The organism is Acinetobacter schindleri (assembly GCF_010918895.1).
Taxonomy (GTDB): Bacteria; Pseudomonadota; Gammaproteobacteria; order Pseudomonadales; family Moraxellaceae; genus Acinetobacter; species Acinetobacter schindleri.
In genome coordinates, this window is record NZ_CP044483.1 from 2,133,724 (window position 1) to 2,191,394 (window position 57,671).

Sequence of the window (57,671 nt, forward strand, 5' to 3'; positions counted from 1 at the left end):
TTTAGGCATGCGTGAACCTATGCAAAGTCGTGGTTTGCATGTATCAAAACTTGATTTATTAATTATGCCGTTATTGATCTGTGACTATCGAGGCACCCGGATCGGAATGGGTGGTGGGTATTATGACCGTACCTTGGTAACAGCGTATAAAAAACCCTATCGTCTTGGTTTGGCACATGATTTACAGCTTGTAGAAACATCATTACCCCGGGAAAAATGGGATCAGCCTTTAGACGCACTTTTAACTCCTACACGCTTGCTACATTTTAAGCGTTTGTAAATCAATTCATTGACTAAGTTACTTTTAAATCAAATAATTAGTCAATAATTATACAATTTCATCTGAACGGCCCTTGTAATTTTAAAAATACCCATCACTATAAAATACATGGCAACATCGTTGTCACTCATTAGGAGTGCCCATGTCTGAAATTATTATGAATGAAGAAAGCTTTGAGCCTCAGGTTCCAAGTGTATTACCACTTTTAGCGTTACGTGATGTAGTGGTATATCCACACATGCAAATCGCGCTATTTGTCGGTCGTGAAAAATCGATCAATGCAGTTGATGTGGCTCGTAACAGTGACAATCTGGTATTTGTGGTTGCGCAAAAAGATTCGCTTACAGAAGAAATTGATCACGACAACTTATATCAATACGGTACTGTCGCGAAGATTGTGCAGGTTGTGAATCATGAAAATGATGAAAACTGTATCAAGGTACTCATTGAAGGCCTTTATCGTGCCAAATTAACTAAAATCATTGATGACACTGATTATCTGACTGCTGAACATGAGCTTAGTCCGATCACTGTCAAGATGGACAATGACACTCAGGATACCCGTGTAGAGGAACTGCGTGCGTTATTTGCCCAGTATGCAGAAGCGAAGTTACGTAATGCACGTGAACTGATTGCAGCTGCAAATAAAATTGAAGACTTACTTCAGTTATTATTCTTTGTGGCAACTCGTGTGCCGCTGAACATCGAAATCAAGCAAAAATTCCTTGAGCACGATGAGTTTGAAGCACATCTGACTGAACTCATGACTTATTTATTACAACAGTCTGAAGAACAGCAGATTGAGCAAACCCTGCATGATTCAGTTAAACGCCAAATGGAAAAGAATCAGCGTGAATATTTCCTGAATGAAAAAATGAAGGTGATTCAACGCGAACTTTCTGACCTGAATGGCGGTGCAGAAGATGATGTCGCTGAGATTGAAAAACGTCTGGCTGAAGCAGACCTGCCTGAGCACGTACGTAAAAAAGCGGAAGCTGAGTTCCGCAAGCTGAAAGCAATGCAACCTGCATCAAGTGAAGCTGCGGTTGTTCGCAACTATCTTGAAGTGATCCTAGATACACCTTGGAACAAAGCGAGCAAAGTCAGCATTAACCTGAACAAGGCTCAGGAAATTCTGGATGCTGATCATTATGGTCTGGATGATGTCAAAGATCGTATTGTGGAATATCTGGCAGTTCAGTCACGTGTGAAAAAACTGCGTGGCCCGATTCTATGTCTGGTAGGTCCTCCGGGTGTAGGTAAAACCTCTCTGGGTGAATCTGTTGCCAAAGCAACTGGTCGTGAATTCGTGCGTATGGCCCTAGGTGGTGTACGTGATGAAGCTGAGATCCGTGGTCACCGTCGTACTTATATTGGTGCGATGCCAGGTAAAATTGTGCAGTCTTTAACCAAAGTTGGCGTAAAAAACCCACTGTTCTTGCTTGATGAAATCGACAAGATGGCTCAGGACTACCGTGGTGACCCTGCTTCTGCACTGCTTGAAGTACTAGATCCATCACAAAACAGCAAGTTCAACGATCACTACCTGGATCTTGACCTGGATCTGTCTGAAGTGATGTTCATCTGTACTGCGAACAGCATGAATATTCCGGAAGCTTTGCTTGACCGTATGGAAGTGATTCGTCTACCGGGTTATACCGAAGATGAAAAAGTCAATATTGCTGAACGCTATCTTGTTCCGAAAGCAATCAAGAACAATGGTTTACGCAGCAAAGAATTGACCATTCATGAAGAGGCGATTCGCGATATCGTACAGCGTTATACCCGCGAAGCTGGTGTGCGTAGCCTGGAACGTGAAGTTTCTAAAATTGCCCGTAAGGTAGTTAAAGAAGCGGTGAGCAAGAAAGCGAAAAATCTTCAGCTTGAAGTGAATTCGAACAACTTGCCAGAGTACCTGGGTCCTCACAAATTCGATTTCGGCATGGCTGAAGAAGAACCAGAAGTGGGTCGCGTAAATGGTCTGGCTTGGACTTCGGTTGGTGGTGAGCTACTGACAATTGAAGTAGCAGCGGTTCCGGGTAAAGGTAAATTCATTACTACCGGTTCTCTCGGTGATGTGATGAAAGAATCGATTACCGCCGCGATGACCGTAGTACGTACGCGTGCAGCTGAATTAGGTATCGAAGCTTCTCGTTTTGAAGAAACCGATGTACACGTACATTTACCTGAAGGTGCGACACCGAAAGACGGTCCATCTGCTGGTCTGGCACTAACCACTGCTCTCGTGTCTGCATTCACAGGTATTACGATTCGTCCTGATATCGCGATGACCGGTGAAACCAGCTTACGTGGTCGTGCGATGCGTATCGGTGGTCTGAAGGAAAAACTGCTTGCTGCTCACCGTGGTGGGATCAAGCTGGTATTCATTCCGCAAGACAACGTACGTGACCTAGCTGAAATTCCTGAAAATGTGAAAGAAGGTCTGGAAATCAAAGCCGTGAAATCAATCGATGAGATTTTACCATTGGCACTTACCTCTATGCCGAAAGCATTGGTAAAAACCCCAATTGTAAAAGCGACTGATGAAGCTAAAGCCGCACGTCACTAAGTGATCTGCTCATAAAAAACCCTGCTCCGGCAGGGTTTTTTTATTATCTCCACCTAAATTTTATGGACTTAGAACGGTTTGCATCAATCCGTCTACCACATAAGTCATTTTTTTCAGATCCAGTTTATCTAGAGTGTCCTGCTCAGTGTTGTAATAAGGATAACGGTAATGAGCCGTGTCACTGATCAGTACAGTTGGAAAATTCTGCTTGGCATAACTGAGATAGCCCGAATAATCCAGTCCCTGCATAAAAGTAGGAATAATAAAACGTTCACACTCTAAACGCTGACGCGTCTGCATAGCTTCGCAAAACCTTCCTGTAAGTCCTACTGAACTTAGATGTCCAATACTGGCAATATAATTGGCATGCCGAGGATAAAACCATTTTAGAGTTGCCGGATAGCTCTGTACCTGATTTTCATCATAGTAACCAATAGAGTCCAGTACAAAGACGCCACGTATTTTCTGCTTTTGTTTTCTCAATGACTTGGCATGGATCGCACTGCCCATATGCTCTGTGTTGAGATACGGCGGTTCTTCCAGACCATAGAAAACAAACTCGATATTATTTTTCAGTTTATTTTTTTGTAGGGCCAACAATCGTGCAGCTTCCACCACTCCTACGACGCCAGAAGCATTATTATTCGCACCGAGATGATTGGCAAAAACATCATAGTGAGCACCAATAACGATTTTATCTTTGGCTTTTACATTGAGCTGGCAAACCAGATTGCGATAGCCCTGACTATTCACAATATAGCTTTGAAATTGACACGGGATACCAAAGCGTCGCATTTGCTCTTTCAACCAACCGGATACCCGGTTCAGTTCAGCCGTATTCTTGTGATTTCTAAATTCATCCACATTCAGGATCTGGCTAAAGTAAAGCTCGAGATTTTTGACTTGAGCATTTCTGGCTGGATTGGCCCAGGCCCAACTCGGGAAGATTAAAGACAGACTGATCAGCAAACCCAGATAACTTTTTCTTAAAATGGCTACAATCCGCATTTGTTATTATTTCCATGACATGATCAAGCAGAAACTTGAACTCTGGATATTTATGCAGCAGTGCTTTTTCTAATTCAATTTCAATTTGTTTCTATACTCAACTTCATGTTGTTTCATCGTTATAATGAGCACTTCTGAACTACACGATGTCTGTATGAAAATCCGTATTCTGACCATTGGTCAAAAAATGCCAGCTTGGGTGCTCACTGGTTTTGAAGATTATTTCAAGCGCATACAGCCATTTGTTCAAACACAAATCATTGAATTGCCGATGGCGAAACGTGGCAAGAATGATTCAGAAGCCGACATCCTGAAATATCGTAATATCGAAGGCGATAGTATCCTGAATGCATTAAAGCCAAATGAAACCCTGATTGCACTTGAAGTCGGCGGCCGTGAATTCAGTACCGAAAAACTGGCTGAAACCATGAAAGGCTGGATGCTGGAAGGTAATGATGTGGCTTTAGCCATTGGTGGGCCGGATGGTCATTCTGAAGCGGTACGTAAGGCAGCTGTATGGCACTGGTCACTATCCAAACTGACCTTGCCGCATCCTCTGGTTCGTGTCATGCTGATTGAACAGTTGTACCGTGCCATGAGCATTAATCATAATCACCCTTATCACCGTGCGGGTTAAGGTGAGAATTGGCTATTGTTCTATTTCCGCAACGAATTGTTGAACAATCTCCCCTCCTTACTTCGCTTGCTTTCATGCATTATTGAAGACATCTTCCAGATGTGGCTTGAACTATGAACTTACAAACGCTTCCCGGCTTGTTTATCTCCCATGGCTCTCCAATGCTTGCCCTGAATCCTGAACAGGTAGGTCCGGCACTGGAGCGTTTAAGTGTAAATTTGCCACGTCCAGAGGCAATCATTGTAATGTCTGCCCACTGGGAAAGTAATGCACTGGAAGTAAATACCGGTATTCGTCCAGAAACCTGGCATGATTTCCGTGGCTTCCCACCTCAACTATATCAACTACGTTATCCTGCGCCGGGTCAACCAGAACTGGCTGAACAGATTCTCGGCTTGCTGTCTGAAGCTGGCTTTAGCGCCTACGCTAATAATTCACGCCCGCGTGATCATGGCGTGTGGATGCCGCTACTACACATGTATCCGGATGCAGATATTCCAGTGGTAGAAATTTCCCTGCCCATCAACCTGACTGCACAAGACATTTATAAAATTGGTCAAACGCTGGCACCCCTGCGTGAACAGCAGGTCCTACTGATTGGTTCAGGCAGTATCACGCATAACCTGCGAGAGCTGGATCGTAGTGGACTATCCAATATTGTTCCAGAATGGGCCTCGACCTTCCGCAATTATGTGGTAAGCAAACTCGCTCATAGTGACTATGAAGCCGTATTGGATTGGCCAAGTATTCCTTACCTGGAACGTAATCACCCGACCCTGGAACACTTTGCACCGATTTTCTTTGCAATGGGAACTGGTACTCGTTTCAGTCTGGTGCATAGCAGCTTTAGCATGGGTTCACTGGGTATGGATATCTATCGTTTTGATTAGGATTTAAAGGCTCTATCTGAGCCTTTTTTCTTAGGCCTAAGAAAATCTTCCTGTCTTATTTTACTCATCATGCAATTTTCATGGATACATTTTGCTACCTAAAGCTTCAGAATGTATCCATATTTTTTAAAAATGAATCGTTTAAGCTTAAGTCTGATTTATTTGCTTCATGACTATTCAATCAATGAAATTAAAATACTTAATTATTGCGTTATTTCCTTTAACCCTTGCAGCTTGTCAGTCCAATGATGTCCAAAAAGTAGGAGATCTTGCCGTGTCCGTATTACAGCAACAAAATGCCGCCAATACTTTGAGTGCTTATGAATGGCACATTGATACCGGTGCAAAAGAACATATGGTGCTGAGCTTCCATGATGAGAATCGTTTTAGTATCACTACCAGCTGCAATAGCTTGGGTGGTAGCTGGAAAATCTCTGAGGGTCAGCTGGAAACTGGCACCTTAATCTCAACCATGAAAGCCTGTGATACCAATGCCATGCAACAGGAAAAGCTGGCAGGTGAAATTTTTAATGATGCCCGTATTCCATTTAGCTTAAATACCAGTGATACTCAAAATCCGGTTTTGATTCTGACCGTAAACGGAAAGGCTTACGTCTTCACAGGGAAGATGACGCCAGAAGCCCGTTATAATGGTCAGGCTGATATCATTTTCCTGGAAATTTCCCCTGAAACTAAAGCTTGTACCGGTGTAGCACAGCAAACCTGCCTTCAGGTGCGCGAAGTCAAATACAATGAGCAGGGCTTAAAAACTCAGGTCCATAAAGATTGGAACCTTTTCTATGACCAAATCGAAGGCTTCCAGCATACGCCAAATGAGCGTCAGGTAATTCGCATAAAACGCTTTGAAATCAAGAATCCGGCAGCAGATCAGTCTAAATATGCCTATATATTTGATATGGCCGTCGAGCGTGAAGCAGTAAAAGGCTCGCTATAAAATATTTTTATAACAGAGACAAAAAACCGAGGCTATGGCCTCGGTTTTTTTAAAGCTTAAACTAAGTCAGACTTAGAATACGCCTTGAGCAAGCATTGCATCAGCAACTTTTACGAAGCCCGCAATGTTTGCACCGTCAACATAGTTCACAGTACCGTCTTCTTTAGTACCGAATTTCACACAGTTACGGTGAATTTCTTTCATGATTGCATGAAGACGTTCATCAACTTCTTCGAAAGTCCAGCCAAGACGCAATGCGTTTTGAGACATTTCAAGACCAGAAGTTGCTACACCACCTGCATTCGATGCTTTACCTGGAGCGTAAAGGATTTTCGCTTCAACGAATTTCTCTACAGCACCTAAAGTAGATGGCATGTTTGCACCTTCAGCAACACAGATTGCACCGTTTGCAAGAAGTTTAGCAGCATCATCAGCATCTAATTCGTTTTGAGTCGCACATGGAAGCGCGATATCACACTTAATACCCCAAGGACGTTGACCTTCAAGGTATTCGAAACCGTGTTTAGACGCGAACTCAGAGATACGACCACGTTTAACGTTTTTCAGTTCCATCACTTCAGCAAGAAGTTCATCAGTGAAACCGTCTTTAACATAAACAGTTCCCGCAGAGTCAGATAGAGAAACGACCTTAGCACCTAAGAACATTGCTTTTTCAGCAGCGTACTGCGCAACGTTACCCGAACCAGAAATGGTCACGACTTTATCTTTGAAGCTATCGCCACGAGTTTTCAGCATTTCCTCAGCGAAATACACAGTACCGTAACCAGTTGCTTCAGGACGAGCCAATGAACCACCGAAAGACAAGCCTTTACCAGTGAATACGCATGAAGTGTCATTGCTGAGCTTCTTCATCATACCCGCCATATAACCTACTTCACGGCCGCCTACACCAATGTCACCCGCAGGGATATCAGTATTAGAACCAAGGTGACGGTAAAGCTCGATAATTAACGCTTGGCAGAAACGCATGATTTCGCCTTCTGACTTGCCTTTAGGATCAAAGTCAGAACCACCTTTACCACCGCCCATAGGCAAAGTAGTCAAAGCATTTTTAAACGTTTGTTCAAAGCCCAGGAATTTCAGAATTGAAAGGTTCACAGATGGGTGGAAACGCATACCACCTTTAAATGGACCAATCGCTGAGTTGTACTGTACGCGGAACGCACGGTTTACTTGAGTTTGACCTTGGTCATCTACCCAAGAAACGCGGAACTGGATCGCACGCTCTGGTTCAACTAGACGTTCTAGTAAACCGTGAGCTGCATATTGTGGGTTCTTTTGAATGAACGGCCACAAGCTTGTCATCACTTCTTCTACAGCTTGAAGAAATTCTGGTTGATGTGCATCACGTGTTTTAACGTAATCTAGGAACTCATTAAGTGTGTTGTATTTCAACGCTTAATCCTCAGCAGAAAATGGATCAAAATTGGTCAAATTTACAATCGATGTTAAATTTTGGCGCAAAATATTAAATATCTTTTGTAACCAATCCACAATAGTTTTTTTGAAAAAATATGAAAATTAATTTTATAACAGTTATTTATATTTATTATGAATTAAATTTTTGGATAGCAAAATATGAGTGGAATCAAAGTCTAAATTCTTATTTATGCATGATAATAATGCATATTGGTTACCTTAATTGTGCACAAACAAGCCGATCAAAATATGCTAAAATTTGTAATTCTGACATATTTTGTTTCACCTCCTGAAATGCTCACTGTGAGCGGCTTTGAAATATCATGAATTCGCAGATTTCCCTCATCCAATCCATTGATGCGTTATTGCCACAGACCCAATGCGGTTTGTGTGGTCATCGTGATGGCTGCTTACCCTATGCCCAGTCCATTGCCGAGGGAGAAGAAGCCAACAAATGTGTACCCGGCGGACAGCCGGTGGCAGATGCCCTCGCCCAATTGTTAAATCGTCCTAAACTTAGTGCTGAGCCAAGTGTCTGGCCCATTCAGGCTGATGGGCGTCCTCAGCGCATGAAGGCAGTGATTCGTGAAGATGAATGCATTGGCTGTACCAAATGCATTAGTGCCTGCCCGGTCGATGCCATTATTGGCTCAGGCAAACTGATGCATACGGTACTGACAGATTTGTGTACTGGCTGCGAACTGTGTATTCCACCCTGCCCGGTCGACTGTATTGATCTGGTAGAAGATACCCATCCACTCATGTCAGATGAACAGCATGTGCAGGAACAGAATGATCTGCGCCAACGTTACTATGCACATATCCAACGTGAGGAAAAACGCCGCATTGACCGTAAAGGTCCTGTGATACGTGCTGAAATCAATACCGAATTATTTGCCGAGTTCTCTGCACAAAGTCAAAATGTACCCGTGATTGAAGTGGTGGAAAAGCCAAATGAGGATGGATTGATTCAAGACGCCAAAACTACGATTGAGCTGGCCAAACTGCGTACCCAGATCAAGAAACTTGAGAAACAGCTGTCTGTCCGCGAAGATGCGAGTAAACGCACCCAGCTTGCCGAACTAATGCAGCAATTACAGGATTTACAGGGATAAGATGATGACAAGCATGAGCGGAAAACCTGTAAAGAACATGACCAGAAAACAGATTCAGACTTTTTTTGAACGCTTACGTGAACAACGTCCGAATCCAAAAACAGAACTGAATTATTCCAATCCTTTTGAATTACTGGTCGCAGTGACACTCTCGGCACAAGCAACTGATGTCAGCGTCAACAAAGCCACTGACAAGCTATTTCCTGTGGCAAATACGCCAGAAGCGATTTATGCCCTTGGCGTGGATGGGCTGAAGGAATATATCAAAACCATCGGGCTGTATAACTCCAAGGCAGAAAACGTGATTAAAGCCTGTGAGATGCTGATCAAGAAACATAACAGCGTGGTACCGGACAATCGTGCTGATCTGGAAGCTTTACCGGGCGTAGGTCGAAAAACAGCGAATGTGGTACTCAATACCGCCTTTGGTCAACCGACAATGGCGGTCGATACCCATATTTTCCGGGTGGGTAACCGGACTGGCTTGGCTGTGGGTAAAAATGTGCTTGAGGTTGAACATCGTCTGGTTAAGGTGATTCCCAAAGAATTTATTATTGATTCGCATCATTGGCTAATTTTGCATGGGCGTTATTGCTGTATTGCACGCAAACCAAAATGTCATGAATGTGTGGTCGCTGATGTCTGTAACTGGCCGGACCGTTTCGACTTTGGCGCACTCAAACCAATTGCAGTTAAAAATATTGACTGATCCCTTAAATAAAAAAGCTGAACTCTGGTTCAGCTTTTTTTGTCTCATTCAGCAGATAAGAATGCTTATTTTTGCTTTTCCTCTAACTGCTGCTGCATTTTCTTTCGCTGCTCTAATTCAGCCTGTAATTTCGGGTGCAATTGTCGCTCTGGGGTTTTACCTTTATTTTCGATTTTTTCCTGTTTCTGCACTTTGTTTAGCATTCGGTAGCTCATGACCAGAAGGCCTGCTAGAACAACCAAGAACACCACCATGAGCAATAACAAACCAATTTTCACAGTCGCAATTCCTTTAAAGACGCAGAAATAAAAAGAGCCCTAATATGACTTAGGGCTCCCTGAATGTCAAAATTATCGTGAAATGATTATTTTGACTGATCCAGAATCGCGAACAGATCCGCTTGAACTTGTTCAATTGGACGTAGACCGTTCAATTTGTCATAAGTCGGTGCATTTTCACCTGATGCAGCACGGCCTTGATAGAAGCCAACCAGCTGTTCAGTTTCAGTATGGTAAGAACCTAAACGTTTACGAATGGTTTCTTCCTGGTCATCAGGACGTTGAACCAGATCTTCACCAGTTTCATCATCTTTACCTTCCACTTTTGGTGGGTTGTAAACAATGTGGTAAACACGACCAGAAGCCGGGTGCTGACGGCGGCCAGAAAGACGTTGCACGATTTCTTCGTCCGGTACATCAATTTCAATCACGTGATCGATGTTGATGCCTTCGTTTTCAAGCGCTTCAGCTTGTGGAATAGTGCGCGGGAAGCCATCAAAGATGCAGCCATTTACACAGTCAGGCTGTGCAATACGTTCTTTAACCAGACCGATGATCAACTCATCAGAAACCAAACCGCCATTGTCCATGACGCTTTTAGCTTTTAAACCTAATTCAGTTCCTTCACGAATTGCAGCACGGAGCATATCACCGGTTGAAATTTGTGGGATATTGTAGCGCTTACAGATCAACTGAGCTTGTGTACCTTTACCTGCTCCAGGTGGTCCGAGTAAGATAATGCGCATATATAAACATCCTCATTTTTTAACAATGTATAGGACACCAAATGTCTGGACATCCCCAAAGGTATCCAGCATTTCAGCGTCTCGTTATAAGAAAGCCACAAACAAATGGATTAAACCCGCGACAAAGCCGGTTACTCCACCCAATACAATCAGAATCCACTCATCTTCCTGAAACGCAGGTCGTAAAAGATTCTGAAACTCCTTCGGTGTTAACTCGCGTATGCGGTCTCTAAACATTTGATAGATTTTCTGTGCACGGCTCGCATTAAACGCAGGGTCGCATACAGGCACCATCGTAATTTCAATTGAGCGATCGATCAAGTCTGTCTTGAGTTTTGCATACTCTTTTGGCCCCAAGGATAGCTGTAAAGAGGTGCGAACCAATGGAGTTTCCATAATTTCGTTAATGTGACGCTTGACGATCCGGCGGGTTTTTTCTTTCTTACCACCATACATCATTTCTGTCATGATCGATTTTAACGTAATCAGATCTTCTGTCACTACACTTGCGAAGACGTCAGAGACTTCTTCCTGACGTTTCATAAAAGCACCTTGTATGTTATAGGTGCCAATACGTGGAATAACCGGTTTGATCCATGGAAACTTGCGGCTCTGCGTGCGGGTGAAGAACTGCGGGTATTTCACATAGTGTGGTTCTATCGGATTGAAGACCATCCAGATGGCAATCCAGTTGGTCAGGAAACCCCAAATTGCTGCCCAGAATGGTACAGTCCAGTGCCAAGGCACCACGAACCATACGATCATCTGGAACAGACCAAAGAACATACCAATTAAAGCACTGATATGCCAGATAAAGTTAATTTCTTTCTGTCCAACCTTCAGGAACATGCGTACCATCAGACGGCGGTCACCCTCCATTTGACTGACCACCATGTCACGCATATCCACAAGTGACTCGACGTTCATGGTCAGCTCAGTCACTAATTCGCGCAACACATCCGGCAACTGCTTGTGTGCCTGAGAATAAATACGGCGCTTGATGGAATACGGCAAGTTTTCCCACAAAACTGCATTACGGTCGATCATGACCTCATCAATCAGATGTTCAAGTTCGAAACCAACCTGTTCACCGATGATGCGTGCCATATCATCCGGGTCCATCGCCTGGAGAAATTCCTGGATCGATCCCAGTTTAGACAAGGTATTATCTGTGATAATTCCTGAAATTCTTCCTGCTTTGCGTGGCACAATGCCCTGCCAGCCGACAGGCAATGGACCAATATGGAATCCCCAGAACGTGATTGGATAGAACACCATTTTCAGGGCCATCCATACGTGTGCCCAGGTAACGAATGCAGTGACAGGAATGATACTGAGCACGGCCCAGAAATCTGGACGCATCAGAAAGGCTTGCCACAACTCGTTAACGTACTCAAGCATGTATAACTTCCATATTTAATTCTTTGTTCACAGAATACAATTTTCTTATCAAGTCGAATATTTTCTCTATAAACCGATACTTAAAGTATAGGAGAATTGTAGTTGAGGTTCGATTTCGGCCACAACATGTCCACTTCGGCTTTTCATTTCCTCACCAGCACCGATTCCGACACTGAAGGTACTGATCCGTTCTGAACTCAGCATGACATAGGATAAATCTACCCCGCCCCCCAGACGTGCTTCATATTCTCCATCTACTTTCTTACTCTGGATATGTCCGGCATAAGCCCCGACATAATACCCATTTTTATCTTTTCCTGTGAGGTGGGCCGGGTACCGAAAGCCAACTTGTGCACCAAATGGCTTGTCATCGTCCAGAAAAACACCACCTTTGACATATGTGATTCCATACGGATTCACCCACTCAGTATTCAGATGAATCATATTCCGGGTAAATCCTGCCCCCACATTCCAGGTATTTGCCTGACTATCGCTCAGTTTTGCTTCAGATCTATACGTAGAATCATCTGCATAAGCCGTATTTGCGATGAAAGCAAATGCCAGCAAAGGGTATAATTTATTCATTCCTTTTCACCAATATCCTTGATTCATTATAGTTTTAAGGTATCGTCCTTTTTTTATTCAATTTGGACTTTAGCAGAATTATCAACACAGTTGTATACAACTGTAGACAATTTTAATGTCTGCAAAGTCAACGTTTAGCAGATGGGCAACCCACTCGTATTTCAATATCCAAACCAGGTCAGTTGGGTTAGAATAACGCACTTTCATTCCTATCCGTGTTCAGGTCTAAGTCGATCTCGTATGAAGCAGCATTTTCCATTAAAAAATGTACAGCAAGAAAAACGCATTTATCGCAATCGTGTGTTTTTCTCGATTGGCTTGGTCATCATCTGCATGCTGCTACTGATCAGCCGCTATGCCTATTTGCAGATTGTCAGCTTCGATGAGTTCAACACGGCTTCTGACCAGAACCGTATCCGCCTGCAACCACTTGCGCCTGCACGTGGTTATATCTATGACCGTAACGGCGTCCTTTTGGCAGATAACTATCCGGTATTTACCGCGACCTTAAGTCGTGCCGATGTTGAGGATATTGATGATACGATTAAGCGTCTGATCCCGATTCTGGAATTGAACGAAGAAGATATCGAGCGATTTAATAGCAGGATTAAAACTGCAAAAAAAACAGAACGTGTTTCTATCAAACTGAATCTGACCGAAACCGATATTGCCCGCTTTAGTGAAATTAAGCACCTGTTCCCCGGTGTAAAAATTGATACCCAGATGACCCGTTACTATCCACATGGTGAATTGTTTGCACATGTGATTGGTTACGTGGGCCGTATTAATGACAAAGAATTAAAAAGTATTGATAAGGACCTTTATGCGGGTACCAACCTGATCGGGAAAATCGGGGTCGAAAAATCCTATGAAGAGCTGCTCCATGGCATTCCTGGAAATGAATCAGTCGAAGCAGATGCACATGGTAATGTGCTGCGTCATCTCGGACGTAAGGATCCGGTACGCGGGAATGACCTGTTTTTATCTTTAGATTATGGCCTGCAAATGGTTGCTTCCGAGCAACTGGCGGGACGTCGTGGCGCCATTGTTGCCATGGATCCAGGCACAGGGGAAATTTTAGCGCTGGTTTCTAGCCCAAGTTTCAACCCGAACCTGTTTGTAACCGGAATCAGCACCAAAGATTATTCCTACTTGCGTGATAACCTTGATCAGCCGCTATATAACCGGGCGGTTCAAGGAACTTATCCTCCAGGTTCGACCATTAAACCGATGTTTGGCCTGGGTGGCCTTCATTATGGCCTGGTCGATTGGGATACAGCAATTTCCGATCCCGGCTATTTCACACTTCCGGGCGATTCGCATAAATTCCGCGACTGGAAAAAGTCAGGACACGGCGTAGTCAACTTGCATAAATCGCAAGTGGTCTCGTGCGATACCTTCTTCTACATTCTGTCGTTCCGTATGGGCATTGAAAAAATGAACACATGGATGCGCCAGTTTGGCTTTGGTGAAAAAACTGGTGTCGATCTGCCAAGTGAAAGCTCTGGTCTATACCCAAGTCCTGAATGGAAAATGCGTACCCGCAACTCTAAATGGTCACGTGGTGAAACGATTTCGGTGAGTATTGGTCAGGGTGCCTTTACAGCAACGCCATTGCAGTTAGCGATGGCAACAGCAATTACTGCCAATCATGGCAATAAAGTCGTACCGCATGTCTTGCGTGAAAGCCGTGGCGCCAAAGCATTTAAAGTCCATAATGGCACCCATGGCAAGATCGATTTTAATGGTAAAGAAGAAGACTGGTTCAAAATGCGCGATGCCATGGTTGATGTGATTCAGTCGGGTACGGGTCGTGGTATTAAAGGCGGCCTGCAATATAGTATTGCCGGTAAAACTGGCACAGCACAGGTAAAAAGTATTGCCCAGGGTAAACGTTACAATGAAGCCCTGCTGACTGATCGCCAGCTTGACCATGGTCTGTTTGTCGGTTTTGCTCCTGCAGAAAAGCCTGAAATTGCCATTGCAGTCATTCTGGAGAATGGCCGCGGCGGTAGTGCCGCCACTGCACTCGCTCGTCCTATTTTTGATTACTGGTTACTGCATAAAGATAAGAATCCGGTACGCCCACTCAATCATCAATTAAGTGGGGGACTGATGACTGCCGGTATTAAACCTGGCGAGCTACCAAGTGGTGCAAGTATGCTTAGCCCTGATGCTGCGGCAACACCTAACAACACGGATGCACCACAAACTTCCTCAAACGCAACATCGAATACATCTCGTTCGAGCTCATCTGCAAACTCTGCACCAGCTGTAGAAGGAGATTAATATATGAAAAATCAGTTACGAATTATTGGTGGTGACTGGAAACGCCGTCAGCTAGCCTTTGCCAGTATTGACGGTTTACGTCCCACCCCAGACCGTGTCCGTGAAACCCTGTTTAACTGGCTGATGTGGGATGTACAGAATGCCAAGGTGCTGGATATCTGTGCCGGTTCTGGTGCTTTGTCCTTTGAAGCACTTTCCCGCGGTGCAACCAGTGTGGTGATGATTGAACCGGATCGTACTCAGGCACAATTTCTGAGCCAGAATCTGGAGCTGCTTCAAGTCACCAAAGCACGTGCACAACTGAAAGTAACCACGGCGCAGCAGGCGTTGCAAACATTGAAAGATCAATTTGATCTGGTCTTTTTAGACCCGCCTTACAGCTTGGACTTATGGACTTCTCTGGCTGAACTTGCTGATCCGCTAATCAAGCCTGAAGGCCTGATTTATGTCGAAGCAGATCGGGATTTAAATACGTTGCAGCTTCCCTCTTCTTGGCAACTGATTAAAAATACCAAGGCTGGGACAGTACGTGCAGGCTTATATCAGAAAAAGTAAATGAATATTTGCACAATAAATATTAAAAAAGGATTCCTGTATGGAATCCTTTTTTGTGAAATGTAAGTTATAAATAGCTGATCTCTTAACGGCGATCACGCCAGTCACGGTCTTCCCGATCACGTTTCCAATCACGATGATCTCTATCTTTCCAGTCCCGGTCACCATGGTTACGGTCATAATGTCCATTACGGTCTCGATGGCCACGATAATCATCATCCCAAGGATCGACCATACAACCGGTTAAAGCCACTGCCAGCACAGATGACAGTAATATCATTTTTTTCATTTTCATCACCTCTTCCTTCCTGCACTCTGCCAGTATCAGGCGATTTCATGGAGAGTACACGCAGCCATTGTTGGTCTCCTGTACCGATTTGTTTGCTTTTTATTCACCATCAAAACAATTCAATTATCTTCAAATAAATTGGTTATCTGAACTTCGACTAAGCTGTGCACAAATACAGCTAAATATTAGCTTGGCTTTTTCAGCAATCTTTTGAATACTGCTGGCTTTAGTTATCTACTAATCAATATGACCTGGCTGTTATTTATTTTAGGCGCAATGATCGCAGGATTTGTACAAGGTCTTACCGGTTTTGCCTTCGCTTTAATTGCCATGTCATTTTGGGTATGGGTACTCAGTCCTCAAGTTGCTGCTCCCCTCCTTGTGTTTGCTTCGATTTGGAGCCATGTTATTTCATTATCGAATGAACAAAAGCATGTTCATTTGTATAAAGCACTTTATTTACCGTATTTAATTGCCGGGCTGATCGGCGTCCCGCTCGGCACCTGGTTACTGAATATCATTGAGGCACATACTTTCCGTGTCTTACTGGGTATGTTCCTCATCATCTGGTGTCCACTCATGTTGTTGAATCCTCAGATCCGACTGATTCAACATTCAGGCAAAACTGCAGATGCCAGTATCGGTTTGGTAGGTGGCATTTTAGGTGGCTTGGGGGGATTTTGTGGTTCCGTACCTTCTGCCTGGTTAATGCTCAAACAGCTCCCCAAAGATCAGCAGCGCTATATTTTACGTCATTTTAATTTCGCCATTCAGATGTTTACCTTGGCAGCCTATCTATATCAGGGCAATTTAAATCAGAGTCACTTGCCCTATATGGCTGTACTGATTCTTGCAGTCAGTATTCCCGCTATTTTGGGTGCGCGCCTATTCCATCGCATTTCAGAACTGCACTTTAAGCAAATTGTTCTTGGACTACTTTTCAGTTCAGGATGTTTCCTGCTGCTTAAAGAGTTGATCCATTAAACTGTTCCAAAAAGGCCAAAGCCTTGTCCTACTTTGCTTTCAGCCAGTTTACTGCTAAGGTAACTTGAATGATTTTTCTGTAGAAATGAGCTATGCAAATTCGTGATCAAATTGTGCTTGTGACTGGCGGTGCACGTGGACTTGGCCTGGCAATTAGCCAGCTTCTGATTGAAGAAGGTGCACGTATAGTGGTGAACTATCTTAGTAGTAAAACGCAGGCTGAAGCTTTACAGAAGCAGTATCCCGATCAGGTATTTACCTATCAGGCAGACGTTACTCAAGTAGATCAGATCAAAGCCCTGTTTACCGCAAGCAAAGCACATTTTGGTGAAGGCATTCATTCGGTTGTGAACAATGCCCTGGTACAGTTTGAATTTAATGGTGATAATCGTCCCAAGGTAGAAGATTTGTCTTGGGAGATGATGTCGCATCAATTCAGTGGTGCTGTTCAGGCTTGCCTCAATACGACTCAGGCGGCGCTAGAAGATATGAAACAGGCACATTTTGGCCGGATTGTGAATATCGGTACCAATCTGGTTCAAAATCCGGTGGTGCCTTATCATGACTATACGACTGCTAAAGCCGCGCTACTGGCATTTACCCGTACTACTGCGCAGGATCTTGGTCAATATGGAATTAATGTAAATATGCTTTCAGGCGGCCTATTACAAACCACAGATGCCAGCAAAGCCACGCCTGATTTTGTGTTTGATCTGATTGCTCAGTCAACGCCATTACGCCGTGTCATTACCCCTGAAGAATTCGCGTCGGCAATCTTGATGTTCCTGTCTCCTTATTCACGCGCTGTCACGGGGCAAAACCTGATTGTAGATGGAGGCTTAGTCAAAGGTTAATCAACCTTGATACATGATCATAGAATCGTTCAATACTGACTCCGATTGTACGATGCCTCACATTTTAACCAACTGTTCAAAAAAAACGGTTTTGAAACTCGAAATACCTTTTAAAATATCGAGACCTTTCAAAACCGTTTGACTTCTCCCTATGAAAGCCTTAGCAGTATTGAGCCTGACTCTGCTACTGACAGCTTGTATGTCACATGATGCCCAAAAAGCCGAACACATTTTAAAACTCTTCCACTGTAAGGGTATTGAACCTTCGCAAATGCAGCATAATAGTGTGACTCAATATTATGAGCATTCTCTGTATAGCTCAAAAAGCAAAGCAGAGGCTTATATAGAACAGTATAAAAATGGCGAGGAATCTTTTGAAATCCCGCTCTCTGAAATCGTGAATCAGCAATATGAACTATACAAATCGGCCTGTCAAAATCTGGGGGGCATTCCAGCCAAAGAATTATTCTGATCTTTAATGCAATATGAAATAAAATCTTAATGCTAAAAAAACAGGAGTATTCTCCTGTTTTTTCATTTTAACTCGCTTTGTAATATCGCTGATCTACACTAAATTCTTCAGGAAATTTGGCCTGGATGCCCGCATAGAAATCCATGATCTCAGCCATATCTTCCTCAAAATTTCCTGTGGGATGAATGATTTTTCCTACACCCGCCTTCTTATATTCATAATCCATATAAGCCAGTGCAATCGGGACGCCAGCATTAACCGCAACATAATAAAAACCGGTTTTCCATTGCTCCTGACGGGCACGTGTTCCTTCAGGTGTAACCAACATGACCAGTTCTGGATGGTGCTTAAACAGGTCTGTCATCACCTGAACCATACTTAGACGCGGCTCACCTGCCTGCTTGGGACGGCGATCAATTCCAATTCCACCCATCGCACGCACAAAAGGACCCAATGGGAACTTCATGTAGCTGTCTTTAATGGTAAGACGTACATTGACACCTAATGCCTTCAGCGCTAGCCGTGCATATAATGCATCCCAATTACTGGTATGCGGTGCAGCAATCATGACACATTGGCTCAGGTTTTCAGGCCAGTGATTGTCTGTTTCCCAGCCCATCAATTTAAGTGCTTTTTCAGCTAAATTTTCAAACACAATTCAATCGCAAAATAAATAAAAAATTATGTGATAGTGTACCAATATTAGTGTTTAATTCTCTTTGTAATCGATTGTAAATACATTATTTGATGCACTTTTTATACAATCAACCTCCCAATATTGGGATATTCCTTAATCATTGGCTTCCCTAGACTCAGGTGGACAATTATAAACCACCCATGGGGTCAATGATGAAAAAAACTATACTCGCAGTAATGCTTTCCACCCTTGCATTAACCGCATGTAATGATGATGACGATGACCATCACTCACCAGGAAATGGTGGCAACCCACCTGGAACACAGCAAGGTATCTTGACTGATGGCCCAATTGAAAACGTCCGCTATGAAACATCAAGTGGTGTAAGAGGCTCTACCAATGCGGAAGGTAAATTTAATTATAATACAGGTGATACAATTAGATTCTTTATCGGAAACCTTCAGCTAGGTGAACAGGATGGAGTTCCAGCTCAAGCCCGGATTACTCCGACAGATCTTTATGAGAATGATCCAGACATACCTGGAAATGAAGATGAAGAATTAGAAGAAGCATTAACAATCTTCCTGCAATCGATTGATGCAGATTATATTACACCGCCAACAGGTGCTCCCGCAGATTACAATGCTCATGATAATGGTATTCAAATTACTCAAGATGTCATTAATCGAATTAACACAGCTTTCACCTCTGCAACTACATTCGAGACAGCACTAGAGGATTCTGATAACAGTATAACAACCCTTATTCAGGACCAATTACAGCTTAGCGACGTAACTCCAGTTACTCCTGATGAAGCTGCAGCTAATATTCAAGAAGCTTTCTATAAAGATATTGCTGGCACATGGCAATTAGGCTCTGCAGATAAATCGGATAAAGTCATTTTAGTGGTTTATACCGATGGTAGCTACAAACTAGGTGAAGCCGATGAGGCAGATGATGATGGAGAACCAGGTTATGAACTTGGGAATCTTCAGTGGAACTGGAAAGGTGGGGTTATCACACCTGTGATTGATGAAAATGGTGACACTAATGGGTCATGGGGGCTTTCAGATTCAGAAGGTGACGAAGGTTATACCCTAACTTTTGACGGTACAAACTTAGTTCTTACTGAAACTGGTTTGGATGAAGATGATACCTCTACCCTTACACGAGTAGAAAATTCAACCAATGGCCTCGTAGGTACGTGGGAGCTGGATGATACCCATGTACTGGTATTCTTGAACGACGGCTACTACTTCCTGATTGATACTATAGGAGGAGAGGATTGTGGCCCAGAGGGTATTGAATATGGCCAATACACTACTTCGAACAACATCCTCACAGTCACCAATAACTTGTTCGATACAAATGAAAGTTGTGGTCTACATGATAGTCAAACCTCTCCATTCGTTCTTGGAACCTATACAGTTAATGCAACTACCATGACATTAACCCCAACAGGTGAACCTGCTGTCACTTTCACTCGGGCTGATTTCCAGCGTGATCCAGAACCCGCTCCTGAGCCACAGCCAACAACGTAATATCTCTTGGTATAACTTTAAAAAGCCAGGTAATTAACCTGGCTTTTTATGCAATATGCTGAAACTGTAACGTACAGTTCATCAACTTATGTATCAGCTCAATCTGGCTATTCACTTCTAGCTTTTCATAAATCTTTTTCATATAAGTTCTAATGGTTTGAATACTGAGTTGCATCTGTTCAGCAATCTCTTCAGGTTTATAACCATTGATCAGGTATTCACATAATGCGATCTCCCGACATGTCAACTGATAATGCTGCCTTAAATAGCTTTGTGACAAGATATGGTATTGATTTCGGTCCGTCAAAAATATTGCAACTTGATATTGTCTCGATTCTTCAATAGATGTTATTGACTGTTTCGACCAAGGTACGATTGTCAGCATGATGCAATGACCTGTTGCATCCTCTACAGCCATTACTCCACCGATTTTACTTATTCCCCCACTTCCCTGCTGTAAAGACCCTCTGATAAGTTGTTCTAGTTGCAGATGATAGGCTCTATTAAGCTTCAGATAATTGTACTGATCTATTTCAATTTCCTGATTCTGACTCAGCATTTTTTTTGCTTCAATATTGGCAAACTGTATCTCGAAATTCTCAAGTAATAATATAATCCCGACCTTTAGAGCGTTCATGGCCTGATAAGCATTGTACTTATCCTGAATAACTAAACTGAACTGACGATAAATCTGTAGCGCTCGCCTTAAATGAATACTGATACGCTCCAGAAAATCCAGTTGCTCTTTACCATAAGGGGTGGCTTCAGGTGCCCGGTGAATTCCCAGTACCGCCCAACTAAAATCACCACGATCCAGCAATACACCTGCAAGATGTAAAATACCGGTAGGCTTTAAACATTTTTCATAAAAGATATGCTCTTCCGAACCTTTCATGGAGGGATAATGCTGACAATTGATCTGTAAAGCCTCTCCCACTGCAATCTCATTCCATAGCGGCAAGTGCAGCTTCATATCAATGACTTGAATACGTTCATCCCGATAAGCTGCTAGACCTTCATAAGGAATATTATAGGTATGGACAAAGTTGTAAACTGGGTTGAGCTGATCCATCGCAGTAAAGATGGCTGTCTTACTTTGTGTGTATTCCACTAACTCATGCATAACCTGAGTCCATAACTGAGGATCCAGTGCTGCATCATAGATATGCGCAATAATGTTATTTTCTTTATTCAAATCCATCATTGCCCTCATTATTATTTTTTTAAACCTGTGAAAGCACTATTTATTTGAGATGATAGTGATTTTATTTTTTATTATTTTAGCAATTCCTTTACCTCATCACACGTGCAGAGTGAATTTCACTTAATCAATACATCATTTACAAAGTTATACTACCCTTATGATTTTTAAATTTTTATGTTGAATATTAGCAAATGCAAAACGGGCATAAAAATGAAAAAGTCTCTCCTTATCGTCGCAATGACCACAATCACGCTAGGTTTAAGTGCCTGTTCTAAAACCCAAGAACCCTCTAGCAATGAAAATATGGATTCAGAAAATTCTGCTCAGATGAATACGTCAGCGACATCACGCAGCTTACCTGCAGGCGATACTGCAGAAACTTCTCTTGACTGGGCGGGCGAATACGAAGGAACTTTCCCATGTGCGGATTGTGAAGCCATTAAAGTGGAGCTGGAACTTCATCCTGACAAAACCTATGAGTTGAAAGAAGAGTATGTTTCCGATACCAAAAGCACAGAAACCAAAACCAAAGGAAGTTTTAGCTTTGACCCTAAAATGACTTCAATTATTACGCTGGATGAAAAAGGTGAAAATCGTAAATTCTTTGTCGGTGAAAATTTCTTAGAAGCTCGAGATATTCAAACTGGCGAGAAAATTAACAGTAATCTGAATTACAGATTAATCAAACATTAATATTTTTCAGCTAACCTGAATGAAAAAAATCCCCGCAAATGCGGGGATTTTTTAGATCAATGACCGGTTGATGAATTACATCATGCCGCCCATACCACCCATGCCGCCCATATCAGGCATAGCAGGTTTGTCTTCTGGGATATCAGTGATCATACATTCAGTTGTCAACATTAATGCAGCAACAGAAGCAGCATGCTCAAGCGCAGAACGTGTTACTTTTGCTGGATCAAGAATACCCATTTCAAGCATATCGCCGTATTCGCCAGTTGCAGCGTTGTAACCAAAGTTACCTTGGCCATTTTTCACTGCATTAATCACAACTGAAGGCTCATCACCAGCATTAGATACGATTTGACGAAGTGGCGCTTCAATTGCACGACGAAGAATGCTGATACCTACGTTCTGGTCATCATTTGCACCCTTCACACCGTCAAGTGCAGCTGCAGCACGTACCAGTGCAACACCACCACCCGCAACAACACCTTCTTCAACCGCTGCGCGAGTTGCGTGAAGTGCATCGTCTACACGGTCTTTCTTCTCTTTCATTTCAACTTCAGTTGCAGCACCGATTTTGATAACAGCAACACCGCCAGCCAATTTAGCTACGCGTTCTTGAAGTTTTTCTTTGTCGTATTCAGAAGTAGATTCTTCGATTTGCGCACGGATCTGTTGAACACGGTCAGAGATCTGAGCTGCATTACCAGCGCCATCCACAATCACTGTGTTTTCTTTAGAAACTGTTACTTTGTGCGCAGTACCCAGGTGTTCAAGAGTCGTTTGGTCTAACTGCATACCGATTTCTTCAGAAATCACAGTACCGCCAGTCAGGATCGCGATGTCTTGCAGCATTGCTTTACGACGGTCACCGAAGCCAGGTGCTTTAACAGCACATACTTTAATGATACCGCGCATGTTGTTAACAACCAGAGTTGCAAGCGCTTCGCCTTCAACATCTTCAGCAATGATCAGAAGTGGTTTACCAGTTTTCGCAACTGCTTCCAGTACAGTGATCAATTCACGGATGTTACTGATTTTCTTGTCAACCAATAGGATGTATGGGTTTTCAAGTTCAGCAGTTAGCGTGTCTTGTTTGTTTGCGAAGTATGGAGAGATATAACCACGGTCAAACTGCATACCCTCTACAACGTCAAGTGCATCTTCGAAGCCTGAACCCTCTTCAACAGTGATCACACCCTCTTTACCTACTTTTTCCATTGCTTGCGCAATCAGTTTACCAACAGTAGTGTCAGAGTTAGCAGAGATCGAACCTACTTGCTCAATTGCTTTAGAATCAGAAGCAGGCTGAGCAGTCGCCTTGATTTCAGCAACTAAAGTTTTCACTGCAATATCGATACCACGTTTCAGATCCATTGGGTTCATACCCGCAGTTACTGACTTGATACCTTCATTTAAGATTGCTTGAGCAAGAACAGTCGCAGTTGTGGTACCGTCACCAGCGATGTCATTGGTTTTTGAAGATACTTCGCGAACAAGTTGAGCACCCATGTTCTCGAACTTGTCTTTTAAAGTAATTTCTTTCGCCACAGTTACACCATCTTTAGTAATATGTGGTGCACCGAAAGAACGGTCGATGACAACGTTACGGCCTTTAGGACCAAGGGTAACTTTTACAGCATCTGCAAGGATGTTCACACCAGCGATCATTTTCGCACGAGCTGAATCACCAAATTTTACGTCTTTAGCTGACATATTTGACTCCGAGTATTTTTAATAGCTTTACAAAATCTGATATGGAATATGTAAGACTGTTTTAGCGAAGATTAACCTTCAAGAACCGCTAAAATGTCAGATTCTTTCATGATAAGTAGTTCTTCCCCGTCTACTTTTACAGTTGTACCTGCATAAGTGCCGAACAATACTTTGTCGCCAACTTTAACGTCTAACGCGCGTACGCCATTGTCAGTGATTTGACCATTACCAACTGCAATAATTTCCCCTTGCGCTGGTTTTTCTGCTGCAGAACCTGGAAGTAAAATACCGCCAGCTGTTTTAGTTTCTTCTTCAACACGACGAATAACAACGCGGTCATGTAATGGACGAATGTTGCTCATTTTTAACTCCATCAGACTAAGTCTTTTTGATTACTGATGACGACTTAGTTATTCCCTGGTCGTCATCAAAACTTTTAGATGTCACTTTTATGGAGATGGAATAAATCGCTTCAAGGGTAAAACTGAAAAAAAATTCATTTTTTTTTATTTTTTTATCATGTGCATATACTTTTGCTGCTTTTTTCTTCAAGGCCAGTCTGAAATTAGAGTATAGCCTTCAGTTTTCAGAATTTTTCATCTTTCTATAAGCTTCTTTAAGAACGTGGTGAAGTATAATAGTGCTTATATTTGAACAGTCAGTAGATACAGCGCTACTCCTCTTTCCTATCTGATAAATAATTTAAAATAAGCAGTGCAAACACCTTAAACTCATCTTCTATATAAAGCTATTTCTTGGAATGACCTAGTTATATAGATAATTTTTTCCACATAATGAATACTATTTATATAGTGCTTCAGCCTTGTACAGGATGATCATTTCTATGCCCACATTCGTTGAAGATACTTACCTGGAGAATACTGTTATTGGCTTCATAGAGCTAAGCCTAAAAGATCAAGGTTGACTTTCTAATACCTACCAATCGTAAGTTACTAACCAATTAAAAATTAATCTTAAAGTGGTTTTTCTTAGGCGCTTTAAGAAAGCAGAAATTATAAATTTTATTTTTAAAATCAAAAATTTAAAATCACAATAAGCTATATAGCAAAGTTCAATCATGATCTTAAATAGAAATGACTCCAACATTCTATAACCACAGCCTTTTATGTGATAGAAATTAGATATATATGGTTTATAATAGTTCGGAAAATCATCAGCATTGATTATTTTTCTGGCAAACTGTCTAAATGCTAAACAGATGTCATTCAGTACTATGCAAAATTCAAATTACCCTCATTTATTTAATCAATGATAAGAGTCATTCCTAGAAAAATAATAAGTAAATGTTTTTCATAATTATATTTATTAAAAATATTAACCATAATTAAAATAAATACAAGATTACTCTGCAATGTTATTTTATATACTACTGTTTTTTAAATACTTATTTAAAATATTGCATTATGTGACAATTTAACTCTAACCCTGCTTTGGTCTTATTTTTTTTGTCATTTTATGCTTTAATACAGCCACTTTTTTTTCATATTTCATCTGGGCGATGTTTTCATCACCCAGACTATACTTTGTACATAGTTTTGTACACTTTTGAGATAGGCCTCACCATGACCCAAGTGAACGCACCAGAATTCGTTCGTCACCCTAAGCTTATTGCTTGGGTGGAAGAGATTGCTAAATTAACAAAACCAGCAAAAATTGAATGGTGTGACGGTAGCGCAGAAGAGTATCAACGTTATATCGACTTGATGATCGCTAACGGCACAATGCAAGCGCTTAACCAGGAAACTCATCCAGGTTCTTACCTTGCAAATTCTGATCCTTCTGACGTTGCTCGTGTTGAAGGTCGTACTTATATCTGTTCAGAAAACAAAGAAGACGCTGGCGCGACAAATAACTGGGAAGCTCCAGCTGAAATGCGTGCTCGCCTAAATGGCTTATTTGACGGTTCAATGAAAGGTCGTACTTTGTACGTTGTTCCTTTCTCTATGGGTCCTTTAGGTTCTCATATTGCACACATCGGTATCGAACTGACTGACTCTCCTTATGTTGCTGTTAGCATGTCTAAAATGGCGCGTATGGGTAAAGCGGTTTATGACGTTTTAGGTACTGACGGCGAATTCGTTCCATGTGTACACACTGTTGGTGCACCATTGGAAGAAGGTCAAAAAGACGTTGCTTGGCCATGTAACCCAGACAAATGGATCGTACATTATCCAGAAACGCGTGAAATCTGGTCTTACGGTTCTGGTTACGGCGGTAACGCATTGCTAGGTAAAAAATGTCTAGCTTTACGTATTGCATCTTACATGGGTCGTCAACAAGGTTGGTTAGCTGAACACATGCTGATCCTTGGCGTGACGAATCCACAAGGCGAAAAACATTACATCGCAGCTGCATTCCCTTCTGCGTGTGGTAAAACAAACTTCGCGATGTTGATTCCACCAGCGGGCTACGAAGGCTGGAAGATTGAAACTGTAGGTGACGATATTGCCTGGATCAAACCAGGTGAAGACGGTCGTCTATATGCAATTAACCCTGAAGCTGGTTTCTTCGGTGTAGCGCCTGGTACAAATACCAAAACTAACCCGAACTGTATGGCAACACTTCATAAAGACGTGATCTATACAAACGTTGCTGTGACTGACAACGGCGAAGTATGGTGGGAAGGTCTAACTAAAGAAGCGCCTGCAAACCTGACTAACTGGAAAGGTCAACCACACACTGGCGAAGAAAAAGCAGCTCACCCGAATGCTCGCTTCACCGTTGCTGCGGGTCAATGCCCTTCTATCGATGCTGACTGGGAAAATCCAGCAGGCGTTCCAATTTCTGCGTTCATTTTCGGTGGTCGCCGTGCGGATACAGTGCCTCTAATCTCAGAAGCATTTGACTGGGTAGACGGTGTTTATAAAGCTGCAACTATGGGCTCTGAAACTACTGCTGCTGCTGTTGGTCAACAAGGTGTTGTCCGTCGTGATCCATTCGCAATGCTTCCATTTGCTGGCTACAACATGGCTGACTACTTCACTCACTGGTTAGAAATGGGTGAGAAAGTTGGCGAGAAAGCTGCTGCTGCTGGTAACAAGCTTCCAGGTATCTATAACGTGAACTGGTTCCGTCGCGATGCTGAAGGTAACTTTGTATGGCCTGGTTTCGGTCAAAACATGCGTGTTCTTGAGTGGATCATCGATCGTTGTGAAGGTCGTGCAACTGCTGTTGACACTCCAATTGGCCGTGTTCCAACTTACGAACAGTTGAACTGGACTGGTACTGACTTCTCTAAAGAGCAGTTTGACCTTGTAACTTCTCAAGATAAAGATCAATGGATCAAAGAACTTGAAAGCCATACTGAATTGTTCGAAAAACTAGGCGACCGTATGCCAGAAGCGTTGAAAAAACGCCAAGCTGAATTACTAGAAGCTGTTAAATCTGCATAATTGCTGGTTTAATTTAAAAAGGTCGCATAAGCGGCCTTTTTTATTACTGGTTATTCATTAAATTTAAGTACTTTCATTTTTCCAATTTTTGCAGTTATTAGATTTCTCTAATACCTCTTAAATTATTCAACAACATTTGATCAATAAAAATTATATTAAAAATCAATAATTTAATATAAAATTAAATAATTTAATGCTTTGAATTATCAAAACTATCTCTCTTGTTTTATTAAGACTCAAGTTCTATAAAAAATTAAAAACCACATCAGCATAAGACACTGTAATTATTTAACTTTACTTCGATAAAACATGTGTCAACTCTATTCTCGGTGGTTTCACAGGAAACCTGGTCGAATGCACGACTGGTATGTTTATGCAGCCTTTACTTTATATTTTGCTTCGTAAGTTTCCCCTAAGGACGATGATACCGTAAAGCTGTTGCTGTTTTACCTTAGTTTTTTTAATGCGCCGATTGGCGCATGGATTATGGGAATTTATGCATATTGCTGACTTATATCTTCATAAAAGACACTAAAAAATACAGCATGATTACTGATGACTAATTAATGCTTGAGCTGTTTAAGCTTTCTGAGTGGAAACATTCAGAAAGCTTTTTTATTGGATTTTTAAGTTTACTGCCATTTTGTCTTTTCAATGCTATGGCATACTTGCTGCATAAAAAATGGGAAATCATCATGATGAAAAAAACAGTTTTTCTACTAGGTTTGGGTTTCGGCACTTTGGTGCTTACTGCCTGCCAAAGCACACCTCAACCTTATAACGGTCAATCTGGTTACGAAGTTATTGAGCAAAGTGCAAATACTGCAACATTGCGCTATACACTTTCTGGTCGTACCAGTCAGGATGAAGGAAAATTGCAGGCTGCTTGCAGACAGGCACTTGGTACTTCTAAAAACTGGAATGTAAGCGTACTCAGCAGTAATGAGATTAGTAATACTGCATTACCAGATGAACAGTATGGTCGCCAGCTCGGCAATAGCCGTACTCAAATCAGCTTAAGCAACACGCCTGACCTGTACAATACTGAAAATCCAGGCGCGCGTGATGCCCTGAATGCCCGCCCAAGCACATTACGCGTGATTCAATTCACCTGCTCATAATCTCTAAGATATGAAAAAAGGGCTTAATGCCCTTTTTTTATTTTTCGCTTCAAAGTGTCTTATAGAAACTGACGTTTCTGAATTCTGGAGATTCATCCAAATCCGGCCAGGTGGTAGCACTACGCTCATCCAGTTTTTCATATTTGGGATGGCTAAAGTTTTTTACCCGACTATCTGCAACCCACACCTCAGGCGCAAATTTTAAAAACTCATCCAGGAAGAAACGGTTGCATTGGTCATAAAGTACGTCGGCGGCTAACAGGATATCCACCTGTTCTGCTTTATACAGATCATCCAAGTATTCAAGCTCAACACTATTTAACTCAGCATTGGCACGACACGCCTCTAAACTCACTTGATCAATGTCACAGCAAATGACGCGTTTTGCACCTGCCATTTTTGCTGCAATTGCAACGACACCTGAACCTGCACCAAAATCCAGCACTACTTTATCTTTCACATGATGTGGTTCTGCCAGCAGCCACTGCGCCATCGCAAGACCAGATGCCCAGCAAAAGATCCAATACGGCGTATCATTCCAGATACGACGGATGACTTCATCATCCAGCTTATCAGTTGGAAATACTGGCGGAATTAGCCACAGTGAAATAGGTGTATCCGGCAATTGCTGTGCATGCAGTTCACAATGTGGAATCACATCATGCAAGGCTTGTAGAAGATGCTCAGGGGCTTTAGGAAATTGGAAAGTACAGCTCATGGTTTTTATTCATTCTAATTTAAAAATCCCCTCTCCTTTTAGGAGAGGGTCAGGTAGAGGTTTAATACCCCTCATCCTAGCCTTCTCCCAGAGGGAGAAGGAACAAAGCAATTAACCCAATGCTTTCTCAGCAGCTTCAACCGTTTGACGAATCAAAGTGGTAATGGTCATAGGGCCTACACCACCTGGAACTGGCGTGTAAGCAGAAGCAATTTCTTCGATACCAACTAACTGGATATCACCTACACCACCGCCATCACGTGGATGGAAGCCAGCATCAACCACTACTGCACCTGGTTTGATCCAGTCTTTTTGAATCAGTTCAGCTTTACCTACCGCACCAACAATGATATCCGCTTGTTTCACAAATTCCGGCAGGTTTTGAGTACGTGAATGGCAAATCGTCACAGTGGCATTCGCTTCAAGCAGCATCGCTGCCATTGGTTTGCCCAGAATTGCAGAACGGCCGACAACAACAGCGTGTTTACCTGCAATTTCAATGTTGTTTTCTTTCAGGATAGTCATGATGCCAGCAGGTGTTGCAGAACCATATGCCGCTTCACCCATCGCCATACGGCCATAGCCAAGACAAGTTACACCGTCCACATCTTTTTCAAGAGAGATTGCGTCGAAACAAGCACGCTCATCAATTTGCGCAGGCACTGGGTGTTGCAACAAAATACCGTGAACATCAGGGTTTGCATTGAGTTTTTCAATTTCTGCAAGAAGTTGTTCAGTTGTGGTTTCTTTTGGAAGCTCAACTTTCAATGAATCCATACCGACACGACGGCAAGCATTGCCTTTCATACGAACATAAGTTGCAGATGCACCATCGTCACCTACCAAAATAGTCGCAAGAATTGGAGTACGACCTGATTTTGCTTTCAGCGCTTCCACGCGAGTTAACAAGTCAGCTTCAATTTGCTTCGCCAATGCACGACCGTCTAGAACTAATGCCACGGCACTTCTCCCAAGTGTTGATATGAATCAATTTTGCACATTCTACATGATAATTCTCAATATTTTCCGCCATATGCTGCTTTTATGCGCATATGAATGAATACACTATTGTTTTTTTTTGAGAGCTTGATAATATACGCATCAACAAGACGCGGCGGGGTGGCAGAGTGGTCATGCAGCGGACTGCAACTCCGTGGACGCCGGTTCGATTCCGACCTCCGCCTCCATCTTGTTAAAGCCCGAGTGGTGAAATCGGTAGACACAGGGGATTTAAAATCCCCCGCCCACAAAGCGTGCCAGTTCGAGTCTGGCCTCGGGCACCATTCTTCTACTACTGAAGATGGTGCAAATAAAGAACCCAGCGAAAGCTGGTTTTTTTATGCCTGAAACTTAGTGAAATCCATTTACAGCCGAAATCGATAAAATAGATTTGCCTTCTGCGAGGCTAAGATAGCTTGAATCGGCTTAACGACGTTTGCGTTTAGGCTTAGACAATTTGGTCATATAACTTTCAAGATTTAATAATGCCAAATAGAAAATTTTAGCCTGCTGTGTCGTAACCCGGTTAAATAATCTGGCTTGAATCACTTGTGTTAGTGCTCGAGTTTGATGGATCCGTTTAAATGGTCCTTTTGCAATCATCATCGCTATTACTCTCTTGGATAAAGGAGAACAAGGTGACTATTGGATAAACAGTCTCTATAAGGATTGCAAAAAACTGACCATTTTTTACTTAAAGTTCAAAAACATAACTACCGTTCGTCGGAATTAATAAAACAGCTCTCAAATAAAAACTCTAAATATTTGTTATTTATATATTTTTATAAAAAAGACTTTGAGAAAATTTTCACATAAATAAGTATGTTTTCTTTCAAGTTTAAATGCTATAAATTTCAGCTGTTATTGTACTGCTAAAAACTGACATACCTTGTCATTTTTTGCACAAAAAAAGGGAGGGAAGCCATTAGCCCCCTCCTTTAAGTATTTTAATAATATGTGAACTAGATCACTTCTACCACAATTTTTCCGATATGTTCGCCTGTATCCATAGCTGCATGTGCATCCTGAATCTGATTAAATTTGAAAGTCTTATAAATCATTGGCAAACATTCACCTTTTGCCCATAAAGGTGCTACATGCACTTTCAGACCTTGTGCAATTTCAGCTTTTTCCGCTGTGTTACGCGCACGCATGGTTGAACCAGTAATTGTCAGGCGCTTCATCATAATCTGACCCAGCTTCACTTCCTTAGCCTTGGCACCACCCAAGAATGCGATATACACCAGACGACCATCACGGCGTAATAGATTCAGATTTTTCTCCAGATAGGGCGCACCAACCATATCCAGAATCACATCTACACCAGCATTGTCTGTCACTTCATTAATCACCTGCTCAAAGTCCTGAGTTTTGTAATTAATTCCTGTGGTCAGATGTGAAATCGCCTGGATTTTTTCGTCACTACCTGCTGTGGCAAAGGTTTTAATACCCAAGGATTTACATAGCATGAGTGCCGTGGTTCCAATTCCACTGGTTCCACCATGCACCAGCACCGTTTCTCCCGCCTTGGCTTTACCCATCTGGAATACATTTGCCCACACCGTAAAGAAGGTTTCAGGAATCGCAGCGGCCTGAATAAAGCTTACGTTTTCAGGAATATTCAAAGTCTGGCTTTCAGGTACGACGCAATATTCTGCATAGCCCCCACCATTGGTCAGGCCACACACCTTGTCACCGACTTTAAACTGATTTACGTCACTTCCGACTGCAACCACTTCACCGGCTACTTCCAGACCTGGAACAGGCGTCACCCCTTTTGGCATTGGGTACAAGCCCTGACGCTGCAAGATATCAGGACGGTTAATTCCAAAGGCATGAACCTTGACCAGCACCTCATCGGCCTTCGGTTCAGGAATAACAACCGTTTCATAAGCAAGTTTATCCACTCCACCCGGTTCTGTAATGATGACGTGTTGCATGGTTTTTTGTGACATAGGTCGTTCCGCATGTATTAACTGTTTCCTAACCCTATTTGAACATAGATAATTCCAGCTTTAAAGCCAAGTCGGACTTATGTCGAAGACCTAGCCATCATTAAGAAAAATGCATGACATCGAGATCTCACCTTATTTTTAAAAAAAATTTTTAATCTGTAAGAATTATTTTCATTTATGACAAATCCATATAAATGTCATGTTCTGCTTTTAATTTCTCAAATTCAAATATAAATGACTTGAGAATATTAAAAGCATGAAACCTGCTCATCTCTACCTCTCTATTTTGCTGTCCTTGGGCCTCACCGCATGTTCTGATGATGACGACAAGAATTCAGGCTCCTTACAGCCACCGGTAACCCAGCCAGATCAGCCGGCTCCTGAGCCCAATATTCCTGATGAAGAAGTTCCCATTCCAGAGGTTCTTCTGGATGAAAATTTTGATAAATGGACGGCTCTTTCTGGCGACTGGATACAACCTAAAAATAACGCAGGCCAGGTATATCTTGAAAATGGCGATTTGTATATCGATGGTCGTGCCCATAGCACACAAATGACAACCCTGCTTCTGCCAGAGAAATTCCAGCAATTACGCAATTACCGTATCGATATGGAATTTTCATTTGAAGAAGCACTCAATGAAGCCCGCTGGGGCAGTATCATCTACCGAGGCGCAGATCAGTTCGCTGATCCGTCTTTTACCCCCTATTACCAGTTTGCCATGCGGGTTGCTACCACCAGTGCTAGTGGTCTGGAACTATCTTTACGCATGCCGACCAATAGTTGGAATGTGCTTCAGAAATCTGCTCATAGCGAAGATATTGGCCTTCAGAAAACTCACAAGGCCAGCGTTGTAGTGTATGGAAATCGTGTACGGCATTATCTGGATGATCAACTGGTATTGGATAGCACCTTGCCTTATAACCTGGCTCAAGGCAGCATTGGTTTATCTAGTGCCGGTTTATTGATGAAAGTAAGCCACCTCAAAGTCACTGAACAACTCGATGCCTTGCCTGAATCCAATAAAGTCACTGACATTATTGACCAGCAGCTCCCGGTTTCAATGGCACCGACTTTAGCCCAGGCTGCACCGCTTAATGGCCCAGTCTCGACCGCGGCTACCCATGTTGCTTATCAACTTGATGCAGATCTTAATTTACTAAGCAACAATCAGAAAGTGAGCCACCTGACTGATTATCTTAAAGATACCCAGCGTCGAACTTTACCTTTACTCACTCTCCAAAATTCAGCAACCATTCAGGCACTGAAAGGACTGACAGAAGATTATGATCTGGCTGATATCACCCTCATTTCCGATAATGTAGATTTACTGCGTCAGGCCCGTATTGATTTACCGATGCTCCGAACAGCTCTGGATTATTCCAAGCAGACCGGGCTGGGTTATAACAGCAAAGATATCGTGACCATCGCCCACAATACCAATGTATCGCTGTCCAAAATCGTCATCTTGCCACCGCAATTACTAACACGTGAAGCAGTTAGTCATCTACAACGTTTATTGATTACGCCTTGGGCCAAGATTGACAGTGCACAGGTCTTGGACGCAGCAAAAATTCTAGCTACAGGTGTTAATGGAATTTATAGCAACCATCCTGACCTATATAAAGAAATTATGCAGCGCATGGCACCCAACACCCTGTTGCGTAAGCCGCTGATTACCGGACATCGCGGTATCCCGGCGCAAGACGATGAAAACACACTGGAGGGCACTCTCAAAGCGATCACTGTAGGAGCTGATGCAGTAGAATATGACGTGTATCTGACTAAAGATGATCATGTCATTCTTATGCATGATACTTCTGTGCTACGCACGACTGGTGTCAACCGCAACATTGAGGATATGACACTGGCAGAAGTACGTGAGCTCAGAACACTGAACTATAACCGTCAGATTCCTACCATGGATGAAGTGCTGGCTGAAGTGAAAAAATATCCACATGTCACCAACTTCATTGAAATTAAAAGCTACAAGCCTGAGATCGTACCAAAGATCAAAGCACTGCTAGATAAACATGATGCCTATGATCAAGCTATTGTGATCAGTTTTAGTGGCGACCAGATTTTACAAATGAAGAATGTGCTTCCAGGTGTATCAACCGGTTTCCTTACCAGTACTCCAGCCGCACAAAGCGATTTGGTCAATACACGGCGAATTCTGGATGCGACTCAACAGTATTCATCCACTTTCAATCCGTCTTTTAGCGGCTTGAGTGCGAATTTAATGCGTACTGCCTCCCAACGCGGAGTCACTTTTTGGCCGTGGACGTTCCGTTTAAACAAAGATGATTTTAATCGCATGTATGTCCAAGGAACACATGGTCTCACCACAGATTATGCACATGATGCATCCAATTTTGTGGTAAAACTGAATACGCTAAAACAGCTCAATGCTACAGCAGGTCAAGCTCTGGAAATTCCGGGTGAAATTCAGACACAAGTTGGCGGTAAATCCTCTTATATCTTTAAAAATATGCTGGTTCTGCCTGGCTCGGCTAAATATACGCAAAATGGTCAGAGTGTAACATTTGCAGAGAAAGGCACAGCTTATGTGATGCCGCGTTATGACTATACAATCGCTCCAAACTATACATACACCCTGTATGCAGAACCTGTAACTGTCACTATCCAATAATAGTTTTATAAGCAAAACACCCAATTCACGAATTGGGTGTTTTCATTTAAAGATTTCCTTTAGGCACATCCACGAATTTCATTAGGGTACGACGTACTAAGGGCAGCACCACCAAAATTAATGGAAATGCCATCAACCATGACATGCTCCAGGCATGCAGCCATAATGAAATAAACTGATCACTCCAGCCCTTATTGAGTAGCATATTAAAGCAGGAAATTGCCCCACTCATAATGCCGGAAAGGATCAAAGGCATGAGCCAATTCAAATGTTTGACATGAAATTTGGGAACTATTTTTTTCATCATTTTACCTGATTTTTAAATCGTGAATCGGATTACAGACGTGTGATGTTTATGGCTGCTTGATCAATCTGTTCTGCAATTTCACGTATTTGGATTTCATTAAGTTCGCTATGTTGAATCTTTAAACGCAGTGAGGTTTTTAAATTTTCCATCGCATGCTTAATATCGACATATTGTTCATTCGATTGAATTTGTTTGCGCGTATTAAAACGGTCTAGTACCTTTTGTAAGGTTTGCTGACGTTCTTTGAGATGTGCCTGACCTTTTTCAGTAATGTGATACTGCTTGCGCTCATCAATACTCATAGTCATTTGCGTATATTGCTGTTCTTCCAGATAACTAATGGTTGGGCAGATTGTACCTGTACTCGGCTTATAGTTACCTCCAACCAGTGCAGCTACCTCTTTGATAATGTCATAGCTGTACTTGGGCGCTTGAGCAATAAAATGTAACACCAGCAGTTTCATTTCACCTGTTTCAAACAGGCGTTTTCGTGGTTTTGGAGAGTCCGCTTGCTCTTCTGCTAGGACAGAGTTAGGGCTTATAGACATAATTAAGATATATCTTAAAATTAATTAAGATATATCTTATCATACTTAAGTAAAGCGATAAAAGTCAGATTTACAGATAAAGAAATTGGACAAGAAATGTTTTTTAAAGAACATCAATATACAGGTTCATTCCTAGTTAAGGTCAATATTGAAAAATTAATGGAAAAACCACAATGTGTATGGTTACCGCCTTATATGAATGCTTAAATGTGGATGATTGATAATCTCACACATTAGAATTTTAACGTTTATATTCCCTTATCATCCGGTCACTTACATCCTCCGGATAACAAAGTGGCGCATATCCACCCGCTCGGTTATAAGCGCTACGCTTACCACAACGACTACCATTACTCGCTGTATTATAAGGACATGGGCAATTGCCCGGATAACTCTCAATTGATTCTTTAATAATCTTCTGCTTGATTGCTTCAACGCTTTGGCTACTCTGTTTGGCTTCAACTCCAAAAGTCACACACAAGCCAGCCAGCAATAATAATTTTTTCATAAATCCCCCATCTAGGGAGAATTGTATTTAGTAACTAATAAATTGAAAGATCACATTTTGACTAATTGAGCGATTTTCATGCAAACAAAATTTAGGCAATAAAAAACCCGCTTTTCAGCGGGTTTTTCTAAAATCAGTACTGTCTTATAGACGAACCAATTCCACAATCTTCTCAGCAAGTTCTTCAGCAGATTCCTGAGCAAAAGTAACATCTCTACCTTCAGTTGCCTCAGTCACCACAACCACACCAGTTTCACGAACCAGCGCAACTTGATCAGCTGAAAGACCAATTTTTGCAATCGCAACCACACCTTGCTGAATTAACAAGCTTTCAAGTGCTTGAGCATTTTCAAGCGCTTTTGCAGATACAGATACCGCAGCAGGTTTTTGACCCAAACGTGCAGCACGATCTTCAGCAGTCACAGGATTGGTATGAGCAGTCCATTCGATTGCATCCTCAATCATGCCCGCACCAACAGTGACGTTGCTTAAACGGTCAATGAAGATAAACGAACCAGTATGACGGCTTTCACGGTAACGGTCGAATACCACTGGCGCATCAAACTCGATTTGAACATCAGCAATTGCGTTCAGATCCAGCTGCTCTACCTGAGTTTTCTCAAGTGTATTTACGTTTACACGGTAGTTGATCTCTGCAACTTTTGCAGGAACCGTTTGCGTACCCAGCTTAACGTTATACAACTTACCTTTAACCAATGGCTGGTCATTCATCCATACCACAGAAGCACGAACCGAACGTGAAGCTAAAGGCTGATCACCCGCTTTCACCAGCATGTTGCCGCGAGAAATATCAATCTCATCGTTCAAGGTTAAAGTCACTGCCTGACCTGCAAATGCACGTTGCAAATTGCCGTCAAAAGTTACAATTTCCTTAACAGTAGATTTCTTGCCTGATGGTAAAGCGACAATCTCGTCGCCTACAGCCACTTCACCCAGCGCTACAGTACCGCAGAAACCACGGAAGTCGAGGTTAGGACGGTTAACATACTGAACCGGGAAACGGAATTCTTCTTTATCTACACTGTGGGTAATTTCAACAGTTTCCAGAGTACCCATCAGGGTCTGGCCTGTATACCACGGCGTATTTTCAGACTTGTTCACCACGTTATCGCCATTCAGGGCAGAAATCGGTGTGAAGATAATATTCGCCGGCGTACGGTCACCTAACTGGTTCACGAAGTCAGTATAGTCTGCCTTGATCTCGTTGAAACGAGTTTCAGAGAACTCCACCAGGTCCATTTTGTTGATCGCAACAATAATGTTCTTAATACCCAGCAGGCTGGCAATAAAGCTATGACGGCGAGTCTGAGTCTGTACGCCATAACGTGCGTCAATCAGGATAATTGCAAGATCTGCAGTAGACGCACCTGTCGCCATGTTACGCGTATATTGCTCATGTCCCGGAGTATCTGCGATGATGAACTTACGTTTTTCAGTAGAGAAATAACGGTAAGCGACATCAATAGTAATCCCCTGCTCACGTTCCGCTTGCAGACCATCTACTAGCAAAGCCAAGTCAGGTGCATCGCCAGTCGTACCGACTTTTTTAGAATCACGTGTTACAGCTTGCAACTGATCTTCATAAATCAGTTTTGAATCGTAAAGCAAACGACCGATTAAAGTAGATTTACCATCATCAACGTTACCGCAAGTCAAGAAACGCAGTAAGTCTTTATTTTCATGTTGTTTTAAATAGCTCAGGATATCCTGGCTGATTAATTCAGATTGATGAGACATCGCTCAAACTCCACAAATGCTTAAGAAATCGGTTTAATTTTGAATCCCTCTAAATCTCTCTTTGGTAAAGGGAGACTTGGCTCCGTTCCCTTGGGAGTTCCCCTTCTTTATTAAAGAAGGGGTTAAGGGAAGATTTGAAGATGCTTAGAAGTAGCCTTCCTGCTTCTTCTTCTCCATTGAACCTGCCTCATCATGGTCAATCATACGGCCTTGACGCTCAGAGCTGGTTGCAAGCAACATTTCCTGGATAATTTCCGGCAAGGTGTTGGCAGTGGATTCAACTGCACCCGTTAATGGGTAACAACCTAAAGTACGGAAACGTACCGATTTCATTTGTGGAACTTCACCTTCTTTTAAAGGCATACGCTCATCGTCCACCATAATCAGTGTACCGCTGCGCTCAACAACTGGGCGTTCAGCAGCAAGATATAGTGGGACCAATGGAATACTTTCAAGATAGATGTATTGCCAGATATCAAGCTCAGTCCAGTTCGATAATGGGAATACACGAATACTTTCGCCTTTGTTCACTTTACCGTTGTAAAGGTTCCAAAGTTCTGGACGCTGGTTTTTAGGATCCCAACGGTGTTTCGAGTCACGGAATGAGTATACTCGCTCCTTGGCACGAGATTTTTCTTCGTCACGGCGCGCACCACCGAAGGCGGCATCGAAACCATATTTATCAAGTGCCTGTTTCAGACCTTGAGTCTTCATGATGTCGGTGTATTTTGAGCTACCGTGATCGAATGGGTTAATACCCGCATCACGGCCTTCTTTGTTCTGATGCACGATCAGATCAAAGCCATGAGTTTTTGCCATGTTGTCACGGAAGGCAATCATGTCTTTGAATTTCCAGCCCGTGTCTACATGAAGTAGCGGGAATGGAAGTTTTGCAGGGTAAAACGCTTTTAATGCTAGATGCAGCATTACCGCAGAATCTTTACCAATCGAATAAAGCATGACTGGGTTTTCAAACTCGGCAGCAACTTCGCGAATGATGTGAATACTCTCAGCTTCAAGCTGTTTAAGATGAGTAAGTCTTTCCTCATTTAATGACATGGACAACCTGCGTATTACACGTGTACTTATTACACTTTATAAAATTTATATTCATTATAGTGATTAAGTTTTCATAACGTTTTCTTGTTTTGTGCTATCCATATATCAAAACATCATATAAAACTTCACTGATATCTATTATTAGTTTTATTCAATCTAGTGATTTTTAATGCTTTGAATTTTAGTATTTTCTTCTATTTAGCTTTTTAAACCTACTATTTTTTAGCAATAACTTCATAGATAAATCATCTAAAGTACCTGTTCCCAACGGTAGCAAAACCACCTAGAGTAATCCTAGTACCTATGGATCTAAATTTAGACATGCCATTTACTCAATATACTTTAGACACTTTAAAGACCCGTCTTGAACAGGCCAAACTGGCTGGCTATATCTATCAGCATCAACAGCACATGCTGGTATTACAAGAACCCTTTGCTGATGATGGTAATGCTTTAAACGTCTATATACAGCATGAACTGACTGCAGATCAGATTGGTCTACAGTTCGGAGTGCGCCTGCAAGACAATAATGCTGAATACGTTATCGGCCTGACGCATAGTAACCAGAATCCGAAATATGAGATTGGTGCAGGCAATCTGAAAGGTGACCAGAAGGCCTTCAACCTTTTGTATGCTTTTTATAACTACCCTAAAGCATTTTATCTGGTTGCCCTGCCTTTAGCCGCGAATAGCCAGACCCTTGAACAGGCACTTGAAGATCAGCTGTTTAGCAAGCCTGAATTGGATTTCCTGAATACGGCGGTAAAAACTAATCCAATGGGTGAACAGGTACAATGGATGAAAGCGTATATTCTTCAGCAAGCTTTAGATATGAAAGTACGTATTCAGACGTCATTGTTGTAATTCTACTTAGGCTAATTGAATTGAAACTAAAGTCGATATAAATGCGATCGACTCGATTCAATTTAGCTTTTTTTAGGCAATCTCTATGTCAAAATATTTTTTATAAATCAAATAGTTTAAGATCATTAGGACAGACATATCCTTTTAAAAAGAAAGATGAATATTAAAAATGTTTAATATTGTGCTTTCTTGCATTTATTACTACGTACCTCCTATCCGATACTAGAAAGGGCTTATTAAGATATCCTTTGATCAAATAAAGTCATTGTCACTGACCTAAATGCCTGTTTCATTCAAATTTCAGCTTCAACAAAAATGTGACCACGTTAATTTTTTTATCCATCTATTCATAAATTTATTAAGATATTGTCATCTTTTTGAAGCTATTGTTTTCTAAAATATTAATTTGATAACTCATACAAGAATTCAATCTAATTTCCAAATATTTAAAATTATTCAAGTTTAATATCCGCTACTTTTGTGTGTATTTAGATTGCAAAATGTATAATCAATGTTATCTTTTTATAAGCAAGAATTATTCTTACTCATTTTGCCAAACATAATTATAGATAGAGACCCGAAGGAATGTGGGAGCTTTTTACCGAACCGTCGAATGTTGTTTTCAGTATTAGTCTTAGCCTGATGCTGATGTTTGCAGCGCTGGAATGTATATTGCTGTTTCTAGGTGGTGGTTCACAAAGTGTTTTTGACCAACTCTTGCCTGAAGACTCGCATCATGTAGACTTTCATCCCGCCAATAACCCCAATATCTTTAGCAAGGTATTTGACTGGTTGTATCTGGGACAACTTCCTCTCTTTATCTGGCTGATCATTTTCCTGACCACCTATGGCTTAAGCGGTCTTTTGATTCAAGGTATATTTGAACGTCTTACTGGACATTTAATTAATGGCTGGATCATTTCTCCCGCCTGCCTGTTCTTGTGCATGCCCCTGGTCCGTTTTAATGCCAAAATAGCTGAAAAGATCCTGCCAAAAGATGAAACCACCGCGATTCATATTGAAGAACTGATTGGCCGAACTGCAATCATTATCCTCGGCGATGCTCGTGCCAACTCACCAGCACAAGCCAAAGTTCAAGATCAGTATGGCCATACCCATTATGTGCTGGTCGAACCTGCCAATGGTGAAATCCTGAAACAGGGCCAATCTGTGATTTTAATGGATAAAACCCGCAATGGCTTCCAGGCTATGAAAGTCTAAATACTTATTCTCTCTTACTTTATATTTATTATTTAATCCAAAATTATATTTTCAAATACGCTAAAACAGAGAACAAACAACAATGTTAAATTTTGATTTATATAACATTTTAATCATTACTGGGGTTATCTTCGCCGGCTTGATCACCTTTGGTCTGATCATTGCTCGCCTTTACCGTCGTTCAAGTAAGGAAATTTCTTTTGTCCGTACCGGTTTTGGCGGGGAGAAAGTCATTCTAGGCGGTGGTGCGCTGGTTCTGCCGGTATTGCATGAAATTATACCGGTAAATATGAATACTCTGCGTCTGGAAGTTCGCCGTGCTGATGATCAGGCACTGATTACCCGTGACCGTATGCGTGTCGATGTTATGGCCGAATTCTATGTCCGGGTTAAACCAACCGCAGATTCAATTGCAACGGCAGCACAAACCCTTGGTCAAAAAACCATGTCACCGAACGAGCTGAAAAATCTGGTAGAGGGCAAATTCGTGGATTCGTTACGTGCCGTAGCTGCTGAAATGGCGATGGAAGAGCTGCATGAAAAGCGTGTCGACTTTGTACAAAAAGTACAGCAAGTCGTGTCGGAAGATCTGCATAAAAATGGTCTTGAACTCGAAACTGTTTCTTTAACAGGTCTGGATCAGACTGGCTTCAAATATTTCAATCCACAAAATGCTTTCGATGCTGAAGGTCTGACCAAACTGACTGAAACCATTGAAGACCGTCGCCGTAAACGCAACCATATTGAACAGGATACTGACCTGGCAATTAAAACCAAGAATCTTGAAGCTGAACAGGCACGTTTACAGATTATTCGTGAAGAAGAATACGCCAAGCTGCAACAGGAACGTGAAATTTCGATTCGTCGCGCTGAACAGCTGGCTGAGATTGCAGCCCAAGAAGCTGCTAAAAAACGTGAAGCTGAGGAAGCACGTATTGCGGCTGAACGCGAAGTTGAATTAAAACGCATTCTGGCTGCCCGTGATGTCGAAAATGAAAATATCCAGAAAGCACAGATTATTCAAAAAGCTCAGGTTGAACAAAAGAAAACCATTGAACTGGCTGAACAGGACCGTGCGATTGCGATTGCTGAAAAATCTCGTGCCGAATCTGAAGCCAAAGCACAAGCAGATCTTGCCCGTGCTCAAGCAGTAAAAGCTGAAGAAGAAGTCGTAACAGTACGTCAGATTCAGCAGGCAGAACGTCAAAAAGCAGTTGAACTGGTGGCTGCCAAAGAACAGGCCGAGAAAGATGCAATTGCGATTACCGTGGCTGCTGAAGCAGGTAAACAGGCAGCGGCTGATGATGCAGAAGCGATTCGTATTGCCGCTGAAGCAGAAGCTGAAAAAGTTCGTTTAAAAGCCAAGGGGGAAGCAGATGCTAAAGTTCTCCTGGCTCAGGCAATGGAGAAACAGTATCAGGTCGATGCTGAAGGTACCCGTGCAGTGAATGAAGCCAATAATGTACTGTCTTCAGAGCAGGTAGAAATGCAGATCCGTCTGGCAATGCTCAAATACCTACCTGAAATTATCCGTGAAAGCGTCAAGCCAATGGAAAACATTGATGATATAAAAATTCTTCAGGTGAATGGCCTTCACGGAGCACATACAGGTTCTTGTCAGGCAGATGCTCATCATGAAAGTAGTAATGTTGCCCTTTCTGACCAAGTTGTAAATAGTGCCCTGCGCTACCGCAGTCAAGCTCCGCTCATTGACAGTCTGATGAGTGAGTTGGGCATTCAGGGGGGTGATATTAATGGGATGACACAAAGTCTAAAAACGAAAACCTAAAAATTTATCGCTAAAATTTTTAAAATAAAAAAGCTTCCAAGATGGAAGCTTTTTTCAAAAATTACACATATATTTCCAAATAAACATGCTATCAGTAAAGAAAGCGAATAAGCATCATTCTCATGATGGATTATTAAGATAAGAAAATTTATAACAATGATAATTACTGGATAGCATAATGAAAAATACAACTTACTCCAGAAAATCTGCACTCAATATAACTTTAAGCTTAGGTTTAATTACCTCTTTAAGTTTACTTAGCACCTTTTCTAGCTCATCAAATGCACTGACCAAACCTTTATCTTTTTCATCATTAATTGAAAGGTACCAGAAGAACCAACAATTAGAGATGTCAATTATGCATCTTGATTTAGACTATATTTATGACCCTGATCCACGTCAGATGACACGTAATATTAACCAGTTAATCAAGCGTATAGAGACTGTCCAGCCTAATACTATTTTTTTACAGGCTTATGCTGATGAGGATGCTAATGGTTCAGCGAATGAAGTGTATTTCCCTAACCCACATATGCCTGTCCGGAAAGATTTATTTAAAAAAGTCACTGAACAGATTCGAAATCGTACAACTGTTAAAAAAATCTATGCCTGGTTACCCATGTGGGCTTGGGAACTGCCAAAGCACTACCGGGCAAATTATGTAGAAACTACAAACCAGAACATAAAAGGTTATATTCGCCTGTCGCCATTTGATCCAAAAAACTTTGATTATGTCTATGATATCTATAAGGCATTAACAGATAAAATAACTGTGGACGGTATTTTGTATCATGATGATATTACCTTGAATGACTATGAGGATAGTTCCCCCTCTGCCATGCAAGTATATAAATATTGGGGATTTAAAGATGCTGAAAAAATATTACGTCATCCTCAACATCCAGAACAAATGAAGTTTGCTAAAGCTAAAACCGCCTATTTAGATAACCTTGCTTTAAAATTGAGTAATAAGCTTAAAATCACCCATCCCTCCCTCAAATTCGCCCGAAACTCTTATGCGCCTGTGATGTTAAATCCTGAAAGCGAGAAATGGTTTGCACAATCAACCTCAAGTACCCTACAACATTATGATTATAATGCTGTTATGGCTATGCCCTATATGGAAAAAGCTCCGGACCATTCCAAGTTCTATCTTAATTTGGTAGAAAAAGCACGACAGTATGACCCAACTCTATCTCGGACCATTTTTGAAATTCAAACCATAGACTGGAATACACAGCATAAACTTTCAAATGAGGAGTTATTAGAAACGGTACATCTATTAAAAGAACAAGGAGTGCAGCATATTGGCTATTATCCAGAAGATCCTTTTATGCCACACCCACATGCAACGATTTTTAAGCCAAAGAAATTTTCATAGGCCTACCTTGTATGTCGTACTGCTCTAATCTCCCCTCCTGATTATAGTACAGGGTCAATTGTTTGGCCTGTACCATTTCCAGTAGAGCATGCTTTTCAACCTCAAAGCTATAAGCAATCTCCTGAAGTTCAACCGGTCTAGGTGCCGAACGTCGATCTACTCGATTGAATCGGATCCAGTTATAACACGCCCATAACAGCAAGCTTGAAAAAGCAATAATAATTAGTAGGGCCAGTTCAAGTAGCGTCATTCCCTGATAAGGTTTATGGTCTATTAAGACATGATCAACAATCAGACTCGATTCAAACCACCATAAACCCAGGGAGGCCAATGGCATAAATAACCATATCCACGCCATCCAGCCTAGTGCCATCAGGCTATAACCACTCGTTCGACCACTTACATATTCTGGAACATCGATATACTCCGGAATATCGAGTTTAGATTCTTTAACAGTTGCTGCGACACTGAGTTCAGAAATTTCAACAGTTGTTGGGAGCTCCATATACTCGGCAATTTTAACCTGCGGCTTGGCAGGAATATTTTTATTGTTTTTCACCTTATTTTACCTCTGTTTCACCACGGAAGCCTCGGTCTGGACTGATCCACCGTGCACGGGTTTGGGTTTTAAAAATGGTCTTCGGCAACGATACAACAGTCGTTAACATGGTTAAAATCCAGAAAAATAGTGGGTACCAGATTACCCAGAAATAACTTCTGAACATTCGACCTTTATCATATCTGCGGTCAATCCATAGACTGACCATGAACTGAATCAAACAGCTTGCGCCGAGAATCACACCATACCACTGCGGCAACAGAGAATTGATATACCACTCTGGGGCCACAGGAAAGAACAAACCATAAAAGAACAAGACGAATACACCAAACATGGTATATGCCCATAACACGCTAATTACAGATTCCAGTGCAATCGGCCACATGCGGCGCAAACGCCATTTAAATATTTTAGGAATATACGCAAAGAGTACTTCAATACCACCTTGTGCCCAGCGTAATCGCTGCTGCCACAACCCTTTAAAAGTTTCGGGCATATAAATATAGGTGAGTGCTTGAGGGACATACTGCACATCCCAATGATCAAACTGCAAACGCCATGACACATCAATATCCTCAGTAATCATGTCATCACGCCAGTAACCAATACGATCCAGAGCAGTTTTTCTAAATCCGGCACAGACACCAGAGACAGTGAAAATGCGACCATAAGTACGTTGTGCCCGCTTAATCAATCCGATAATAGAAGAAAATTCTCCAACCTGAACTTTGCCTAGTATGCTGGAGCGATTGATAATTCGCGGGTTACCCGTTACCGCTCCGACACGCGGGAACATGGTTAAATGATGCATCATCCAGAGTACACAATGTGGATGCATTAACGCATCGCCATCAATACAGATCAGGTACTCATAACCACTTACCATTGCGCCTGCACGTAGTGCATACGCTTTACCCTGGTTCTCGGCCAAATGTACTACACGTAATTTTGGATATTTTTCTGCCAGTTCATCCAGAATCTCTCCTGTCTGATCCGAACTGCCATCATTAATCGCAATCACTTCAAATTTTGGATACTGACTTTGCATGGCATAGCGAATGGTCTGCTTGACCTGTTCAGCCTCATTAAAACAGGGAATTAAAATACTACAACCTGCCTCTTTGGGTTCAGGTAATGCTTTCTGATTCAGTTCACGTTTTATAAAAAACCAGATTCCGCCAGCAATCCACATCCAGGCCATAAACAATGGATAGAAAAAAGCAAAGCCAAAGATGACATCATGTAAACTGATACTATTAATCATTTACGTTCTCCCTGCTGAGCCTGAAAGGGATCACGATAAACGAAAGGATTACTGTTTAAGCTAATCGATGCATAAAGTCTTTGTTGAACCTGCCCGGCATTTTTAAAGTTATAATTTTCAAGCGAAATTTTCTGGATACCTTGTCTACGCAAATTCGCAATACTATTAGTAATCCATTGATCTTGTTCTGATTGACCTGCCAGATCAAAACCGATCATCAAACGTTGTTTTTGTACGGAGGTCAATTGCTGAATATTTTTGAGCAACTGGTTATGCTCAGCTTTGCTGGTTTTTTGATCCAAAACCAGATAGATATAGTCTGAATCATCTGCCAAGGTTTCAAATAAGGCCTTCAGCCCCATAGTTTTATGGGTATTTATTTTCAGTACTGCCAAATAGACATTACTGATATTGGCATAGTATTTGGCACGTCGACTCGTATTTTGTTTTAAGTTAATGACTCGCTCAATCTGTTTCTTACATTCAGCCGACCACTGTGTACTCTCTACAGCACAATTTAACTCTTGGCCAGCGTCTATCACCAAGCCTTCCAGATTGCTGTTATATTTGAATATATCTTCAACCAGCTGGACCATATTATAGCCCTGATTCATCATGCTGAGCGGTAACTCTGCATAAACACGCTGATACGTACGGGTACGTGCTTGCCATAAAGTACGGTTCAGTAAATCCTGTTGCATTTTTAACTGGCTGTTCGGGAAGTAAGCCACATCGACCGTGCCATTACCATCGAGATCGGCAACAGGTTTCAAGATCAGCTGATTGGTTTTCAGTGCATCTAACTGGTTGAGGAACTGACCGAGTTTTTCATCAGCCTGTTTTATACTGGGCTGCGCAAGATCTTTCAAATTAAACTGAATAAAGCTCTTCTGCTCCAGATAGGGTTGCTTGGTGTGATACAAAAACTCAGACATTGCCTCTTTAATTTCTGCCAGGTTCGGGTTATTCATAATCAAGGCACGCTGATAAGTTTTTACTGAATCAGCCAATGGCGCCATGGTGCCGAGGCTAAAAGACATGCTTAGTCCTGCCTGCTTAGCAATATCTTCTGTTTCTGCTGTTACAGCACCATAAGGCCAGAAAATAGCATGAGTCGGTACTGATAATTCCTGTTCCAGAATGGCTTTAGAACGCTTTAAGTCTTCCAGCACACGCTGCCTATAAGCGAGGTCAGATTCATAACGTGCCTTTGTCAAATCATATATACGTGCAGTTGCAGCAGGCTGCATATTTCTTTGTGGATTCGAAATAACTCCACGATGCAGATTATGTGAATGCGATACAAACTCGACTAAGCCACTATTTTGCATTTCCCGCATCTGGTCCCAATTCATCAGATTATTTGCCCCATAGGACTCTATGGCATCTTTATGCTTTGTACCAATCCAGCTGGTTGGAATAGCAAAAACGGCATGTAATTTATATTGCTTTAATAAAGGAAATACTTGGGTATATCCGCTTAGCGCTCCATCATCGAAGGTCAAAAGTACCGATTTTTCTGGTAATGGAATTTTTTTCTCACGGGCACGGCGGATATCTTCCAAAGAAATAGTTTTCCAGCCTTCACGTTTTAACCAAGCAAAGTATTGCGCCAAATATTCAGTACTAATTGCATATTGATCACGATCACCCTGACGTGCTACATCATTCCTGACATCATGAAAAGTGAGTGTTACGAACTGGTTTTCAGGCAGATCCATCGCTTTATTTTCAGCATGAGTATATGCCATAAAAAGACTTAAGCATCCTAATAGAGCGAGTGTATTTTTTATTGTTTTCATTAGAATCTCCCTTCAAATCCAAAACTTGCTTCGAGTCTATTTTCATCTTCACCGTCATAAGGGTGTTGCCCATAGGACACCCCATAATTCAGGGACCAGGTTCTGGTGATTTGCCAGAGGTGTTGATATTTCGCCAAATAAATCAGGCCTGAGTCATAATCTTCTTGGTCAAATACACCAAGATTTAATGAAAAGCGTTGAGTCAACGACTGATCATAACTACGCCAGGTTACCCAATCATGTTCCAGACCTGCTTCTGCACTCCAACTTGAAGAGGGATTGAAATAGGAAGTTTCTACATCATCTTTATTCGATGCCCAAAATCCATATAAGTTCAGATGAGTTAATTGATGTGGAGCCTGGAAAATACGTTGCTTGAAATAGGTACCTAGTTCCTGACGCTCATTTCCGTCATCAATATCAGTAAACTGATAGCTCAATCCAGCCTTTGTAGATTCATGCTGTTGCCAGTTTAAGTCGAAACGATAAGACTGCCCTTCATGTTCATCCTGTATCTGCAATGGAATCTCTGCCTGGCTGTTATAAGCCAGACCATAATTCCAGTGATCACTTAACCAGTGATTCCATGTTATATTCACACCAAAGCGATCACCCTCGGTCGCTTGTGAAAGTGCTACAGTGGCATACTTACGGTTATCGACCCATTCCAGTCCTACACCGATCCGCTGATCATCTCGCTTACCTTCTTCATACTCTCCACTACGGTACTGATGTTCCACAAAAGCCCGGTAATAATCCGAAAACCATGGGGTATTGAGTCGCGTCCAGCTTTGTTTCTCACGAGAACCATTCAGATTATTGACCAGATCTTGATCATCCGTTTCACTTTTCGCATAAAGACTATTATGTGAAATGGTAAACCGCTCACGATCTTTGAGCTCCTTATGACTACGCACTACCCCGGTATCAGTTCCTGCCCGCTCTAAAAGATCAGTATTGCTACTACGCCATGTCTGCACATCAAAGACAGCTTGCGCATTTTGCATGCTATTAATTCTGGTGGCTTGTGTTGATGGCTCTGTACCATTGAGTAAGGAAACCGTTGCCTGTGCTTGCAAAGGTTTTTCACGCCAACGCTGTATAGTCGCAAGATAATTGATATAATTACGATTTCCTGGAGATTTATTTACCAGGTCCTGAAAATACAGTTCTGCCTTATCCAGCTGGTTTTTATAACTATAATGAAGACCTCTTAAGATCACATACTCATCACGGTCCATATGAATCGTACGATCTACACCTTTAGCCTGACTATAGAAGAATACTGGTAAGCGCTGATCCATTTCCTTAATTACTTCATCAGCGGCTTTAAATTTTTCTTGTTCAATCAAGCTATAGTACAGACCTGCATAGACGTCATAGTCCACATAGTTCTTTTCTTTAAACAGACTGCGGTACAATATTTCCGCCTGCTTTGGTTTATGGTTGCGCAAATAGCTATCAGCTAGTGCATGTCTGGTATAGGCAGGCATCTGTTCTACCGGCTGATTGATTTTAGCCAGTTGGGCCAAAGCTTCAGCAGAACGTTGCCGTGCACTTAAGGCAAAAATATATTCATAATAAAATCTTTGACGTAACTCGGGATATTGGGCTAGCTCATTTTCATAAGCCTGCATTTCCGAAATCACCTGATCCAGCTCTGTATAGGCAATTTTGCCCTGATCCTTTTCACTTTGTACTTTATAGAAATCAATGGCATTCCGAATATGTTGACTAAACTTGATCAGCTGTACTTCATGCTTGAGACGACTTTGCCCTTTACCCTGCTGCTGTAGATAACGGTTTGCACTGTCATAATCAGCACTGGCTGCCAAAGCCAGCACATACTGTTCCTGCACGCTTTCCGAACGACTCATCGATAAAGCGCGAGTTGCGGTATTAAGTGCCTGTATAGGTTGTCTTAATAAGCGATAGGTATAAGCCAATTGTACCAGCTGATCAGCATTCAACTGTTTCTGATCAACTTTTCTGATTTGTTGCTCTGCCTGCTCCAATTGACCACTTTCTGCGAGCAACATGCCACGGTATAAATCCCATGGAATATCACTTGTGCTGTTTTTCTGAAATTTTGCTGCATATTGTTCAGCCAGCAAAAATTTACCCTGATCACGCAATAACATCACCAGAGGCAGTTGCCCATAGACTGGATATATTGAAATTTTTAAGTGATTCAGATTGTAATCTTGCTGGATTAGAGGGGAATTATATTGTCGGCTTAACAAAATAAAGTCAGCCAGCAGGTTCATGTTCGCAGGATCTTTGCGTACCATTTCTGCGAGTATTTTAAGACCTTTTTGGGTATCCCCAGACTTAATTTGCTTGACCACCTGATGCCTTTGCGTGTCTGTAATAGCTGCATATAAAGGATTCAAGCTGATTCCTGTGGCAAGCAACACATAGGCGATTGAGTAATAGTTATTGTTGTTTAGCATTGGCATTTGTCTTGTTATGTATTTTATTTATACAAACATTATAACAAAGTGCGATTTAGCTCACAATTTCATCCTGTCAGACCAAACTATTATGTATTTCTTCTAAAAAAAGCCCTCAATAAGAGGGCTTTATGTTGGATTTTTATTGTTTAGATTAACCCTTTATCCTTCAGCAACTGATACATGGTCGAACCAAGCTCAGCAGGACTACGGGTATAAGCCATGCCAGCACGTTCAAAGGCTGCAAATTTTTCTTCCGCGGTGCCTTTGCCACCTGAAATAATCGCACCTGCATGCCCCATACGTTTTCCTTTCGGTGCTGTCACACCCGCAATATAACCCACCACAGGCTTAGTTACATTAGACTGGATATATTCAGCAGCTTCTTCTTCAGCTGTACCACCAATCTCACCAATCATGATAATAGCTTCTGTTTCAGGGTCTTCTTCAAACAGTTTTAAGCAGTCAATCTGGTTCATACCCGGAATTGGATCACCACCAATACCGATACAAGTCGATTGACCTAGACCTAGTTTAGTCGTTTGCGATACAGCCTCATAAGTCAGAGTACCTGAACGAGAGATAATCCCGATCTTGCCTTTCTTATGGATATGGCCTGGCATAATTCCGATCTTGCATTCTTCAGGCGTAATAATACCCGGACAGTTTGGGCCAATCAGACGCGTGCCATTACCATTAATTTCCAGATAGCGCTTGGCTTTTAGCATGTCCAATGTTGGTACACCTTCAGTAATCACTACAATCAGCTCAATACCTGAGTCAACCGCTTCCACAATAGAGTCTAATACAAATGGTGCAGGTACATAAATTACAGAAGCATCGGCCTGGGTTTCTTTTACCGCTTCACGCATGGTATTAAATACTGGCAGATCCAGATGTGATTGACCACCTTTACCCGGTGTTACCCCACCGACCACTTTAGTACCGTAAGCAATTGCCTGCTCGGAATGAAAAGTTCCATTTTTACCAGTAAAGCCCTGAACTAAAACTTTGGTGTCTTTATTAATTAATACGCTCATTGTGATACTCCTTAAGCTTTCACTGCAGCAACAATTTTTTCTGCAGCATCGGCCAGGCCATTTGCAGAAATTAATTTCAAACCAGATTCATCCAGTAATTTGGCACCAAGCTCAGCATTGTTCCCTTCAAGGCGAACCACAACCGGCACAGTGACATTTACTTCTTGAACTGCTGCAATAATTGCTTCAGCGATCATGTCGCAACGTACAATTCCACCAAAAATATTAATCAACACACCTTGCACAGAAGTATCTGCCAAAATAATTTTGAACGCCTCAATCACCCGCTCTTTGGTTGCACCACCACCGACATCGAGGAAGTTAGCGGGCTGACCACCATAAAGCTTGATAATATCCATGGTAGCCATCGCAAGACCAGCACCATTGACCATACAACCAATATTACCTTCCAGGGCAACATAGTTCAGATCAAATTCAGAGGCTTTTAGCTCACGCTCATTCTCTTGTGATTTATCGCGTAGTGCCGCCACTTCAGGCAAACGATACAACGCGTTCGAATCGATCCCTACTTTGGCATCGACACAAAGAATGTCACCATTTTCACGGACTGATAACGGATTGATTTCAAACAGGGCAAAATCATTTTCCACAAAGGCTTGATAAGCCGCGGTCATGACTTTAACAAATTGGTTGATTTGTCCATCTTTAAGGTTTAAAGCAAATGCAACTTCACGTGCCTGGAACGGCAATAAACCAACGAGTGGATCAACTTCAACTTTAATAATTTTTTCAGGCGTTTCTTCTGCCACTTTTTCAATTTCAACACCGCCTTCAGTCGATGCCATAAAGGTAATGCGACGAGTTGAACGGTCTACCACAGCACCCAGATAAAGTTCACGCTCTACCGGATAAACATCTTCAGAGACCAGAATGCTGTTGACTGGTTGACCATTGGCATCGGTTTGATAAGTCACTAAACGTGAGCCAATAATTTGATTGGCATATTCAGCGGCTTCGTCAGCAGATTTAACTACCTTTACCCCACCCGCCTTACCACGCCCCCCGGCATGCACCTGGGCTTTTAATACGGCAAATTTTCCGCCCAGCTGTTGAAAAGCCTGCACTGTTTCTTCAGCATTTGTCGCAAGAATACCTTCCTGAACTGGCATGCCATATTTTTTTAATAACGCTTTTGCTTGAAACTCATGTAAATTCATTGATTGACCTTTTACTACTTTTTCACTTTGTTATTACTGCGTCCAATATCCTGTGGCGCTGCAACATCGATATTGGAATTTATTAAAACGATGTTTTGATTCTTATCTTTATTTTTAGATGATTATTCATACAAAAACAACCACCAAATGTAAAAGAGCGGCCGGAGCCGCTCTTTTTTAGATTATTTACGCTTACGCTGGATCGCGTGAATTGCACGACCATCCACTGCCAGAGCAGCTTCATGTACGACTTCAGAGAAAGTTGGGTGACCGAAAGTCATCAACTGTAGGTCTTCTACTGAAGATACAAATTCAAGTGCGATCATACCTTGGTGAACGATGTCAGACGCAGCAGGTCCGATCACGTGCATACCAAGTAGGCGATCTGTTTTCGCATCAGCAACAAACTTCACGAAACCAGCATTTTCGCCAGCAGCCATTGCACGGCCGTTCGCAGCAAAACCGAATTGACCAGTTTTTACCTCAATGCCTTTTTCTTTCGCTTGCTCTTCTGTTAAACCTACCCACGCCGCTTCTGGGTGTGTGTAAATTACAGAAATGATCGTGTCGTAGTTGACTTGTGCAGCGTGACCGTGAATACGTTCAACTGCCATTACGCCTTCTTCCATTGCTTTATGTGCAAGCATTGGACCACGTACCAAGTCACCAATTGCGTATACGCCTTCAACAGAAGTTGCACACCAATCGTTGACTTCAACCAAGCCACGTTCAGTCAATTTAATGCCTGAATCTTCAGCCAATAGGCCTTCAGCATAAGCACGACGACCTACACAAACGATCAACTTGTCGAAAGTCTGAGTTTTGTCTTCACCACCTTGAGTGTACTGAACAGTAACTTCACGGCCGTTAACTTCAGTACCAGATACTTTCGCACCAACACGGATATCTAGACCTTGTTTAGTCAATACTTTTTGGTAGTCTTTTGCCAATGCTTTATCAGCCATTGGTAAGAATGCATCCATTGCTTCAAATACAACAACTTCAGCACCCAGACGACGCCATACTGAACCAAGCTCTAGACCGATGACACCTGCACCGATGACACCTAAACGCTTAGGTACTTCCTGGAATTCAAGCGCGCCAGTAGAGTCAACAATAATGTCTTGATCTACAGGAGCAACAGGAATATTTACCGGCACAGAACCAGTTGCAAGAATCACGTATTTAGGTTCTAAAACTTGAGTTTCGCCTTCATGTGAAACAAACTCAACTTTTTTACCAGCAAGTAATTTACCAGTACCTTTTAACCATTCAACGCCATTGCCTTTAAGCAGACCGTCGATACCCATGGTCAATTGGTTTACGATTTTATCTTTACGCGCAAGCATTTTAGACAAATCAAATGCGACTTCGCCAGTCGTAATACCGTGATCATCTAAGTGATGAACAGTATCTTCATAACGATGAGAAGAATCCAAAAGTGCCTTAGAAGGGATACAACCTACGTTTAAGCAAGTACCGCCTAAAGAAGGTTTACCTTTGTGAATACGTTTTTCGATACACGCAACTTTAAAACCAAGTTGAGCTGCACGAATAGCAGCTTCATAGCCGCCTGGACCACCACCGATTACAACTAAATCAAACTGAGACATTTGTATCTCCAAAAACGAGTTCAAAGGATCGCTTCGAACTCGCTCTAATTATTCTTAAAAACTAAAATTATAGATCAAGGATAAGACGTGCTGGCTCTTCTAACAATTCTTTGATTGTTACAAGGAAACCTACAGCTTCTTTACCATCGATTAGACGGTGGTCATAAGAAAGCGCTAGGTACATCATTGGCAAGATTTCAACTTGACCATTCACTGCCATAGGACGTTCCTGGATTTTATGCATACCCAGAATCGCAGTTTGAGGCGTGTTCAAGATTGGAGTTGAAAGCAATGAACCGAAAGTACCACCGTTGGTAATTGTGAAAGTACCACCAGTCATGTCTTCAATTGCAAGTTTACCTTCACGTGCCTTACCAGCATATGCACGGATACCATTTTCAACTTCAGCATAGTTCATGCGGTCTGTATCACGAAGTACAGGAACCACCAGACCACGGTCAGAAGAAACCGCTACACCGATGTCATAGTAACCATGGTAAACGATGTCGTCACCATCGATAGACGCATTCACCGCTGGGTAGCGTTTAAGCGCTTCAGTCGCCGCTTTAACGAAGAATGACATGAAGCCTAGACGCGCACCATGACGTTTTTCAAACGCATCTTTGTACTGGTTACGCATTTCCATGATTGGTTTCATGTTGACTTCGTTGAACGTCGTCAGCATTGCTGTTTCTTGAGTTGCAGCAAGCAGACGTTCAGCAACACGTTTACGAAGACGAGTCATCGGAACGCGTTTTTCAATACGTTCACCAACTGCAACGCTTAACGGTGCAGCAGCAGGAGCCGCTGGTTTCGCTTGGTGGCTTGCAACATCTTCTTTTGTGATGCGACCGCCACGACCTGTACCAGATACGTCAGATGCAGCAATACCAGATTCAGTTAACGCTTTACGAACTGCAGGTGCTTGGTCTTGAACCTGTTGACGCTCAACGATCGGTGCATTACCTGCTTCAGTTTTCGCAGCTGCTTGTTCTACTGATGCTTCAGATTCAGATTGAACTGCTTGAGTTTGCGCAGCACCAGAAACAGCACCTTCTTCGAATTGTGCAATCACTTCAGCAGAAAGCACTGTGTCGCCTTCATTTTTGATGATTGATGCAATTGTACCGTCAGCAGGAGCAACAACTTCTAAAACAACTTTATCAGTCTCAATATCACAGATCACTTCATCACGTGATACTGCTTCACCTGGTTGTTTGTGCCAAGTTGCGATCGTACCGTCCGCAACTGACTCTGGAAATACCGGTGCTTTAATTTCGGTTGCCATTATTTAGAATCTCCTGGATTATTCAGCATCGATCGCTAGAGCGTCGTTAACGAGCTGAGCTTGTTGTTTTGCATGCAAGTATGGTGAACCACACGCCGGTGCAGCTGAAGCTTCACGGCCTGCGTAACTAATACGGATTTGTTTGCCCGCTTTCATCACATCGTCATATAAACGAGGCGCGATGAACAACCAAGCACCTTGGTTTTTCGGTTCTTCTTGTGCCCAAACCAGTTCTTTCAGGTTTGGATACTGAGCAAGAACTTCTGCAAGACGTGCTTCTGGGTACGGATACAATTGTTCAATACGTACAATTGCAGTGTTGTTCAATTCTTTTTCACGACGTTTTTCAACCAGATCGTAGTAAACCTTACCACCACACAGTACTAGACGAGTTACGTCTGCTTTGTTGATGTTATCTACTTCGTCGATCACAGTCTGGAATGTACCGTTAGCCAATTCTTCCAGGTTAGATACCGCTAATTTGTGACGAAGCAATGATTTAGGTGACATGATGATCATTGGTTTACGGATCGGGCGGATCGCCTGACGACGTAACGCGTGGAAGATCTGTGCAGGTGTAGTTGGAGTCATCACTTGCATGTTGTCTTCAGCACATAGTTGCAAGAAACGTTCCAGACGTGCAGATGAATGCTCTGGACCTTGACCTTCGAAGCCGTGTGGCAGAAGCATAGTCAGACCACATACACGTTCCCACTTGGTTTCACCAGATGAGATGAACTGGTCGATCACAACCTGTGCACAGTTCGCGAAGTCACCAAACTGAGCTTCCCAGATGATCAAGCTCTTAGGAAGAGTCGTCGCATAGCCGTATTCAAATGCCAGTACTGCCATTTCAGACAATAATGAGTCATAGATCGCAACGCGTGGCTGGTTCTCTTTGATATGGCAAAGTGGAATATAGGTTGAGCCATCTACCTGGTTATGCAGTTTTGCATGACGATGTGAGAATGTACCACGACCTACGTCTTCACCCGTTAAGCGAACCAGGTAGCCATCGTCCAGAAGCGATGCATATGCTAGAGTTTCAGCAGCACCCCAGTTCAATGGCATTTCACCAGTCTGCATTTTCAGACGGTCATCAATCACTTTAGAAACCTGACGCTGCATCACGAAGCCTTCTGGAAGCTCACGCATTTTACGACCAAGTTCTTTAAGACGTTCTAGATCACAAGTTGTATCCCACTCGTCTGTGTAGTCGTGACCTAAGTACGGAGACCAGTCTACGAACATTTTCTTGTTCGGCTCTAATACCAAGGCATTGGCAACGTGTTTACCTGCTTCAAGGTCTGAACGATAGTTTTCAACCATTTGATCTGCAGTTGCGCGGTCAAGGATGCCTTCTTGAACAAGTTTGTCAGCATACAAAGTACGAGTTGTCGCTTTCTTGTTGATGACTTGGTACATCATTGGCTGAGTTGCAGCTGGTTCATCCGCTTCGTTGTGACCACGACGACGGTAACAGAACATATCGATAACAACGTCTTTACGGAAAGTATGACGGAAATCATGTGCAAGCTGAGCAACAAACAATACAGCTTCCGGATCATCACCATTGACATGGAAGATCGGTGCCTGAATCATTTTCGCGATGTCAGTACAGTATTCTGTAGAACGTGCATCACGTGGATCAGAAGTGGTGAAACCAACCTGGTTGTTCACAACAATGTGCACTGTACCACCAACGGTGTAACCACGCGTTTGTGACATCTGGAAGGTTTCCTGGTTGACACCTTGACCTGCAAATGCTGCATCACCATGAACGATGATTGGTAATACGTCATCACCACCGATGTCTTTACGACGTACCTGACGAGCACGTACCGAACCTTCAACTACAGGCCCAACGATTTCAAGATGTGATGGGTTAAATGCCAATGCCAAGTGTACTTCGCCACCTGGAGTCATCACATTAGACGAGAAACCTTGGTGATACTTAACGTCACCAGAACCTTTCTTATGAAGAGACTTACCTTCGAATTCGCCAAACAGGTCAGCCGGGTTTTTACCCATGATGTTAACCAGAAGGTTCAGACGGCCACGGTGTGGCATACCGATTACAACTTCTTTACAGCCAACAGAACCTGCACGTTGAATCACTGCATCAACCATCGGAATGAAAGACTCACCGCCTTCAACACCGAAACGTTTTGCACCAACGAATTTATTACCTAAGTATTTTTCTAAGCCTTCAGCTGCAGTCAAACGTTCAAGTACATGTTTTTTCTGTTGTGTGTTGAAACCAAACTGGCCACGTGCACCTTCAAGACGTTGTTGAATCCAACGTTTTTCCTTGGTGTCAACGATGTGCATGTATTCTG

Annotated in this window: 50 protein-coding genes, 2 tRNA genes and 1 pseudogene (2 of these 53 only partly in view); 24 read left to right on the forward strand and 29 right to left on the reverse strand. The window is 42.3% G+C overall.

The features are described from left to right. Together FSC11_RS10310 and lon are read left to right on the forward strand one after the other, a co-directional pair. A protein-coding gene (locus FSC11_RS10310; protein WP_163166733.1) for a 5-formyltetrahydrofolate cyclo-ligase crosses the window boundary here: on the forward strand, positions 1-280 show its 3' end. Its footprint begins 311 nt before the window's first position; 280 of the gene's 591 nt are visible here — the last part of the coding sequence; its start codon lies off the left edge, out of view; its stop codon occupies positions 278-280. A gap of 142 nt (positions 281-422) precedes the next feature. Next, positions 423-2,849 carry an endopeptidase La gene (lon, locus tag FSC11_RS10315; RefSeq protein ID WP_005221312.1) on the forward strand — a complete coding sequence of 809 codons (2,427 nt, stop codon included), beginning with the start codon at positions 423-425 and terminating at the stop codon, positions 2,847-2,849. A 60-nt stretch (positions 2,850-2,909) separates the two neighbouring features. On the opposite strand, the gene FSC11_RS10320 is transcribed toward lon, so the two are convergent. After that, positions 2,910-3,857 carry a M28 family peptidase gene (locus FSC11_RS10320; protein ID WP_163166735.1) on the reverse strand — a complete coding sequence of 316 codons (948 nt, stop codon included), beginning with the start codon at positions 3,855-3,857 and terminating at the stop codon, positions 2,910-2,912. Positions 3,858-4,011: 154 nt separating this feature from the next. Between FSC11_RS10320 and rlmH the strand changes: the two genes are divergently transcribed. The 3 genes from rlmH to FSC11_RS10335 all read left to right on the forward strand — a co-directional run bounded on the left by rlmH (position 4,012) and on the right by FSC11_RS10335 (position 6,339). Further along, positions 4,012-4,494 (forward strand): 23S rRNA (pseudouridine(1915)-N(3))-methyltransferase RlmH, encoded by a 483-nt coding sequence (gene rlmH, locus FSC11_RS10325; RefSeq protein ID WP_163166737.1) that lies wholly within the window; start codon positions 4,012-4,014, stop codon positions 4,492-4,494. Positions 4,495-4,607: 113 nt separating this feature from the next. Next, positions 4,608-5,384, forward strand: a complete 777-nt coding sequence (locus FSC11_RS10330; RefSeq protein ID WP_163166739.1) for a dioxygenase family protein — start codon at positions 4,608-4,610, stop codon at positions 5,382-5,384. Between the two features lie 184 nt (positions 5,385-5,568). Beyond that, positions 5,569-6,339 (forward strand): META and DUF4377 domain-containing protein, encoded by a 771-nt coding sequence (locus FSC11_RS10335; RefSeq protein WP_205681837.1) that lies wholly within the window; start codon positions 5,569-5,571, stop codon positions 6,337-6,339. 72 nt (positions 6,340-6,411) lie between these two features. On the opposite strand, the gene gdhA is transcribed toward FSC11_RS10335, so the two are convergent. Next, positions 6,412-7,755 carry an NADP-specific glutamate dehydrogenase gene (gdhA, locus tag FSC11_RS10340; protein ID WP_004810752.1) on the reverse strand — a complete coding sequence of 448 codons (1,344 nt, stop codon included), beginning with the start codon at positions 7,753-7,755 and terminating at the stop codon, positions 6,412-6,414. A 347-nt stretch (positions 7,756-8,102) separates the two neighbouring features. Between gdhA and FSC11_RS10345 the strand changes: the two genes are divergently transcribed. Next, entirely contained in the window at positions 8,103-8,894 is a 792-nt protein-coding gene (locus FSC11_RS10345; protein WP_163166743.1) for an RnfABCDGE type electron transport complex subunit B, read from the forward strand. A 4-nt stretch (positions 8,895-8,898) separates the two neighbouring features. Continuing rightward, complete coding sequence (gene nth / locus FSC11_RS10350) at positions 8,899-9,603, forward strand: endonuclease III (protein ID WP_004810755.1); 705 nt, start codon at positions 8,899-8,901, stop codon at positions 9,601-9,603. Between the two features lie 65 nt (positions 9,604-9,668). Here nth and FSC11_RS10355 read toward each other — a convergent pair whose 3' ends face one another. The 4 genes from FSC11_RS10355 to FSC11_RS10370 all read right to left on the reverse strand — a co-directional run bounded on the left by FSC11_RS10355 (position 9,669) and on the right by FSC11_RS10370 (position 12,613). Next, positions 9,669-9,881, reverse strand: coding sequence for a hypothetical protein (locus FSC11_RS10355; protein ID WP_163166745.1), 213 nt, complete (start codon positions 9,879-9,881; stop codon positions 9,669-9,671). 86 nt (positions 9,882-9,967) lie between these two features. Continuing rightward, a complete protein-coding gene (gene adk, locus FSC11_RS10360; protein ID WP_004810758.1) occupies positions 9,968-10,627 on the reverse strand; it encodes an adenylate kinase in 660 nt (219 codons plus the stop codon). A gap of 84 nt (positions 10,628-10,711) precedes the next feature. Next, the gene (locus FSC11_RS10365; protein WP_163166747.1) at positions 10,712-12,028 is read right to left on the reverse strand and encodes a DUF445 domain-containing protein; all 1,317 of its coding nucleotides are present in this window, start codon (positions 12,026-12,028) and stop codon (positions 10,712-10,714) included. Between the two features lie 66 nt (positions 12,029-12,094). After that, positions 12,095-12,613 (reverse strand): hypothetical protein, encoded by a 519-nt coding sequence (locus FSC11_RS10370; RefSeq protein WP_163166749.1) that lies wholly within the window; start codon positions 12,611-12,613, stop codon positions 12,095-12,097. Positions 12,614-12,853: 240 nt separating this feature from the next. Here FSC11_RS10370 and mrdA point away from each other — a divergent pair, with 240 nt between their 5' ends. Both mrdA and rsmD read left to right on the forward strand, forming a co-directional pair. Then, on the forward strand, positions 12,854-14,902 hold the full coding sequence (gene mrdA / locus FSC11_RS10375) for a penicillin-binding protein 2 (RefSeq protein ID WP_163166751.1): 2,049 nt from the start codon (positions 12,854-12,856) through the stop codon (positions 14,900-14,902). Positions 14,903-14,905: 3 nt separating this feature from the next. Continuing rightward, the gene (rsmD, locus tag FSC11_RS10380) at positions 14,906-15,457 is read left to right on the forward strand and encodes a 16S rRNA (guanine(966)-N(2))-methyltransferase RsmD (RefSeq protein ID WP_005221299.1); all 552 of its coding nucleotides are present in this window, start codon (positions 14,906-14,908) and stop codon (positions 15,455-15,457) included. An 85-nt stretch (positions 15,458-15,542) separates the two neighbouring features. On the opposite strand, the gene FSC11_RS10385 is transcribed toward rsmD, so the two are convergent. Continuing rightward, positions 15,543-15,746, reverse strand: coding sequence for a hypothetical protein (locus FSC11_RS10385; RefSeq protein WP_004810769.1), 204 nt, complete (start codon positions 15,744-15,746; stop codon positions 15,543-15,545). 246 nt (positions 15,747-15,992) lie between these two features. On the opposite strand from FSC11_RS10385, the gene FSC11_RS10390 reads away from it, so the two are divergent. The 3 genes from FSC11_RS10390 to FSC11_RS10400 all read left to right on the forward strand — a co-directional run bounded on the left by FSC11_RS10390 (position 15,993) and on the right by FSC11_RS10400 (position 18,056). Further along, positions 15,993-16,730: a sulfite exporter TauE/SafE family protein gene (locus FSC11_RS10390; RefSeq protein ID WP_005221297.1), complete on the forward strand. Its 738-nt coding sequence runs from the start codon at positions 15,993-15,995 to the stop codon at positions 16,728-16,730. A 92-nt stretch (positions 16,731-16,822) separates the two neighbouring features. After that, positions 16,823-17,584 (forward strand): 3-oxoacyl-ACP reductase, encoded by a 762-nt coding sequence (locus FSC11_RS10395; RefSeq protein ID WP_163166753.1) that lies wholly within the window; start codon positions 16,823-16,825, stop codon positions 17,582-17,584. Positions 17,585-17,735: 151 nt separating this feature from the next. Then, entirely contained in the window at positions 17,736-18,056 is a 321-nt protein-coding gene (locus FSC11_RS10400; protein WP_005221294.1) for a hypothetical protein, read from the forward strand. Positions 18,057-18,123: 67 nt separating this feature from the next. Here the strand turns inward: FSC11_RS10400 and FSC11_RS10405 are convergent, their stop codons facing one another. Then, positions 18,124-18,711, reverse strand: coding sequence for a 1-acyl-sn-glycerol-3-phosphate acyltransferase (locus FSC11_RS10405; protein ID WP_163166755.1), 588 nt, complete (start codon positions 18,709-18,711; stop codon positions 18,124-18,126). Positions 18,712-18,902: 191 nt separating this feature from the next. Here FSC11_RS10405 and FSC11_RS10410 point away from each other — a divergent pair, with 191 nt between their 5' ends. Then, entirely contained in the window at positions 18,903-20,234 is a 1,332-nt protein-coding gene (locus tag FSC11_RS10410) for a hypothetical protein (RefSeq protein WP_005221272.1), read from the forward strand. A 46-nt stretch (positions 20,235-20,280) separates the two neighbouring features. Here the strand turns inward: FSC11_RS10410 and FSC11_RS10415 are convergent, their stop codons facing one another. Further along, positions 20,281-21,435, reverse strand: a complete 1,155-nt coding sequence (locus tag FSC11_RS10415) for a helix-turn-helix transcriptional regulator (protein ID WP_163167776.1) — start codon at positions 21,433-21,435, stop codon at positions 20,281-20,283. A 213-nt stretch (positions 21,436-21,648) separates the two neighbouring features. On the opposite strand from FSC11_RS10415, the gene FSC11_RS10420 reads away from it, so the two are divergent. Beyond that, positions 21,649-22,131 (forward strand): copper resistance protein NlpE, encoded by a 483-nt coding sequence (locus FSC11_RS10420; RefSeq protein ID WP_163166757.1) that lies wholly within the window; start codon positions 21,649-21,651, stop codon positions 22,129-22,131. A 75-nt stretch (positions 22,132-22,206) separates the two neighbouring features. Here FSC11_RS10420 and groL read toward each other — a convergent pair whose 3' ends face one another. After that, complete coding sequence (gene groL, locus FSC11_RS10425) at positions 22,207-23,841, reverse strand: chaperonin GroEL (RefSeq protein ID WP_004810785.1); 1,635 nt, start codon at positions 23,839-23,841, stop codon at positions 22,207-22,209. A 71-nt stretch (positions 23,842-23,912) separates the two neighbouring features. Next, on the reverse strand, positions 23,913-24,203 hold the full coding sequence (locus tag FSC11_RS10430; protein ID WP_004810787.1) for a co-chaperone GroES: 291 nt from the start codon (positions 24,201-24,203) through the stop codon (positions 23,913-23,915). Positions 24,204-25,424: 1,221 nt separating this feature from the next. Between FSC11_RS10430 and FSC11_RS10435 the strand changes: the two genes are divergently transcribed. The 3 genes and pseudogenes from FSC11_RS10435 to FSC11_RS10440 all read left to right on the forward strand — a co-directional run bounded on the left by FSC11_RS10435 (position 25,425) and on the right by FSC11_RS10440 (position 28,375). After that, positions 25,425-27,254: a phosphoenolpyruvate carboxykinase (GTP) gene (locus FSC11_RS10435; protein WP_076753237.1), complete on the forward strand. Its 1,830-nt coding sequence runs from the start codon at positions 25,425-25,427 to the stop codon at positions 27,252-27,254. Between the two features lie 304 nt (positions 27,255-27,558). Continuing rightward, positions 27,559-27,755, forward strand: a pseudogene (locus FSC11_RS16280) (alpha-ketoglutarate permease); the annotation flags it as partial. A gap of 197 nt (positions 27,756-27,952) precedes the next feature. Continuing rightward, entirely contained in the window at positions 27,953-28,375 is a 423-nt protein-coding gene (locus tag FSC11_RS10440) for a hypothetical protein (protein WP_008301936.1), read from the forward strand. A gap of 49 nt (positions 28,376-28,424) precedes the next feature. Here the strand turns inward: FSC11_RS10440 and FSC11_RS10445 are convergent, their stop codons facing one another. Further along, complete coding sequence (locus FSC11_RS10445) at positions 28,425-29,093, reverse strand: class I SAM-dependent methyltransferase (RefSeq protein WP_004810792.1); 669 nt, start codon at positions 29,091-29,093, stop codon at positions 28,425-28,427. A gap of 111 nt (positions 29,094-29,204) precedes the next feature. Further along, complete coding sequence (gene folD / locus FSC11_RS10450; RefSeq protein WP_004810794.1) at positions 29,205-30,053, reverse strand: bifunctional methylenetetrahydrofolate dehydrogenase/methenyltetrahydrofolate cyclohydrolase FolD; 849 nt, start codon at positions 30,051-30,053, stop codon at positions 29,205-29,207. A gap of 153 nt (positions 30,054-30,206) precedes the next feature. Here folD and FSC11_RS10455 point away from each other — a divergent pair. Both FSC11_RS10455 and FSC11_RS10460 read left to right on the forward strand, forming a co-directional pair. Next, a tRNA-Cys gene (locus FSC11_RS10455) sits at positions 30,207-30,280 on the forward strand. A 10-nt stretch (positions 30,281-30,290) separates the two neighbouring features. Next, positions 30,291-30,376 (forward strand) — tRNA-Leu (locus FSC11_RS10460). 142 nt (positions 30,377-30,518) lie between these two features. On the opposite strand, the gene FSC11_RS10465 is transcribed toward FSC11_RS10460, so the two are convergent. Further along, positions 30,519-30,698, reverse strand: a complete 180-nt coding sequence (locus FSC11_RS10465) for a hypothetical protein (protein WP_004810797.1) — start codon at positions 30,696-30,698, stop codon at positions 30,519-30,521. Positions 30,699-31,054: 356 nt separating this feature from the next. Continuing rightward, a complete protein-coding gene (locus FSC11_RS10470; RefSeq protein ID WP_163166759.1) occupies positions 31,055-32,047 on the reverse strand; it encodes an NAD(P)H-quinone oxidoreductase in 993 nt (330 codons plus the stop codon). Between the two features lie 256 nt (positions 32,048-32,303). Between FSC11_RS10470 and FSC11_RS10475 the strand changes: the two genes are divergently transcribed. Continuing rightward, complete coding sequence (locus FSC11_RS10475; protein WP_163166761.1) at positions 32,304-34,700, forward strand: glycerophosphodiester phosphodiesterase; 2,397 nt, start codon at positions 32,304-32,306, stop codon at positions 34,698-34,700. Positions 34,701-34,746: 46 nt separating this feature from the next. On the opposite strand, the gene FSC11_RS10480 is transcribed toward FSC11_RS10475, so the two are convergent. From FSC11_RS10480 to cysD, 5 genes are all read right to left on the reverse strand, one after another. After that, positions 34,747-35,004, reverse strand: coding sequence for a DUF2798 domain-containing protein (locus FSC11_RS10480; RefSeq protein WP_103800596.1), 258 nt, complete (start codon positions 35,002-35,004; stop codon positions 34,747-34,749). Positions 35,005-35,036: 32 nt separating this feature from the next. Beyond that, on the reverse strand, positions 35,037-35,555 hold the full coding sequence (locus tag FSC11_RS10485; RefSeq protein WP_163166763.1) for a PadR family transcriptional regulator: 519 nt from the start codon (positions 35,553-35,555) through the stop codon (positions 35,037-35,039). 241 nt (positions 35,556-35,796) lie between these two features. Next, the gene (locus tag FSC11_RS10490) at positions 35,797-36,063 is read right to left on the reverse strand and encodes a hypothetical protein (protein ID WP_163166765.1); all 267 of its coding nucleotides are present in this window, start codon (positions 36,061-36,063) and stop codon (positions 35,797-35,799) included. A 144-nt stretch (positions 36,064-36,207) separates the two neighbouring features. Beyond that, complete coding sequence (gene cysN, locus FSC11_RS10495) at positions 36,208-37,821, reverse strand: sulfate adenylyltransferase subunit CysN (RefSeq protein WP_163166767.1); 1,614 nt, start codon at positions 37,819-37,821, stop codon at positions 36,208-36,210. Between the two features lie 144 nt (positions 37,822-37,965). Next, the gene (gene cysD, locus FSC11_RS10500; protein ID WP_004810809.1) at positions 37,966-38,880 is read right to left on the reverse strand and encodes a sulfate adenylyltransferase subunit CysD; all 915 of its coding nucleotides are present in this window, start codon (positions 38,878-38,880) and stop codon (positions 37,966-37,968) included. Between the two features lie 303 nt (positions 38,881-39,183). Here cysD and FSC11_RS10505 point away from each other — a divergent pair, with 303 nt between their 5' ends. The 4 genes from FSC11_RS10505 (at position 39,184) to pgaB (FSC11_RS10520) (ending at position 44,135) form a co-directional block, all read left to right on the forward strand. Continuing rightward, positions 39,184-39,744 carry a hypothetical protein gene (locus FSC11_RS10505; RefSeq protein WP_420867672.1) on the forward strand — a complete coding sequence of 187 codons (561 nt, stop codon included), beginning with the start codon at positions 39,184-39,186 and terminating at the stop codon, positions 39,742-39,744. A 585-nt stretch (positions 39,745-40,329) separates the two neighbouring features. Beyond that, positions 40,330-40,965: a YqiJ family protein gene (locus FSC11_RS10510; protein ID WP_163166771.1), complete on the forward strand. Its 636-nt coding sequence runs from the start codon at positions 40,330-40,332 to the stop codon at positions 40,963-40,965. 82 nt (positions 40,966-41,047) lie between these two features. Continuing rightward, on the forward strand, positions 41,048-42,754 hold the full coding sequence (locus tag FSC11_RS10515) for a flotillin family protein (protein WP_004893520.1): 1,707 nt from the start codon (positions 41,048-41,050) through the stop codon (positions 42,752-42,754). 178 nt (positions 42,755-42,932) lie between these two features. Beyond that, positions 42,933-44,135 (forward strand): poly-beta-1,6-N-acetyl-D-glucosamine N-deacetylase PgaB, encoded by a 1,203-nt coding sequence (gene pgaB, locus FSC11_RS10520; protein WP_163166773.1) that lies wholly within the window; start codon positions 42,933-42,935, stop codon positions 44,133-44,135. Here pgaB (FSC11_RS10520) and pgaD read toward each other — a convergent pair. The 9 genes from pgaD to FSC11_RS10565 all read right to left on the reverse strand — a co-directional run. Continuing rightward, positions 44,113-44,640: a poly-beta-1,6-N-acetyl-D-glucosamine biosynthesis protein PgaD gene (pgaD, locus tag FSC11_RS10525; RefSeq protein ID WP_227590978.1), complete on the reverse strand. Its 528-nt coding sequence runs from the start codon at positions 44,638-44,640 to the stop codon at positions 44,113-44,115. The two genes, pgaB (FSC11_RS10520) and pgaD, sit on opposite strands and share 23 nt — an antisense overlap. 55 nt (positions 44,641-44,695) lie before the next feature. After that, positions 44,696-45,958: a poly-beta-1,6-N-acetyl-D-glucosamine synthase gene (gene pgaC, locus FSC11_RS10530; protein WP_004810822.1), complete on the reverse strand. Its 1,263-nt coding sequence runs from the start codon at positions 45,956-45,958 to the stop codon at positions 44,696-44,698. Further along, positions 45,955-47,760 carry a poly-beta-1,6-N-acetyl-D-glucosamine N-deacetylase PgaB gene (gene pgaB, locus FSC11_RS10535; protein ID WP_163166777.1) on the reverse strand — a complete coding sequence of 602 codons (1,806 nt, stop codon included), beginning with the start codon at positions 47,758-47,760 and terminating at the stop codon, positions 45,955-45,957. The genes pgaC and pgaB (FSC11_RS10535) overlap by 4 nt, the downstream gene beginning before the upstream one ends. Next, positions 47,760-50,213 (reverse strand): PgaA family protein, encoded by a 2,454-nt coding sequence (locus tag FSC11_RS10540; protein WP_163166779.1) that lies wholly within the window; start codon positions 50,211-50,213, stop codon positions 47,760-47,762. Before FSC11_RS10540 ends, pgaB (FSC11_RS10535) begins: the two co-directional genes overlap by 1 nt. A 149-nt stretch (positions 50,214-50,362) precedes the next feature. Beyond that, the gene (sucD, locus tag FSC11_RS10545; protein WP_163166781.1) at positions 50,363-51,253 is read right to left on the reverse strand and encodes a succinate--CoA ligase subunit alpha; all 891 of its coding nucleotides are present in this window, start codon (positions 51,251-51,253) and stop codon (positions 50,363-50,365) included. Positions 51,254-51,264: 11 nt separating this feature from the next. Further along, on the reverse strand, positions 51,265-52,431 hold the full coding sequence (gene sucC / locus FSC11_RS10550) for an ADP-forming succinate--CoA ligase subunit beta (RefSeq protein WP_163166783.1): 1,167 nt from the start codon (positions 52,429-52,431) through the stop codon (positions 51,265-51,267). A gap of 182 nt (positions 52,432-52,613) precedes the next feature. Continuing rightward, positions 52,614-54,044, reverse strand: coding sequence for a dihydrolipoyl dehydrogenase (gene lpdA / locus FSC11_RS10555; RefSeq protein ID WP_004893506.1), 1,431 nt, complete (start codon positions 54,042-54,044; stop codon positions 52,614-52,616). 67 nt (positions 54,045-54,111) lie between these two features. After that, a complete protein-coding gene (odhB, locus tag FSC11_RS10560; protein WP_103800602.1) occupies positions 54,112-55,332 on the reverse strand; it encodes a 2-oxoglutarate dehydrogenase complex dihydrolipoyllysine-residue succinyltransferase in 1,221 nt (406 codons plus the stop codon). An 18-nt stretch (positions 55,333-55,350) separates the two neighbouring features. Beyond that, positions 55,351-57,671, reverse strand: partial view of a 2-oxoglutarate dehydrogenase E1 component gene (locus tag FSC11_RS10565; protein WP_205681839.1) — the 3' portion only. It continues 502 nt past the right edge of the window; 2,321 of the gene's 2,823 nt are visible here — the last part of the coding sequence; its start codon lies beyond the right edge, outside the window; the stop codon is at positions 55,351-55,353.

What these genes read in the sequence shown, in the direction of transcription:
- lon (WP_005221312.1), top strand. Translation starts at nt 423, where the DNA reads ATGTCTGAAATTATTATGAATGAAGAAAGCTTTGAGCCTCAGGTTCCA.
- FSC11_RS10320 (WP_163166735.1), bottom strand. Translation starts at nt 3,857, where the DNA reads ATGCGGATTGTAGCCATTTTAAGAAAAAGTTATCTGGGTTTGCTGATC.
- rlmH (WP_163166737.1), top strand. Translation starts at nt 4,012, where the DNA reads ATGAAAATCCGTATTCTGACCATTGGTCAAAAAATGCCAGCTTGGGTG.
- FSC11_RS10330 (WP_163166739.1), top strand. Translation starts at nt 4,608, where the DNA reads ATGAACTTACAAACGCTTCCCGGCTTGTTTATCTCCCATGGCTCTCCA.
- FSC11_RS10335 (WP_205681837.1), top strand. Translation starts at nt 5,569, where the DNA reads ATGAAATTAAAATACTTAATTATTGCGTTATTTCCTTTAACCCTTGCA.
- FSC11_RS10345 (WP_163166743.1), top strand. Translation starts at nt 8,103, where the DNA reads ATGAATTCGCAGATTTCCCTCATCCAATCCATTGATGCGTTATTGCCA.
- nth (WP_004810755.1), top strand. Translation starts at nt 8,899, where the DNA reads ATGACAAGCATGAGCGGAAAACCTGTAAAGAACATGACCAGAAAACAG.
- adk (WP_004810758.1), bottom strand. Translation starts at nt 10,627, where the DNA reads ATGCGCATTATCTTACTCGGACCACCTGGAGCAGGTAAAGGTACACAA.
- FSC11_RS10365 (WP_163166747.1), bottom strand. Translation starts at nt 12,028, where the DNA reads ATGCTTGAGTACGTTAACGAGTTGTGGCAAGCCTTTCTGATGCGTCCA.
- FSC11_RS10370 (WP_163166749.1), bottom strand. Translation starts at nt 12,613, where the DNA reads ATGAATAAATTATACCCTTTGCTGGCATTTGCTTTCATCGCAAATACG.
- mrdA (WP_163166751.1), top strand. Translation starts at nt 12,854, where the DNA reads ATGAAGCAGCATTTTCCATTAAAAAATGTACAGCAAGAAAAACGCATT.
- rsmD (WP_005221299.1), top strand. Translation starts at nt 14,906, where the DNA reads ATGAAAAATCAGTTACGAATTATTGGTGGTGACTGGAAACGCCGTCAG.
- FSC11_RS10385 (WP_004810769.1), bottom strand. Translation starts at nt 15,746, where the DNA reads ATGAAAAAAATGATATTACTGTCATCTGTGCTGGCAGTGGCTTTAACC.
- FSC11_RS10390 (WP_005221297.1), top strand. Translation starts at nt 15,993, where the DNA reads ATGACCTGGCTGTTATTTATTTTAGGCGCAATGATCGCAGGATTTGTA.
- FSC11_RS10395 (WP_163166753.1), top strand. Translation starts at nt 16,823, where the DNA reads ATGCAAATTCGTGATCAAATTGTGCTTGTGACTGGCGGTGCACGTGGA.
- FSC11_RS10400 (WP_005221294.1), top strand. Translation starts at nt 17,736, where the DNA reads ATGAAAGCCTTAGCAGTATTGAGCCTGACTCTGCTACTGACAGCTTGT.
- FSC11_RS10410 (WP_005221272.1), top strand. Translation starts at nt 18,903, where the DNA reads ATGATGAAAAAAACTATACTCGCAGTAATGCTTTCCACCCTTGCATTA.
- FSC11_RS10415 (WP_163167776.1), bottom strand. Translation starts at nt 21,435, where the DNA reads ATGGATTTGAATAAAGAAAATAACATTATTGCGCATATCTATGATGCA.
- FSC11_RS10420 (WP_163166757.1), top strand. Translation starts at nt 21,649, where the DNA reads ATGAAAAAGTCTCTCCTTATCGTCGCAATGACCACAATCACGCTAGGT.
- groL (WP_004810785.1), bottom strand. Translation starts at nt 23,841, where the DNA reads ATGTCAGCTAAAGACGTAAAATTTGGTGATTCAGCTCGTGCGAAAATG.
- FSC11_RS10430 (WP_004810787.1), bottom strand. Translation starts at nt 24,203, where the DNA reads ATGAGCAACATTCGTCCATTACATGACCGCGTTGTTATTCGTCGTGTT.
- FSC11_RS10435 (WP_076753237.1), top strand. Translation starts at nt 25,425, where the DNA reads ATGACCCAAGTGAACGCACCAGAATTCGTTCGTCACCCTAAGCTTATT.
- FSC11_RS10440 (WP_008301936.1), top strand. Translation starts at nt 27,953, where the DNA reads ATGAAAAAAACAGTTTTTCTACTAGGTTTGGGTTTCGGCACTTTGGTG.
- FSC11_RS10445 (WP_004810792.1), bottom strand. Translation starts at nt 29,093, where the DNA reads ATGAGCTGTACTTTCCAATTTCCTAAAGCCCCTGAGCATCTTCTACAA.
- FSC11_RS10465 (WP_004810797.1), bottom strand. Translation starts at nt 30,698, where the DNA reads ATGATGATTGCAAAAGGACCATTTAAACGGATCCATCAAACTCGAGCA.
- FSC11_RS10470 (WP_163166759.1), bottom strand. Translation starts at nt 32,047, where the DNA reads ATGTCACAAAAAACCATGCAACACGTCATCATTACAGAACCGGGTGGA.
- FSC11_RS10475 (WP_163166761.1), top strand. Translation starts at nt 32,304, where the DNA reads ATGAAACCTGCTCATCTCTACCTCTCTATTTTGCTGTCCTTGGGCCTC.
- FSC11_RS10480 (WP_103800596.1), bottom strand. Translation starts at nt 35,004, where the DNA reads ATGAAAAAAATAGTTCCCAAATTTCATGTCAAACATTTGAATTGGCTC.
- FSC11_RS10485 (WP_163166763.1), bottom strand. Translation starts at nt 35,555, where the DNA reads ATGTCTATAAGCCCTAACTCTGTCCTAGCAGAAGAGCAAGCGGACTCT.
- FSC11_RS10490 (WP_163166765.1), bottom strand. Translation starts at nt 36,063, where the DNA reads ATGAAAAAATTATTATTGCTGGCTGGCTTGTGTGTGACTTTTGGAGTT.
- cysN (WP_163166767.1), bottom strand. Translation starts at nt 37,821, where the DNA reads ATGTCTCATCAATCTGAATTAATCAGCCAGGATATCCTGAGCTATTTA.
- cysD (WP_004810809.1), bottom strand. Translation starts at nt 38,880, where the DNA reads ATGTCATTAAATGAGGAAAGACTTACTCATCTTAAACAGCTTGAAGCT.
- FSC11_RS10505 (WP_420867672.1), top strand. Translation starts at nt 39,184, where the DNA reads ATGGATCTAAATTTAGACATGCCATTTACTCAATATACTTTAGACACT.
- FSC11_RS10510 (WP_163166771.1), top strand. Translation starts at nt 40,330, where the DNA reads ATGTGGGAGCTTTTTACCGAACCGTCGAATGTTGTTTTCAGTATTAGT.
- FSC11_RS10515 (WP_004893520.1), top strand. Translation starts at nt 41,048, where the DNA reads ATGTTAAATTTTGATTTATATAACATTTTAATCATTACTGGGGTTATC.
- pgaB (WP_163166773.1), top strand. Translation starts at nt 42,933, where the DNA reads ATGAAAAATACAACTTACTCCAGAAAATCTGCACTCAATATAACTTTA.
- pgaD (WP_227590978.1), bottom strand. Translation starts at nt 44,640, where the DNA reads ATGGAGCTCCCAACAACTGTTGAAATTTCTGAACTCAGTGTCGCAGCA.
- pgaC (WP_004810822.1), bottom strand. Translation starts at nt 45,958, where the DNA reads ATGATTAATAGTATCAGTTTACATGATGTCATCTTTGGCTTTGCTTTT.
- pgaB (WP_163166777.1), bottom strand. Translation starts at nt 47,760, where the DNA reads ATGAAAACAATAAAAAATACACTCGCTCTATTAGGATGCTTAAGTCTT.
- FSC11_RS10540 (WP_163166779.1), bottom strand. Translation starts at nt 50,213, where the DNA reads ATGCTAAACAACAATAACTATTACTCAATCGCCTATGTGTTGCTTGCC.
- sucD (WP_163166781.1), bottom strand. Translation starts at nt 51,253, where the DNA reads ATGAGCGTATTAATTAATAAAGACACCAAAGTTTTAGTTCAGGGCTTT.
- sucC (WP_163166783.1), bottom strand. Translation starts at nt 52,431, where the DNA reads ATGAATTTACATGAGTTTCAAGCAAAAGCGTTATTAAAAAAATATGGC.
- lpdA (WP_004893506.1), bottom strand. Translation starts at nt 54,044, where the DNA reads ATGTCTCAGTTTGATTTAGTTGTAATCGGTGGTGGTCCAGGCGGCTAT.
- odhB (WP_103800602.1), bottom strand. Translation starts at nt 55,332, where the DNA reads ATGGCAACCGAAATTAAAGCACCGGTATTTCCAGAGTCAGTTGCGGAC.